This window comes from Streptomyces sp. NPDC055013, from assembly GCF_053608645.1.
The window spans coordinates 1-54400 of record NZ_JBSGVW010000027.1 but is presented as its reverse complement, the minus strand read 5'-3'; the positions used below and the strand labels follow the sequence as shown (position 1 = coordinate 54400).

Genomic DNA, 54400 nt, shown 5'->3' with positions numbered 1-54400 from the left:
TGACCTCCTGCCACGGCGGCCAGGGCTTCTCGGTCGTGCCCGACCTGTGCGAGCTGGGCGTCGACATCCGCACCACCCCGGCCTTCGACGCCCGCGCCGCCGAGCAGCTGGTCCGCGAGGCGGTGGCCGAGCTGGACGCGAAGGTGTCGGCCCCGCGGGCGACCAAGATCACGCCGGTGGCGTCCTGGCCGCCGTATCGACTGGGCACGGGCCGGCAGCCCGCGGCGGCGCTGCTGGATGCCGCCGCCGGGGAGGGTCTGGTCGTGCGGCCGAAGACCGCCGGCCCGTCGAACATCGGCAACCTGCTCGCGGGCGAGGGCATCCCGGCCACGGCCGGCTTCGGCGTCCGGTACGAGGGGCTGCACGGCGTGGACGAGCGGGCCTGCCTGGCGGACCTGCCCGTCGTCCACGCCGTCTACCGGCGTGCCGTGCTCAGCCTGCTGGGCCCCTCATGAGGGGCCCGGGACGAGCGCGTCACGACGCACCGGACCGGCTCTCCAGCACCACGTGCAGTTCCCGCTCCTGGTCACCCGAGGCCGAGGTCAGGTCGTGCACCGTGAACAGCGAGTCCAGGGTCGTACGGAGCCGTTCGATGGCCCAGTAGCCGCCCTGCGCATCGGCCTCGACGGACGCCGAGAGCCGGGCGGGCGCCGGGCACTCCTGGGCGTCGGTGACCTCGAACGTGCCGAGCCACACCATGGGGCGCGTCTCATGGAGCTGCTGCGGCACGTCCTCGGGGGTCCGGTCGGACTCGAAGCACGCGTTCAGCGCGTCGAACACGATCCGGGCGTCTTCCTTGCTGCATCCGCTGATCTCGACGGAGACGGGTTCCTCGTGCAGTCGTTCACGGACCATCGTGATCGCTCCTCTCGTGGCCGCACCGCGGTGCCACGGGTTGCCCGCGGAACCGGACCCCAATCCCAAGAAAAGCACCCAGTCCGGCCGGGCACTACCGGCGGAACCGCACCATCCGCACCCAGGACCCGCCCTGGCCGCACCTGGACCGGCAGCTCATCGCGTGAACCGGTACGTCTTGCTGTCGGTCAGCACGCAGAAGCCCGGCGAGATGACGATCACGCGCAGGGTGCCCGTGCGGCGGTCGTAGTCGATGCCCTCCGTCTCGAACTCGCCCGAGCAGGAGCTGCGCAGCGGGAGCTGACGCAGGGCCGTGACGTGTCCGGTCACGTCGGACGAGCCGGGCTCGGCGGAGAGGTCGATCCGGAGCAGCGGCTTGGTCATGCCGAAGAGGGTGCCCGCGGGATCGTCGGAGGCGCACAGCAGGGTCGTGGCGCTGAGGAAGTCGCAGCCCTGGATGTCGCGTACGGCGTGGTCCAGCCGGATGCTGGACGTCCAGGGGAGGTTCGCCGACGGCGACGTGCTCGGGTTGACGCCCGGGGTCGGGTGGACCAGCAGGCGGGTCATGGTGCCCCACTCGCCCGAGACCATCCACTGGCCGCCGGGCGTGATGGCGACGAAGGAGTTGTTCAGCGCCTCTCCGGAGCCCAGCGCGTGGACGTACTCGGACCAGGTCCCGTTCGGTGCCTGCACCCGGAACATCTTCGCGCTGCCGGAGTCCGCCTGGTACGGCTCGATGTAGTAGCCGTTGTAGGAGGCGTCGGGGTCGCCCACGTGGTTCCAGCCACGGCTGCTGACCGAGACGGGGATGGTGCCGATGCCCGTGTAACGGTTCGGGCTGTTCGCCGGGACCTCCACGGAGGCCAGCCCCTGGCTCTCGGTCAGCGGGTCGGCGCGGTCGGAGCCCACCTCCGTCCAGGTGTCGGCGGCCTGCGCGGGCGTCGCGGTGGACAGCACGGCGGCGGAGGCGAGGGCGACGAGGCAGGTCAGAGCGGTTTGACAACGTTGCCGGGCACGCAGGGCCATGGGACCGACTCCTTGGGGGGTGGGTGCGGGTCGGCGGACAGTCTGACGGGACCGTATGGTCATGTACAGACCAAGCGAGCGAACATGTGCTGTCTGATCGGCCACAGCCGCGTGCCCCGGTGATGACTTCGGCGGACGCCCGCCGCCGTGTTGAGGGATGGTGGAGGAGAACGACCAAGGGGGGCCCGGAGGGGGTTGAACGCGGTAGAACAAGGGGAGTCGGCACGGGGGAATGGCGTGCCGCAAGGAGGATGGGCGAAGGCGGTGCGGATGTCAGCAGCCGAACGTCCCGTGGCCGGGGGCGACGAGCCGGTGCGCGGGCCGGTAGGGCCGAGCGGATTGCTCGATGTGCTCGGCGTGGCCTCGGTCGTGCTGGACATCGAGGGCCGCATCGTGCTGTGGAGCCCCCAGGCCGAGGAGTTGTTCGGCTATCCGGCGCAGGAGGCGCTGGGCGAGTACGCCGCCCGGATCATGGTCCACGAGCAGTACGTGGACCTGGTCGTCAAGTTGTTCGCCGACGTCATGGAGACCGGTGAGGGCTGGGCCGGTGCGTTCCCGATCCGGCGCAAGGACGGCAGCACGCGGCTGGTGGAGTTCCGCAACATGCGGCTGCTCGACGACCAGGGGGACGTCTACGCACTGGGTCTGTGCGCCGACCAGACGACGGTCCGCCAGGTGGAGCGGGACGTCGCACTGTCGACCCGGACGATCGCTCAGGCTCCGATCGGGCTGGCCGTCATGGACACCGAGCTGCGCTACGTCTCGGTCAACCCGGCGCTGGCGCAGCTCAACGGCATCCCGGCCGACGAGCACCTCGGCCGCACACCACGTGAGCTGCTGCCCGATCCCGACGCCGCCGAGGCCATCGAAGCGGCCCTGCGCGAGGTGCTGCGGACCGGCGATGCGCTCATCAACCAGCGCATCATGGGCCGGACCCTGGCCGACCCGGACGTGGAGCACTTCTGGTCGATCTCGCTGTACCGGCTGGAGGACTCCGCCGGGACGGTGCTCGGCGTGGCCGGCATGGCAGTGGACATCACCGAGCAGCACCAGGCGGCCGTCGAGGCCGAGACGGCCCGGCGGCGTCTGGCCCTGATCGCCGATGCCTCCGCGCGCATCGGCACCACGCTGGAGCTGGACCGCACGGCCCACGAGCTGGCCGAGGTCGCCGTGCCGGAGCTCGCCGACGTGGCGGCCGTGGATCTGCTGGAAGCCGTGGTGGAGGGCAGACGCAGCAGCCTCGGACCCGCGGAATCGGCGGTGATCCGCGCCCTGGCCGTCAAGGCGGAGCACGACACGGTGGCCCTCGACGCCGCCGACCAGCCCGGCCAGGTCGCCCGCTACGGACCCGACCGTCTGGTCACCCAGTGTGTGCGCACCGCCGGCCCGATCATGGTGGCGCAGGTCGAGGAGGAGGACCTGCCACGCATCGCGCGCTCCCCCGAGGCCGCCGTCCAGCTGGGCCGCGCGGGCGTGCACTCCTATCTGGCGGTGCCGCTGATCGCGCGCGGCGAGGTGCTGGGCGCCCTCGACCTCAAGCGCACCCGCAATCCGCTGCCGTTCAGCGAGGACGACCTGCTGCTGGCCCGTGAGTTGGCGTCCCGCGCGGCCGTGCAGATCGACAACGCCCGCTGGTACCAGAACGCCCGCGACACCGCCCTCACCCTGCAGCGCAGTCTGCTGCCCAGCCATCCTCCGGTGACCGGCGGCCTGGAGGTCGCCTCCCGCTACCAGCCCGCGGGCGCCAGCGCCGAGGTCGGCGGCGACTGGTTCGACGTGATTCCACTGGAGGGCGGCAACACCGCGCTCGTCGTCGGCGACGTGATGGGCAGCGGCATCGACGCCGCGACGACCATGGGCCGACTGCGTACCGCGACGCACACGCTCGCCTCCCTCGACCTCGAACCGGCCCGGCTCCTGCAACACCTCGACAAGATCACCGAGGGCCTCGACCACTCCATCGCCACGTGCGTCTACGTCGTCCACGACCCGCAGCAGCGCCAGTGCCGGATCGCCAACGCGGGACACCTGCCGCCGGCCCGCCTCCGCCCCGGCCACAGCCCGCAGTTCCTCGAACTGCCCACCGGCGTACCACTGGGTGTCGGCGGAGTCCCGTTCTCCACGACGACCGTCGACCTCGAACCCGGCGACCGCCTGGTCCTCTACACTGACGGCCTCGTCGAGACCCGCCAACACCCGCTCGACGAACGCCTGGCCGCCCTCCTGGAACTCCTCGACGGCCCCGACCGTCCACTGGAGGAGGTCTGCGACCTCCTGCTGCGCACCCTCCACCAGCCCGAGAACTCCGACGACGTGGCGCTGCTCATCGCCCGTGTTCTGCCGCCGGGTTGATCGACGGGGTGCTCCCGAGGGCGCGAGCAAGGACACCCGATCCGGATCCGCGGGCCGGCCCAGTGGGCGGCCTATTGGTCGGCCCCGTGGTCGGCCTGGTTGAGGCCGACCACGACATTCGCGTACAGCTCCTCCGAGACGATCAGACGCGACGCCAGTCCACTGCGGGTGAAGGCCTCCAGGGCTGCCGGCGCCTGGCGTTCGCTCGTCTCGATCAGCAGGCAGCCGCCGGGGGCCAGCCATCGGGGCGCCTCGGCGGCTACCCGGCGCAGCACGTCGAGGCCGTCCGGACCGCCGTCGAGGGCGACGTGCGGCTCGTGGTCGCGGGCCTCCGCGGGCAGGAGTCCGACTTCGCCGGTGGGCACGTACGGCACGTTCGCCGCGAGTATCCCGACCCGGCCGCGCAGGGTGCCGGGCAGCGCCTCGAACAGGTCGCCGGTGTGCACCCGGCCGCCGAAGGGGCCCACATTGCGGCGGGCGCAGCACACCGCCGCCGGGTCGATGTCGGCGGCGTGCAGCTCGACGGGGCCGAGGGCCGCGGCCAGCGCCGCGCCGACCGCGCCCGAGCCGCAGCACAGGTCCACGACGAGGGACGCGTCCCGGGCGTGGGCGAGGGCCTGCTCGACCAGGAATTCGGTACGGCGACGGGGGACGAAGACGCCGGGTTCCACGGCGATGCGCAGCCCGCGGAACTCGGCCCAGCCCAGGACGAGTTCGAGGGGCAGGCCGGTGACCCGACGGTCCACCATGGCGGCCAGCTCGTCCGGAGTGCGGGCTGCGGTCAGGATCAGCCGGGCCTCGTCCTCGGCGAAGACACAGCCGGCGGCGCGCAGTGCGGTCGCGACGGCGTCGCCCGAGAGCGGCAAGGGAGCAGCAGGCAAGGCGGACGTGGGGGACGGAGAGGACGAGGCTGACGGTGAGGAGAGAGAAGGCATGGAAGCCGAGAGCCTTTCGGAAGCCGAAGGATGCTCTCGCGGTCGCCCTAGCGGCGGTGATCCGCGCCGATTCGAGGTGTGAGCACCCGACCTGACACAGCGGTAATGGGTCTCACCTCCTGGACTCCGTGCGGCGGGGACTGTCCCGGCCGGACGGCAACCCTACCCCAACGATCACGAACGCTCCCGTGCATCGGCGAAGGCGGGCCACCGGAGCGCGTACGGTTGAATGAGCAAGAATGAGCAAGCACTGATCACGCACGACCCGCGGGCCGCGCCGACGGCGGCCTGGAGGCACCACCCGTATGAACGTCACCCGAGGTTTCACCGGCCGCCCCCGCGTCCGGAACGCCGCGCTGCCGCCCGGCCAGTACGACGCGGGCGACGACTGGCCCGTCCTGTCCGCCGAGGTCACCCCCGAGCTGACGCCCGCCGAGTGGACCTTCCGCATCGACGGTCTGGTCGAGGAGCCACGGAGCTGGAGCTGGGATCAGGCACACGAGCTGCCGGCGTCCGGGTACGAGGGCGACATCCACTGTGTGACGAGCTGGTCGAAGTTCGGCGTGCGGTTCGGGGGCGTCTCGCTGGACGCCTTCCTTGCTGTGGTCCGGCCCCATGTGTCCGCCACACATGCCGTCGCCTATTCACACACCGGGTACTCCACCAACCTCCCGCTCGCCGACCTGACCGGCGGACGGGCCTGGATCGCCTGGGAGTACGACGGGAAGCCACTCGCCCCGGAGCATGGTGGCCCCGCACGGCTGCTGGTGCCGCACCTGTACTTCTGGAAGAGCGCCAAGTGGATCGCGGGCCTGAGGATCCTCGACCACGACGAGCCCGGCTTCTGGGAGCAGAACGGCTACCACGCCCGCGGCAACCCGTGGGAAGAGCAGCGGTACTCGGGTGACTGAGGCGATGGACGTGACTGAAGCAATCGGGGCAGCCGGGGCAACCCTGGTGTTCGCTCCCCCGACCCGTTTCGCCGTGCCCGGACGGATCGCCGTCGGCGACCAGGCCGCCGCGATGTGGCAGACCGCCACCATCACCGAGGTGCGCCGGGAGACTCCGCACGCCGCCACGTTCCGTCTCGCGGTGCCTGCCTGGGTGGGCCATCTGCCCGGCCAGCACCTGTTGCTGCGCCTGACGGCACAGGACGGTTATGTGGCCCAGCGCCACTACTCGATCGCGTCCGCGCCGGACGGCTCGGGCCACATCGAGCTCACCGTGGACCATGTCGAGGACGGTGAGGTCTCCAGCTGGTTCCACACCGTGGCCGGGCCCGGTGACACGGTCGAGGTGCGCGGCCCGGTCAGCGGCTTCTTCGCCTGGCCCGGCGACCGGCCCGCGCTGCTGATCGGCGCCGGGTCCGGCGTCGTACCGCTGATGTCGATGGTGCGGCACCACCGGGCGCGGGGCCTGGACGTGCCGCTGCGCCTGCTGGTGTCGGCGCGCAGCCCCGAGGAGCTGATCTACGCGCGGGAGTACGGCCCGGAGACGACGCCTGTGTTCACGCGAAGTGCGCCGGAGGGTGTGCCCGTGGGACGTATGGCGGCCGCCCATGTGGCGCCACTCCTGGCCGAGCAGCCTCCCGGTGGGTGGGAGGCCTATGTGTGCGGCTCCAACGGATTCGCCGAGCACGCCTCACGTCTGCTCGTGGCGGCAGGTCAGCCCGTGGACCGCATCCGGATCGAACGCTTCGGCTGAAATGCGCCCCGCACGGGACGCATTTCGTCCGGGATCGTCAGGAACCATGTCCGGCGTACGGGGTACCTGGACGCCATGCGATATCGGGTGCTCGGCCGGCGCCGGCGGCGCAGTCCACTGCGGCGCCGGTCGGATGTCGTCGAGGCGTGGACGGTACTCACGGTGGCCGTCTTGCTGCTCGTGGTCGCGCCGCTGGTCGGGGTGGTCGCGGCATGGTGGGCCCATGACGGCGCCCGGGGCGTGGCCCGGGAGCAGCGGGCCGATCGCCGGCACGTCAGGGCCGAGGTCCTCGGCAAGTCCTCCGACGCGCTTCCCATGGCCCAGGGCGGTCGGCAGCCGTCAGCCAGAACGACGGTGCGCTGGACCGAGCCGGAAGGCGGTCAGCGTACGGCCACGGCGCGCGTCCCGGCGGGCGCGCGGGTCGGCGACACGGTCGACGTGTGGCTGGACTCCCGCGGCCGGAGCACGGCCCCGCCTGCGAGCGGCACGGCCGTCTGGCAGCACACCGTCACCATCGGCGTCTGCGCCGCGGGCGGCGCGGTCGCGGTGATTCTGCTCGGCCATGCCGTCGTACGCCACAGCGCGATGCGGCGGCGGCTGGCCGAGTGGGAGCAGGAGTGGGCCCAGACGGAGCCGGACTGGTCGGACCGGCGGGCGTGAGCGTGGCGCGTGCCTGGCGAGGCCTTCTACGGTGGGCCACCTGCCATCTGCGGACTGCTGTCTAGGCACGCCGCTGCATCCGCCGTGCGATCCGCTCATGCCCGCGCAACGCGTCCGCCAGCCCGGTCAACCGGGGCTCGCCCCGGTCCACCAGGATCCGGCCGCCGACCACCGTGGTCCAGGCCCGGGCCGGTCCGCAGCGCAGCCAGGCCTCCACGGGGTCGGTCAGTGCGCCGGCGAGGGCGACCTCGTGCAGGTCCCAGACGACGAGGTCGGCGCAGGCCCCGGGCCGCAGGTGGCCCAGCTCGTCGTCCCGGCCGAGGCAGCGCGCCGAGCCGCGGGTCGCGATGTCGAGGGCGTCGCGGGCGGTCATCGCGCCGGGTCCGCCGCGGTAGCGGCCCAGCAGCAGTGCCGCCCGGGTCTCCATCCAGAGGGAGGCGTGGTCCGTGGAGGCGGAGCCGTCGCAGCCGATGCCGACGGGCAGGCCCAGCTCGCGCATCTCCTTCACGCGCGCGGTGCCGCCGCCGATGAGCATGTTGGAGCTGGGGCAGTGCGCCACGCCGACACCCGCGGCCGCGAGCCGGCGCAGCTCGTCGCCGGTCGGGTAGATGCAGTGCGCGACCCAGCTGCGGTCGCTCATCCACCCCGTCTGCTCGAAGTACTCGACGGGACGGCAACCGTAGGTCTCGAGGCAGTACGTGTCCTCGTCGTGGTCCTCGGCGAGGTGCGTGTGCAGCCGTACGTCGTGGCGCTCGGCGAGTTCGGCGGTCGCCGTCATCAGCGACTTGGTCACCGAGAACGGTGAGCAGGGCGCGAGCGCGACCCGCACCAGCGCGCCCGGTCCGGGGTCGTGGTGTGTCGTGATCAGGCGCTCGCTGTCGGCCAGCACCTCGTCCTCGGTCTGGGTGACGCTCCTCGGTGGCAGGCCTCCGTCGTCGACGGAGCGGGTCATCGAGCCACGCGTGGCGTGGAAGCGGAAGCCGATGTCGCGTGCGGCGCGAATCTCGGCGTCGACCAGGCGCGGGCGGGGATGGACGTAGAGGTGGTCGGCGGACGTGGTGCAGCCGCCCATCAGCAGTTCGGCCATGCCGACGTACGCCGACACGTACGCGGCCTCCTCGTCGAGGTCCGCCCAGAGGGGGTAGAGGGCGGTCAGCCAGTCGAACAGGGAGCCGTTCACCGCGGGCGCGTAGGAGCGGGTGAGGTTCTGGTAGATGTGATGGTGGGTGTTGACCAGGCCCGGGGTGACGAGGCGTCCGGCCGCCGAGACGGTCGTGCGGGCCTCGGGTTCGCTCCCGGCGGTACCGACGCCGGTGACCCGACCACCGGTGACGGCCAGCCAGCCGCCCGGGATCTCCCGGTCACCGTCCACGATGAGCAGTTCGGCGTCCTTGACCAGCAGTTCCGCGGCCTGCACCGGGGGTTCGACGGCAGACGTCATGGCGCCATCGTAGGCACACGGCACGGCAAAGTCTGGCGAGTCGTCCGATCATCCACGTACGGTGTGATCATCCGCAGTCACTCTTGGCAAAGGCGGTCCTTCATGGCCCTGTTCGACCTTCCGCTCGACGAACTGCGCGAGTACCGCAGCAAGTCCGTCGAACCCGAGGACTTCGACTCGTTCTGGTCCAAGACCCTTGGGGAAGCGCGCGAACACGATCTGGACGCCCGCTTCGAGCCGGTCGACACGGGGCTGGCCACGGTGCAGGTGTACGACGTGACGTTCGCCGGGTTCGGCGGTCACACGGTGAAGGGCTGGCTGCGGCTGCCCGCCGGGGCGACCGAGCCGGTGCCGCTGGTGGTGGAGTTCCTCGGGTACGGCGGCGGGCGCGGCCTGCCGCACGAGAACCTGCTGTGGGCCTCCTCGGGCCGCGCGCACTTCATGATGGACACGCGTGGCCAGGGCAGCGCGTGGGGCGCCGGTGGTGGCACGCCGGACCCGGTGGGTGCGGCGCCCGCGTACCCCGGGTTCATGACGCGAGGCGTCGACGCTCCCGAGAACTACTACTACCGCCGGGTGTTCACGGACGCGGTCCGTGCCGTGGAGGCGGCCCGTTCCCACCCGCTGACCGACGCCTCGCGCACGGTCGCGCTGGGCGCGAGTCAGGGCGGCGGCATCACGATCGCGGTCGGCGGCCTGGTCCCGGACCTGACGGCGATCGCGCCGGACGTGCCGTTCCTGTGTGACTACCCGCGCGCGGCCACCCTGACGGACCGCCACCCCTACCGCGAGATCGCCCTCTACCTCAAGACGCACCGGGGCCGCACCGAGGACGTCCTGCGCACCCTGTCGTACTTCGACGGCGTCCACTTCGCGGCCCGCGGCCGGGCCCCCGCCCTGTTCTCGGCGGCCCTGGAGGACCAGACCTGCCCGCCGTCCACCGTCTTCGCGGCCTTCAACGCCTGGGCCCACGACGAGAAGGCCATCGAGGTCTACGACTTCAACGACCACGAGGGCGGCGGCCCGTTCCACGAGGCGGCCAAGCTCGACTGGCTGCGCTCGCACGCCTGAGAGGTCCGGCATGGAGACGCGTGAGGCCGCGGAGCGGTTCGTCCGGGTCTGGCAGCGGGCTTGGACGGAACACGATGTGGACGCCCTGCTGGAGCTGTATGCCGAGGGGTGCGTCCACCGCTCGATGCCGTTCCGCGAGCCACACCGCGGGCGGGCGGCGCTGGCCGAGTATCTGCGCTGGTCGTTCGCCGGTGAGCAGGTGACCGACGTGCGTTTCTCCGCGCCGGTGGTCGGCGAGGACGGGGTGGCCGTGGCCGAGTTCCGGGTCCTCGCCGAGGAGGACGGCGCGCCGGCCACGCTGGCCGGCTGTGTCTTCGTGCGGTTCGACGCCGCCGGGCTCGCCGTCGAGACCCGCGACTACTGGCACACGGTCGAGGGTCACCGGGAGCCGGAAGGTGAGCTGTTCTTCGGGTGAGTGCGGCGCGTCGGCGTGTGTCCGACACCTTCCGCCCAGTCCGACCAGTCGGTACGTTCAGGGAGCCCGGTCACGCGCGGTCGCGGTCCGGGTTTCCGGCGGACGTCAGCGGACGACTAGGGGTGGGCCATGGCGGAGCACGAGGCACAGCTGCACGGGCACTGCGATCCGCGGTTCGCGGCGGTGCGGACGGCGTTCGAGGCGAACTTCCGCGAGCGCGGGGAGCTGGGCGCCGCGGTCGCGGTCAGGGTAGGCGGCGAGACCGTCGTGGACCTGTGGGGCGGGTGGGCCGACGCGGCTCACAGTCGCCCGTGGGAGCGCGACACGCTGGTCAACGTGTGGTCGACGACCAAGGGACCTACGGCACTGTGCGCGCACATCCTCGCCGACCGGGGTCTGCTCGACCTGGACGCGCCGGTGGCCACGTACTGGCCGGAGTTCGCCGCCGCGGGCAAGGAGCAGATCCTCGTACGGCATCTTCTGTCGCATCGCGCCGGACTGGCCGGGCTGCGGGATCCGCACTCGCTTCAGCAGCTCTGCGACTGGGAGTTGACGACCCAGCGGCTCGCGGCGATGGAGCCGTGGTGGGAGCCGGGGACACAGTCCGGATATCACGCCCTGACGTACGGGTTCCTGGTCGGGGAGGTCGTGCGGCGGGTCTCGGGGCTGCTGCCCGGAGCCTTCCTGGAGCGGGAGGTGACCGGGCCGCTCGGCATCGACTTCGTGATCGGGCTGCCGGAGAAGGAGGGCGGACGGGCGGCCGAGCTGGTGCATGCGCCGGTCGCGTCGGACAGTGAACAGGCGGCGATCTTCAGCCAGTTGGCGCCCGCCGCCATCGCCGCGCTGGCCAACCCCGCCGTGGGGGCGGCTCAGGCCAACTCGGCCGAGTGGCGGGCTGCCGAGGTCCCCGCCGCGAACGGGCACGGCACGGCTCGGGCGATCGCCGCGCTGTACGGCATCTTCGCGGGACGCGGGTCGTACGACGGCCATCGCGTCCTGTCCCCCGAGGCGGCCGAGCGGGTGCGTGAGGGACAGGGCGCCTGCCGCGATCTGGTGCTCGGGGCCGGGTTCGAGAGCGAGACGGAGGTCGCGCTCGGCCTGTGGCTGAGCGGGGACAACGGGTCGTACGGGCCCAACCCGCGGGCTTTCGGACATGACGGCTTCGGCGGCTCCTGCGGTCTGGCCGACCCGGAGGCCGGGGTGTCGCTGGGCTATGTGATGAACCGGATGGGGCCTCATATCGCCGACGACCCGCGGAAGATGGCGCTGATCGACGCCCTGTACGGAGTCTTGTGACGGCCTGTCCGCGCGGACCGTTTCGGCCGAAGTGACAGACCACCCTTCCGCCGTGGTTTAGACCAATGCTTAGATCTGGTGGCGCAACGAACCCGCACGGCTACAACACGTCACCAACAGGAGGCGCGGCATGGCCCGCACCACCCCGCACGACCGCCCCCTCACCGAAACGCAGCCGCTGTACTGGAGAATCGCCACCCAGTTGCTCGACGAACTGAGCGACGGAACCGTCCCGCCCGGTGAACGGCTTCCGTCGGAACGGCAGTTGGCGCTGCACTACGGGGTCAGCCGGGAGACCGTACGGCAGGCGCTGGAGGTGCTGCGCCACCGGGGCCTGGTCGCCACCGACCGCCGAGGAAGCCATGCCACCCTGTCCGGTCCGCCGGTCGAGACCCCGTCGACGCTCACCTTCCCGGTCGGCGCCCGGACGGCCGGACCGGGCGCCGTGGACCGCGCGACGGTCGCCTGGGAGACTCCCCCGCCGGAGCACGCCGCGGCCCTGGGGCTGGCCACGCACCGGCCGACCCTGGTGCACCGGTACGAGTCCGCGGGCGCCGACGGTGGTGGCCGGCGTACGGCAGTGACGTCGTTCTCGGCTGTGGCCCTCGCCGAGGTGGCGGAGCTCGCCCGCTGCCGCGACCGCGCCGACGGCGACCACGCCGACAGCACCGGGTCCGCCCAACTGCACCGCACCTACGACTGGATGCGCAAGGCGGGCCTCACCCTCCACCACCGGGACACCATCACCCGGCTCCCGGGCGCACCCTCGGTGCGGGTCACCCGGCGCGTGCACGACCAGTACGCCCGCCCCCTGGAGATCACGGACCTAGTGATGGACGCCCAACAGGACGCTCTGGTCTACGAGTTCACACTGCCCGCGGCGGTCTGACCAGCCTGGTCCGGGCGCCGCGCCACCACCATCCGCACGCGGGGGCTCCCGTCCCGTCGCCGTCCGAACTCGGACAGAACCTGCGACTCCACCTCGAAGCCGGCGCGAGCCAGTTCGTCGCGTACCTCCGCGAGCCGGAAGGCCCTGTAGTACATGACGAACTGCGGCCGCCACACGGCGTTGCGCACCCGCATCACCGTGTCGAAGCCCAGCAGCATCCAGTAGCCGAGGGACGCGGGGCGGGGCGGGGCCACGACCGGGAAGGCGAAGCACCCGCCGGGCCGCAGGACGGAGTGGACCTGGGCGAACAGGCCCGGCAGCTCACGGGGAAGGAAGTGCCCGAACGCCCCGAAGCTCACCACGAGGTCGAAGGCCGGGGCGAACGGCAGGGCGCGGGCGTCGGCACGCACCCAGCCGACGCGCTGCTCCCCGACCCGCACCCGCCGCCGGGCGACGTCGAGCATGCCGGCACTGAAGTCGACGCCGGTGACGCTGCGCCGGCACACCTCGGCCAGCACGTCGACACCCGCGCCCGTACCGCAGCACAGGTCGAGGCCGTCGTCGTACGAGCCCGTTCGGCCGAGCGCCGACGCGACCGCACGGAGCACGGAGTCCGGCGTACGGAACGGCGTGTGGTCGAACTTCGGGGCGAGCAGGTCGTATCCGCGCTCGACGGACGACAGGGCCTGGACGGCGAGTTCGCGCAGGGAGGGCCCTTCGGGGCTGAACATCCGCGTCACCCCGTGGCCACTCGGTGCCGCAGCACGGTGAGCACGCGCTCGCACCAGCGCAGAATCTCCTGCTCGAAGGAGATTCCGGCCAGCAGCGTCAGATACGGCCCGATGCGGTCGGACTCACGCAGGTACTCGTCCTCGGTGCGGCCGTCGAGGAGGCGGTCGCGGACGCGTTCGTAGCGGTCGAGCTTGCCGCGCGACCACGTCATGCGCTCCTCGATCAGTGCGCGGGTGGCCTCGGGGTCCTCCATGGCCTGGAGTTTGATCAGGAGTTCGTCGCGGATGGCGGTGGGCCGCCGGGGCGGCTCGGCGGCGAAGGTCCGCAGGTCCTCGCGTCCGGCCTCGGTGAGCGTGAACATCCGCTTGTTCGGCCGTCGTTCCTGCTGCACGAACCGGGCCTCGACGAGGCCGTCCTGCGCGAGCCGCTCCAACTCCCGGTAGAGCTGCTGCGGCGTCGCGGGCCAGAAGTTGGCGAACGAGACGTCGAAGACCTTCGACAGCTCGTAACCCGAGGCCTCGCCCTCCAGGAGGGCGGCGAGGACGGCGTACTTGAGGGACATGTGGACACGGTAACAGCAGGTGATTATTCTCATCGGCACCTACTCAACTATTTGACTATGAGGTGATCCGATGCGCGCGTTCCGCGAGGCGGTGGAAGCAGGCGACACCGAAGCCGTCGAGGCCCTGTTGGCGGAGGATGTCGTCTTCACCAGCCCGGCCGTGTTCAAGCCGTACGCCGGCAAGGCGATCACGGCGGCGATTCTGCGCGCTGTCGTGCGGGTCTTCGAGGACTTCCGCTATGTGCGCGAGATCAACGACCCCGGCGGCCGCGATCACGCGCTGGTCTTCACCGCGCGCGTGGGCGACCGGGAGATCACCGGCTGCGACTTCCTCCACGTCGACGAGGACGGGCTGATCGACGACTTCATGGTCATGATCCGTCCGCTGTCGGGCCTGCAGGCGCTGGCCGCGGAGATGGGCGCGCAGTTCGACCGGATCGCGAAGGAGGCGGCGCAGTCGGCGTGACAGCCGCGGCCCTCACCCGGATCGACACTCCGCGAGCCGCCTTTCGAGGAACCTGCGTTCCGCGTCGTTCTCGACCAGCTCCAGCGCGCTGAGGTACGCCTGCGCCGCCTCGTTCGTACGGCCGCTGCGGCGCAGCAGATCGGCGCGGGTGGCCGGCAGCAGGTGGTACCCGGCCAGGTCGCCCTGCTCCTCCAGCTCCGCGACCAGGGCGAGGCCGGCGTCCGTGCCCTCGGCCATGCCGACGGCCACCGCACGGTTCAGGCGGACCACGGCGGAGGGCACCCGGCGCGCCAACTCGCCGTACAGGGCGGCGATGTCGGCCCAGTCGGTGTCCTCGGCGCTGGGCGCGGTGGTGTGGCAGGCGGCGATGGCGGCCTGGATCTGGTACGGCCCGGGGCGGCCGCGCCGCAGCGCGGTCTCCAGCAGGTCGGCGCCCTCGTCGGCCTCGGCGCGGTCCCAGGCCGTACGGTCCTGGTCCTCCAGGGTCACCAGGTCGCCCGCGGCGTCCACGCGGGTGTGGCGGCGGGCGTCGTGCAGCAGCAGGAGCGCGAGCAGGCCGAGCACCTCGGGCTCGTCGGGCATCAGGCGGGCGAGGACGCGAGCCAGGCGGATCGCTTCGGCGCAGAGGTTCGTACGCACGAGATCGGCACCGGCGGTGGCCGCGTAGCCCTCGTTGAACAGCAGGTAGATCACACCGAGCACTCCCGTCGCGCGCTCGGGCAAGAGGTGCGCGGGCGGGATCCGGTACGGGATTCCGGCGTTGCGGATCTTCCGCTTGGCCCGCACCAGGCGCTGCGCCATGGTCGCCTCGGGGACGAGGAAGGCGCGCGCGATCTCCGGTGTGGTCAGCCCCGCGAGCGTGCGAAGCGTCAGCGCGACCCGGGCCTCGATGGGCAGCGCGGGGTGGCAACAGGTGAAGATCAGCCGCAGCCGGTCGTCCTGCACGCCGCTGCCGTCACCGCTGTCGTTCTCGGGTCCGTACGGCGGTTCGTCGCGGGCCGGCACCGCCACCTCCCGTAGTTTCGCCGCCCCCACCGCCTCCCGGCGCAGTACGTCCAGGGCGCGGTTGCGGGCGGTCGTGGTCAGCCAGGCGCCGGGGCGGCGCGGCACTCCGTCGCGCCGCCACCGGTCGAGGGCCTGGGCGAAGGCGTCCTGGGCGCACTCCTCGGCGAGGTCCCAGTCGCCGGTCACCCGGATCAGGGTGGCGACGACCTGGCCCCATTCCTCGCGGAAGGCGGCGGCAACGGCTTCCGCGACGCCGTTCGTGGCGCTCACTCCCAGACCGGCCGCACTTCGATCGAGCCGCCGCCGAGGGCCGCCGGATGCCGGGACGCCAGCGAGATGGCTTCGTCCAGGTCGGCGACCTCGATGATGTCGATGCCGCCGACGTACTCCTTGGACTCCACGAAGGGCCCGTCGCTGAGCAGCACTTCGTCACCCTGGACGCGGACGGTCGTGGCGTCGGTGTGCGGCCGCAGGCGGGCACCGCCCTTGACGACGTCACGGCTGCGGACCTCGTCGATGTACGAGGTGAAACGGGGGTCCTCGGCGATCTCCTCGGGGCTGAGTTCCTCGCCGCCGACCGGTGTGCAGATGAACAGGACGTACTTCATGACCGCTCCTCGGGGTCGAGAGAGACGTGCTCGTGCGCGATCAGCCGGCGCAGACCGACGTCGCGGTAGCCGGTGGTGACGCGCATCAGGTCGTCGAGTGGCGCACCGTCCGTACGGGTGGCACGCAGGCGGACGAGGGCGTGGCCGAAGGCGATGCTCTCGTCGACGTGGACGCGGAAGTCCAGCACCTCGCGGGTGACGGGACCGGTGAGGCCGGTGAACCGCGCCTCCAGCGACTTGAGCAGGGCGTCGGCCCCCTGAAGTTCCCGGCCGTCGACGAACGCCGTCACGTCCGGGGCGTAGCAGGCCGCCTTGCGCTCGACGTCCCGCTCCCGCGCGGCCGCGGTCAGTTCGGCGTCGAGCGCGCGGATCTGCGTCTCGGCGTCCTCGTCCTCCCAGAGGGGCCGCACCTCCATGGCCCCGACGACGGCCACAGGATGCCGCGCGGCCGCCTCGATCGCCTCCTCCAGGCTGTCGCACTCCAGGATGTCGAACCCGGCGACGTACTCCTTCGTCTCCGCGAAGGGCCCGTCGCTGCGCAGCACCTCCCCGCCGCGTACCCGCACGGTGACCGCCCGGTCGGGAAGCGCCAGCCGGTGGCCGTGCAGGCGTACCCGGCGGTCGCCGAGGTCTTCGACCCAGGGCTCGACGGGGGTCATGCCCGAGGCGTCGGCGGTGTCGTCACCGCAGACGAGCAGCATGTACTTCATGGATCCTCCCGGTCCTCATGAGCTTCCTACACCCCACCGACGAACGGGACCGGACCGAATCGACACCCGGGCGGCCCACACCCGGAATTTCTGCCCCCGCGCACGGTCCGTTCGCGATTGGATGTCCTCATGACCTCCGACGAGCACGCGCGGATGATGTCGGCCAACCAGGCGAACTGGGACGCCCGCACCCCCGTCCACCTCGCCAGCCGCTTCTACGGCCTGGACCGGGATCTCGATCCCGCGCGCTGGTTCGCCTCCTTCGAGTGGGACGACCTCGGTGAACTGACCGGCCGCGATGTGCTCCATCTGCAGTGCCATCTCGGCACCGAGACGATCGCCTTCGCGAAGCGCGGGGCGCGGGCCGTCGGCCTGGACTTCTCCGCGGCGTCCGTGGCCGCCGCGGGCGGCATCGCCCAGAAGGCCGGGCTGGACGTCACGTACGTGCAGGCCAATGTGTACGACGCCGTGGAAGCCCTGGGGCAACGCCAGTTCGACGTGGTGTACACGGGCAAGGGCGCACTGTGCTACCTGCCCGACCTCGATCGCTGGGCCGGGATCGTGGCCCAACTCCTTCGTCCGGGCGGGTGGTTGTACATCGTCGAGTTCCACCCGCTGCTCAACTCCCTCGGCCCCAAGCCCGGTCCGGGCGAGGGGCCCGAGCTGCTTCTGCGCCATGACTACCTGGGCGGCGACGGTGCCGTGCACCGGGACGCGACCCGCACCTACACCGACGGGCCCGCCGTGGAAGGCGCCACGGACAGCTACGAGTGGATGCACGGAATAGGAGAGGTCGTAGACGCGTTGAGCCAAGCAGGACTGACCATCCGGCAGCTGCGCGAGAGTGACGAGCTGCCCTGGCAGCGCTGGCCGCAGATGGAACGCACGGCCTCCGGCTGGTGGCGTCTCCCCGAGCCCCGTGTCCCTCTGCTGTACGGATTGCTCGCCACGCGCTGAACGTTCGTGCTACGGTCGCGTCAGCACCTGTGTACGCCCGGTTGTGGCGCCGGTGCCAGTTCTCTCTCAGTTCGCCGGTAGGCGTACCGGCTTCTCATCACCATCTCGTGACCAGCGGTTCCGCCGTGTCCGAGGTGTTGTCTCCCGCCGCCCGAAGGCGCTCTGTCCGCCTTGCCGATGTCCGCGGCGCACCCCTTCCCTCCGCATGTCCCATGCCTTCCGTCCGTGAAAGGACACACCACCATGACCACCACACTCGAACACCCCCCGGTCCGGCAGCAGGCCACGGCCGTCACCGGTGTCCTCGACATCGACGCGAGCGGCAAGGGGCACCTGCGCGCCGCCAACCTGCTGCCCTCGCCCGCCGACCTTCAGGTCTCCCCCGCGCTCAGCCGCCGCCACGGCCTGCGCAAGGGCGACCTCGTCGACGGCGTACGCGGCGACCGGCGCACCCTCACCGAAGTCGCCCACGTCAATGGCCGCACCCCCGCCACGAACCGCCGCAGCTTCGGCGACCTGACGCCGCTGCACCCGCGTGAGCGGATCCGCCTCGAACACCCGGCGTCCGGCCTGACCGGGCGGGTCAACGACCTGATCGCGCCGGTCGGCAAGGGCCAGCGGGGCCTGATCGTCGCCCCGCCCAAGACCGGCAAGACCGTGCTGCTCCAGCAGATCGCGGCCGCCGTCGCGGGCAACCACCCGGAGTGCCGGCTGATGGTGGTGCTCCTCGACGAACGCCCCGAGGAGGTCACCGACATGCGGCGCTCGGTGCGGGGCGAGGTCTACGCCTCGACCTTCGACCGGGCGCCCAAGCAGCACATCGCCCTGGCCGAGCTCGTCATCGAACGCGCCAAGCGGCTCGTCGAGGCGGGCGAGGACGTCGTCATCCTGCTCGACTCCCTGACCCGGCTGTGCCGGGCGCACAACAACGCGGCCGGGTCCGGTGGCCGCACCCTGAGCGGCGGCGTCGACGCGGCCGCGCTGCAGGGCCCGAAGCGGTTCTTCGGCGCCGCGCGCCTCGCCGAGGAGGGCGGTTCGCTCACCATCCTCGCCACGGCCCTCGTGGAGACAGGCTCGCGGGCCGACGACTTCTACTTCGAGGAGCTCAAGAGCACCGGCAACATGGAGCTGCGCCTGAGCCGGGAGCTCGCCTCCCGCCGCGTCTTCCCCGCCGTCGACATCAACCCCTCCGGCACCCGTCGCGAGGAACTGCTTCTGCCCCCGGCCGAGTTGACCGCGGTGCGCGGACTGCGCCGGGCCCTGCAGACCCGGGACGGCCAGTCCACCCTGGAAACCCTCCTGGAGCGCATGCGTGAGACGCCCGACAACGCCACTTTCCTGCGGCGGATCCAGCCGACACTTCCCGGCGACTGACAGATCCGCACGCCGGGATCGCCCGTCCGGGTGCCGACGCGCCCCGACCGGCCCGGGCAGCGCGGTGTCAGGCGCGACCGTTCCTACGTTGACGGTATGAAGATCGGATTTACTTCCCGGGCCCTGGTCTCCACCTGCGCACTGTGCGCGACCGGCCTGCTGGCGCTCGCGCCCGCCGCCGCCGTCGCCCGCCCCGGGCGCGACCCCGACACCCCGGGCAGGCACCAGGCGGCAACACCACCTCCCACCCAGCTGTACGGGTCCGGCACACAGGTGCGGCCGCACGACGGGGCACCCCACGTTCCGAGTGTCACCGCGCGGTCGTGGCTGGTGGCCGACGCCGACACCGGCGAGGTGCTCGCCGCGTACGAAGCGCACCGGAAGCTGCCGCCCGCCAGCACGCTCAAGTCGCTGTTCGCCCTCACCGTGCTGCCCACCCTGCCCGGCGTCATCCGGCACACGGTGCGCGAGGAGGAGCTCGCCGGGATCGGGCCCGGCAGCAGCCTGGTCGGGGTCGCCGAGGGACGTACGTACCAGGTCGCCGATCTGTGGCGCGGGGTGTTCCTCAGCTCCGGCAACGACGCCGTGCGCGTGCTGGCCTCCCTCAACGGCGGCTGGCGCTTCACTGCCGAGCGCATGGAGGCCAAGGCCCGCTCCCTGGGCGCCCTCGACACGCACGTGGTGTCGCCGGACGGCTACGACTCGCCCGGCCAGGTGTCGTCGGCGTACGACCTGGCGGTGTTCGGCCGGGCCGGGCTGCGCAACGCCGAGTTCGCGCGGTACTGCGGCACCGCGCAGTCGCGGTTCCCGGGCCGGGGCGGCTGGGCGTACGGGATCCAGAACACCAACCGCCTGTTGACCGGCGCGGACGGCGTGGACCGCTACCCGGGCGTGATCGGCATCAAGAACGGCTACACCAGCCAGGCGGGCAACACGCTCATCGCCGCCGCCCGCCGGGGCGAGCGCACCCTGGTCGTCACCGTGATGAACCCCCGGGCGGGCGGGTTCGCCGTCTACGAGGAGGCCGGCGAACTGCTCGACTGGGGGTTCGGGGCGGTCGGCCGGGTCGAACCGGTGGGCTCGCTGGACGCGTTGCGGGTCAGGCCGAGGCCGGGGCCCGCCGCGGTGCCCGTGGTCGCCGCGGTGGCACCGGAGGACGAGCCGGGCTGGGCCGAGGCCTTCGCGATCGCCGGCGCCGCCGGCATGGGCGCCGGTGCCGTGTCGCTGGTGACCCGGGGCAGGGTCGAGCGGTCGACGCCGAGTTGACCGACGGGCAGCCACAGCAGCAGGCCGAGCGTGATCCAGGCGTAGGTGTTGCTGCCGAGGAAGCCGTCGACGCCGGAAGCGTCGTCGAACCACAGCCACACCACGCTGGTGCACAGCACGGCGTACAGGGCGCCCGCGATCCGCAGGTGCCCGGCGCGGACGAGGACGGCGAAGGACGGCAGCAGCCACACCAGGTGGTGGACCCAGGTGATCGGGCTGACCAGACAGGCGGTCAGCCCGGTCAGGGCGAACGCCGCCGTCCAGTCCCCCGCCACGACCGCGCGGCGGGTGCGCGCCACCCAGACGCCCAGGACCACCAGCACCACGACCGCCCAGACCTCGCGGCTCGGCACGTCCAGCCGGGCCAGGATGCCCTGCAGCGACTGGTTGGAGACGTAGTCGAGGCGGCCCACGCGCGTGGTGTCCCACATCGCGTGCGTCCAGTAGAAGCGGGAGGCGTCGGGGGCCACCCAGGCCGCCAGCGCCGTGGCCGCGGCGGCGACGGCCGTGGCCACCGCGGCGGCTCGCTGGCGCCGGGCCACCAGCAGCAGGCCGATGAACGCGGCCGGCGTCAGCTTGATCGCGGCCGCGAGCCCGATGCCCAGGCCCGCCCAGCGCTCCCGGCCCGTAGCGAGCAACCAGCAGTCGAGGAGCACCAAGGCCAGCAGCAGGATGTTCACCTGGCCGAAGCTGAAGGTGTCCCTCAGCGGTTCGAACAGGGCCAGCCCGCACGCGACGAGGGCACAGCCGTACCAGCCGTGGCGCCGCCAGGACCGTCCCGCCAGCACCCGCAGCGAGAAGGCCAGTGCCGCCAGGTTGAGCAGCAGCGCCACCGCGATCGCGACGTGCAGACCGACCAGCGCCATGGGCAGCATGACGACGGCGGCGAACGGCGGGTAGGTGAAGCCGTACGTCGTGCCGGGCACCCGGTAGTCGTAGAGACGGCCGCCGTGGTGGATCCAGCTGTCCACGGTGCCGTAGTAGACGCGCAGGTCGAACCAGTCACGCAGCAGTGGCACGGTGGCGGTGAAGACGGTCACCGCGGCGGCGAGCACGAGGACCAGCAAGAGCCGGCCCCGGTCGGTACGCGGAAGCCTCATGCGGTGCGCTCCAGAGCCGGGGCCTGCGCAGCGAGATGCGCCTGCCACAGAACGACCACGGCGAGCGCACCCCCGGAGACCGCCAGCACCAGCTGGCCGGCGTCCGCGGCGCCGCCGCTGGGCAGGACGGCGAGCGCGAGCACTCCCGTCAGGGCCGCCACCCGGTGCCGTACCGAAGTGCTGGGCGCGGCGGCGGCGATGAGGAACAGGCCCCACAGGGCGTACCAGGGGCGGATCGCCGGTCCGAAGGCGGCCACGGCAGCCAGGCTGAGACCGAGCGCGTACACGGGGCGCGGTCGCCAGCGCCACCATATGAGGAGCACCAGGACCGCCGTGAGCACGATGCCGAAGGTGTGCCAGACGGGGACGGCCAGCGGCGCCAGGTCGCTGCCGGCCTGCTCCAGGAGCGAGGCGGTGGCACGGCCGAGCAGGCTGGTGAGCGCCCAGTTCTGCGAGGAGACCGGCGTGTCCAGGGCGCCTATCCAGCCGTATCCGGTGCCCGCCACGGCCGTCGCCGCGACCGTGGTGGCGGCGACCGCGGCCGCCGTGGTGAACACGGCCTTCACCGGGTGGTGCCCGGCCCGCACCTGGAGCAGTACGACCGCGGCGAGGCCCAGCACCGCGGGCGCCTTGACGAGGGCGGCGAGCGTGACGAGCACGGCGCCCAGGACCGGCCACCGGCCGAGCGCGGCGACCAGACCGGCGCCGAGCAGGCCGAGCATGATGGCGTCGTTGTGGGCGCCCGCCACCAGGTGCAGCAGCACGAGCGGGTTCAGGGCCCCCAGCCACAGCGCCGCGGACGGGTCGGCTCCGCTGTGCCGGGCCAGCCGCGGCAGCGCGGCCGCCATCAGCGCCACCCCGAGGAGGGCTATCAGGCGCATGCCGAGGAGCCCGGCGGGGAGTTCGCCGCGGGTCACGGTGGACAGGGCGGAGGCGACGCCGAGGAACACCGGGCCGTACGGGGCGCCGGTGTGCCGCCACAGCGGGGCGACCTCGTCCGCGAGCGGACCGCCGAGTTGGGAGGGGCCGTACGCGTACACGTCGATGTGCGCGTCGACCATGGCCCCTTGGGCCAGGTAGCTGTACACGTCCCGGCTGAACAGCGGCGGCGCGATCAGCAGCGGGGTGGCCCACACCGCCAGCACCAGCAGCAGGGCGCGTGGCGTCGGCGGATCGGCGCTGCGCACGAGGCGCCCGAGCATCAGCCACGCCGCTATCAGCAGGACGACGCCGAAGTACACGCCGACCAGGCCCAGCGCCGCGTGCGCCGAGCTCGGGGCCAGGATGTCCCGGACCGGCAGTGCCCCGGCCGACTCACCGCCCAGGGCGAGGAAGGCGGTGCCGGCCAGACCGAGGATCTGGCAGCGGCGGAGATCGATGGGGAAAGCCATGGCCAACACTCGGTCAGGGTGTCAACGCGGGGTGGCTTTAAGTTGACGCGGTTCCCTCCGGGGGGAGGCCGGGGCGTGACCGGCCGGTGATCGATTGTGGCCGTTGGTTGAGGGCTGCGATGCGTCTGCCGGATGAGGTGGTTCGCAGGCTGCCGGCAGGCGGGGGCTGGTCGCGCAGTTCCCCGCGTCCCTGGGGGACACGCCCGCACACAGCGTCGAGTAGTTCCGTCAGAAGACCGAAAGGCCTGTCAGCGTCGTGAAGCGGTCCAGGGCCGCCACCCCGGCCACCGAATTGCCCCGCTCATCGAGCCCCGGACTCCACACGCACAATGTGCACCGGCCCGGTACCACCGCGATGATGCCGCCGCCCACGCCGCTCTTGCCGGGCAGGCCCACCCGGTACGCGAATTCGCCCGCCGCGTCGTACGTCCCGCAGGTCAGCATGACCGCGTTGACCTGTTTGGCCTGGCTGCGGGTGAGCAGCCGGGTGCCGTCGGCGCGGACGCCGTGGCGGGCCAGGAAGGTGGTGGCGAGGGCCAGATCGGCGCAGGACGCCTTGATCGAGCACTGGCGGAAGTACTGGTCGAGCAGGACCGGCACGGGGTTGTCGATGTTGCCGTACGACGCCATGAAGTGGCCGAGCGCGGCGTTGCGGTCGCCGTGCGTGGACTCGGAGGCGGCGACGTCCTGGTCGAAGTCCAGGGCGGGGTTGCCGCTCTCGGCACGCAGGAAGGCCAGGAGTTCGCCCGCCGCTGCTCCGGTACGGGTCTGGAGTCGGTCGGTGACGACGAGGGCACCGGCGTTGATGAACGGATTGCGTGGGATGCCGTTCTCGTACTCCAGCTGGATCAGGGAGTTGAAGGGGTTGCCGGAGGGCTCGCGGCCCACGTGCTCCCAGAGTTCGTCGCCCTCGCGGGCCAGGTCGAGCGCGAGGGTGAAGACCTTGGTGATGGACTGCGTGGAGAACGGCTCGCGCCAGTCCCCCACGCCGTACACCGTGCCGTCGAGTTCCGCGACGGCCATGCCGAAGCTGCGCGGGTCACAGGCCGCGAGCGCCGGAATGTAGTCGGCGGGCCGGCCGCGGCCGGGGGTCCGCTCGATCTCCTCCGCGATGCGCTGAAGGATCGGCTGGAAGGTCAGTGACGACGTCGACGCTGCCATGATCACCATTGTGCCTTCCTGCCGGTCCGGGTGCGCTTCAGCGGTTCACGGCCGGTTCAGGCCAGGGCCTGGCCGCTGCCCGCGACGATCTCGGGGCGCAGCAGGTCGGCGAGGGTCTCGGCGGGCAACAGGCCCTTCTCCAGGACGAGTTCGGCGACGCCGCGGCCGCTGACCAGGGCCTCCTTGGCGATGTCGGTGGCCGCCGTGTAGCCGATGTGCGGGTTCAGGGCGGTGACCAGGCCGATGGAGTTCTCCACGGTCCGGCGCAGCGCCTCGGTGTTGGCGGTGATGCCGTCCACGCAGCGCTCGGCGAGCGTCAGGCAGGCGGCCCGCAGATGGGTGATCGATTCCGACAGGGAGTGCAGGATGATCGGCTCGAAGGCGTTGAGCTGGAGCTGTCCGGCCTCGGCGGCCATGGTGATGGCGACGTCGTTGCCGATCACCTCGAACGCGACCTGGTTGACGACCTCGGGGATCACCGGGTTGACCTTGCCGGGCATGATCGACGAACCGGCCTGAACGGGAGGCAGGTTGATCTCGCCCAGACCCGCGCGCGGACCGGACGACAGCAGCCGCAGGTCGTTGCAGCTCTTGCTGAGCTTGACGGCGATGCGCTTGAGCACGCCGGACATCTGGACGAACGCGCCGCAGTCCTGGGTCGCCTCGACCAGGTTGGCGGCGGTGACCAGCTGGAGCCCGGTGATCTCGGCGAGGTGACGCCTGGCCGACTCGGCGTAGCCGGCGGGAGCGTTCAGTCCGGTACCGATGGCCGTCGCGCCCAGGTTGATCTCATGGATCAGCTCGACGGCCTCGGCAAGTCGGGACCGGTCCTCGTCGATCATGACGGCGTACGCGGAGAACTCCTGCCCGAGCGTCATCGGCACCGCGTCCTGCAACTGCGTACGGCCCATCTTGAGCACGTCGCGGAATTCGACGGCCTTACGGGCGAACGCGTCCTGGAGTACCGCCATCGCCTTGAGCAGCCCGCGCACCGCGAACACCGTCGCGATCTTGACGGCGGTCGGGTAGACGTCGTTGGTCGACTGGCCGAGGTTGACGTCTTCGTTGGGGTGCAGGTGCCGGTACTGCCCCTTCTCGAGCCCCAGCAGCTCCAACGCCCGGTTGGCGACGACCTCGTTGGCGTTCATGTTGGTCGAAGTGCCGGCGCCGCCCTGGATGACGTCCACGACGAACTGGTCGTGCAGCTTGCCGGACCGGATCTCCCGACAGGCGGCGACGATGGCAGCAGCCTTCTTCGCCTCCAGCAGCCCGAGCTCCTCATTGGCGAGCGCGGCGGCCTCCTTGACGGCGGCGAGGGCGTCGATGAGATGCGGGTAGGCGGAGATCGGCGTCCCGGTGATGGGGAAGTTCTCGGTGGCGCGCAGGGTGTGGACACCCCAGTAGGCGTCGGCGGGGATGTCACGGTCGCCGAGCAGGTCGTGCTCGCTGCGGACGGTGGCGGTCATGAGAGTGAGGGTCTCTTTCTGAGGTACGTAGGTGATGCGCCCCTGAAAGGGGCGCGGGGAACTGCGCGATCAGCCACAACCGGCTCGCAGCCGCCGACAAGGAACTTCGGCACATCCTTAGGCGCAAGCGGAAACCACAACCGGCTCCAGAGATCGAACGGGCCGCACACACCCGACCTCCCGGCCGCCCCCAAGAAGCGCCTCGCCCTGGAACTCGGTGAGCAACTCCGGATCCACCCCGGCCCACGCAAGGGCCGCGGCGGCAACCGGTATCCGCGCCCGATTCGCCCCATCGGCAATCTTCACGGCGACGGCACGCCCGTCCGCCAGCGCAGCGACCTGCACGCCCTCGAACCCGTCCTTGGCGAGCAGCCCCGGCACGGCCCGCATCAGCGCGGCCACGTCCCGCCCGGTGCCGGACGCCATCTCCGCATGCTCACGCATGGCGTCGGCGACCCGAGCCTCGGGCGTGCCCGGCACCGCGGTGGTGATGCGGGCGGCCGCACGGGCAAGGCCGTGCAGCGAGACGGAGAACAGCGGCGCCCCACACCCGTCGACGGTGACGCGAGCGATCCGCTGCCCCGTGAGGTCCTCGACGATCTCGGCGATCGCCTGCTGCAGCGGGTGCCCGGGGTCGAGGTAGTGGTCCAGGGACCAGCCGTTGAGCGCGCAGGTGTACAGCATCGCCGCGTGCTTGCCGGAGCAGTTCTGCGCGAGCCGGGACGGCAGGCGGCCCTCCCGCACCCAGGCGTCCCGGACGACCGGGTCGAACGGCATGTCCGGGACGTTGCGCAGGTGGTCCTCGGTGAGCGCGGCGAGTTCGAGGATGCGCCGGGTTCCGGCGAGGTGGCGTTCCTCGCCGGAGTGGCTCGCCGCGGTGAGCGAGAGGAGCTCGCCGTCGAGCGGCAGCCCGGCCCGGGCCATGGCCACGGCCTGGACGGGCTTGAGCGCGGAGCGCGGGTAGAAGGCGGCCTCGATGTCACCGAGCTGGAACTCCACCTTGCCGTCGGCGCCGAGGACGACGACGGAGCCGTAGTGGGTGCCTTCGATCATTCCGCCGCGTATGAGGTGGGCGACGGGGGCGTGGAGAGGTTCGCGGACAAGGGGTGCGTCCGCCATGGGGCTGCTGTACATCACTGCCTGGCTGTCCTGGGTCGATGAGGGGGCGTCGACCGGCACGGGTTCACGCGTCGGCCTTGGTGGCGGTGCGGGCGACACGGCCGCGGATGGCGTACCAGCCCGCGACCAGCGCTCCGACGATCAGCGGCAGGCACAGCACGGTGGTGCGGCCGGCGCCTCCGTCGGCGTACATGAGGACCAGGACGGAGGCGAGGAACGCCAGCGTCACGAGTTCGGTCCAGGGGGAGCCCGGCAGTCGGTAGCCGGGCCGGTCGAGCTCACCCTTCTGGGTCTTCTGCCAGAAGAGCAGGTGACAGATCATGATCATGCCCCAGGTGGCGAGGATGCCGATCGCCGCGAAGTTCAGCACGATCTCGAACGCGTCGGCCGGGACGACGAAGTTGAGTCCGACGCCGAGGACACAGATACCGCTGGTCAGCAGGATGCCGCCGTACGGGACCTGGCTGCGGCTCATCACCGAGGTGAACTTGGGGGCGGAGCCGGACATCGCCATGGAGCGCAGGATGCGGCCGGTGGAGTACAGGCCGGAGTTGAGCGAGGACATGGCCGCGGTCATCACGACCAGGTTCATGACGCCGCCGGCCGCCGGGATGCCGATGTTGGACAGCACGGTGACGAAGGGACTCTCGCCCGCCTTGTACGACGACCAGGGCAGCAGCATCGAGAGCAGGAGGACGGAGCCGACGTAGAAGAGGCCCACGCGCCACATGATCGAGTTGATCGCCTTCGGCATGATCTTCTCGGGGTTCGCGGTCTCACCGGCGGCGACGCCGACCAGCTCGACGGAGGCGTAGGCGAAGACGACGCCCTGGACGATCAGCAGCATGGGCAGCAGGCCGCTGGGGAAGAGGCCGCCGTTGTCGGTGATCAGGGACGGGCCTGGGGTGTGGCCGTCCACGGGCTGCTGGGTGACCAGCAGGAAGATGCCGATCAGCATGAAGACGACGAGTGCGCCGACCTTGATGATCGCGAACCAGAACTCCAGCTCGCCGAAGATCTTCACCGAGATCAGGTTCACGGTGAGGACGACCGCGAGGGCGATCAGTGCGATCACCCACTGCGGGATGTCGGAGAACATGCCCCAGTAGTGCGTGTACGTCGCCACCGCGGTGATGTCGGCGATGCCGGTGGTCGCCCAGTTCAGGAAGTACATCCAGCCCGCGGTGTACGCGCCCTTCTCACCCATGAACTCCCGGGCGTACGACACGAAGGCGCCGGAGGACGGCCGGTAGAGGACGAGTTCGCCGAGGGCGCGTACGACGAGGAAGGCGAAGACGCCGCAGACCGCGTAGGCGATGAACAGGGACGGCCCGGCGTCGGCGAGCCGGCCGCCGGCGCCGAGGAACAGGCCGGTGCCGATGGCTCCGCCGATGGCGATCATGTTGACGTGCCGCGACTTCAGCGACTTGCTGTAGCCGGCGTCTCCGGCGTCGACATGGCCGGAACGTTTCTGCACGCCCTCGTGCAGGGACTGCTCACTCACGCCTCGGGTCCGCCTTCCGTGGTGCTGTCCGTGCGCGCGGGGCGCACGATGTCGGTGAGGGTCGTCTCGACGCGGTCGAGGTGATGCGCCATGGCGTCGGTCGCGTCGAGTTCGGAACCGTCGATCAGCGCCTCGACGATCGCCCGGTGCTCGCGGTTGGACTGCTCGCGCCGGCCGCCCAGCTCGTTGAGGAAGGCCGACTGACGCGCCAGTGCGTCGCGGATCTCCTCGATGACCCGGCGGAAGACCGGGTTCTGGGCGGCCTCGGCCACGGCCAGGTGGAAGAGGGTGTCCATCGCGACCCACGCGGTGGTGTCCGTCTCCCGTTCCATACGGTCGAGCAGGTGAGCCAGGTGGTCGAGGTTCTCCGGGGTGCGGCGCAGTGCGGCGTATCCGGCGACCGGGATCTCGACGTGCCGGCGCACCTCCAGCAGGTCGCTGGCCGCGTAGTCGCCGAAGGTCGGATCCTCGACCGCGCTGGCGACGACGAAGGTGCCCTTGCCGGTCTTGGAGACGGTCAGGCCCATGGTCTGCAGGGCCCTGAGGGCCTCGCGCAGCACGGGCCGGCTGATCTCCAGGCTGCGGCAGAGTTCCGCCTCGGAGGGGAGTTTGTCCCCGATGGCGTAGTCGCCGCGCTCGATGGCACTGCGCAGGTGCGCCAGGACCGCTTCCATGGCGCTGACCCGCCTCGGCGGCTGTCCGGCTGTCCGGCTGTCTGACAGGTTCACGGGAGTGATACTCCGGGTGAGGTGTGGGTGGTGTCAAGGGGAGCCGGTGGGTGAGGTTCACCGGGTGTGAACCAGCAAAGCCGACCGCGCTCCGCCCGGCCGGCCGACCGCGGGCGCCTGTGTCAGCTGTTGATCACGTCGGCACCCAGGAGTCCGAAGAGCAGCAGCCCGACCACGATCCGGTAGATCACGAAGGCGTTGAAGGAGTGCTTGGCGACGAACTTCAGCAGCCAGGCGATGGAGGCGTAGGCGACGACGAAGGAGACGGCGGTGCCGACGGCCAGGGCGCGCCCGTACCCGTCGTGCCGAGGGCGTCCTTCAGCTCGTAGATGCCGGCGCCGGTGAGGGCCGGGATCCCGAGGAAGAAGGACAGCCGGGTGGCGGCGACGCGGTCCAGGTCGAGCATCAGCGCGGTCGACATCGTGGCGCCGGAGCGCGAGAAACCCGGGAAGAGCAGGGCGAGGATCTGGGAGCTGCCGACGAGCATCGCGTCCTTGAAGGAGGTGTCGTCCTCCCCGCGCTTGTGCCGGCCCATCCGGTCCGCGGCCCACATCACACCGCTGCCGACGATCAGGGAGCCGGCGACCACCCACAGGGAGGCGAGCGGCCCCTTGATGAGCGGCTTGGCGGCCAGGCCCACCACGATGATCGGGATCGTCGCGCAGATCACCCACCAGGCGAACTGGTAGTCGTGGTGATACCGCTCCTCCTTGTCCCGCAGCCCGCGCAGCCATGCGGAGACGATCCGCACGATGTCCTTGAAGAAGTACACGAGCACCGCGGCGATCGCGCCGACCTGGATGACGGCCGAGAACCCGATGACCGCGTCGTCGTCGACGGGGATGCCCATGAGCCCCTCGGCGATCTTCAGATGCCCGGTCGAGGACACGGGCAGGAACTCGGTCACCCCCTCGACGGCTCCGAGGACAACGGCCTGACCGACGCTGATGGCGCTCATGGGATCCAGTTCCGGGGTCGTCGGGACAGCGGTGGCGCGCACTGTCCTACCAGGTGCGGGTGTGGTTCCTGCGGCAACAGCGGCGGTGTCGTCGTCTAGGACCACACCGCCTGGGCGATCGTCACTCCCGCGAACGCCGCGCCGAGGCCCGCGATCACACTCCCCACGACGTTCACGACGGCGTAGAGCCCGGCTCCCGTCTCCGTCAGCCGCAGGGTCTCGTACGAGAAGGTCGAGTACGTGGTCAGGGCCCCGCACAGTCCGGTGCCGAGCAGCAGCTGGAGGTGGGAACTCGCGGCGCCCTGGGTTGCCGCGCCGGTGAGCAGGCCGAGGACCAGGCAGCCGCTGACGTTGACGAGGAAGGTGCCCCAGGGGAACACCGAGTCGTGCCGGGACTGCACCGCCCGGTCGGCGAGATAGCGCAGCGGCGCGCCGACGAGGGCACCCGCGATCACCAGAAGCCAGTTCACGGCGACTTCTCACCTTCCGGGTACCGGATGACCTCGCAGGCGTCGAGGGTGACGAGCCCTTCGGTGACGAGTTCGTCGAGCTGCGGCAGGAAGGCCCGTACGCGTTCCTCGGTGTCGACGACCACGACCGCGACCGGCAGGTCCTCGCTCAGGGACAGCAGCCGTGAGGTGTGGATCAGCGAGGAGGCGCCGAAGCCCTCGATGCCGCGGAAGACACTGGCGCCCGCGAGACCGGCCGCGTGGGCGCGGTGCACGATCTCCGAGTAGAGGGGCTTGTGGTGCCAGGTGTCATGCTCGCCGACGAAGACGGTGAGGCGCAGGGCGCTGCCGGTCGGCCTGGTCATGGCTGCCTCCGTTTCAGGACGCGGCGGGTCGCAGCCGTCGCGAGCCATACCGCCGTGAGTGCCGCGATCAGGGTGGCGGCGAGGTAGGCCAGTCCGGTGCGGGGCTGGCCGCTGTCGACGAGCTGCTGGATGTCGACGGCGTATGTGGAGAAGGTGGTGAAGCCGCCGAGCACTCCGGTGCCGACGAAGGGACGGACGAGGCGGTGGGCGGGGCGGACCTCGGTGATGATCACCATGAGCACGCCGATCATGGCGCAGCCGACGACGTTGATCCAGAAGGTCGCCCAGGGGAAGCCCCCGGGCTGGGCGGGCCACCACAGGGAGACCGCGTACCGGGCCGTGGCGCCGATGGCGCCGCCGAGTGCCACCACCGCGATGATCGGCGCCTGTGTCCGCCCTGCGGGCGGCCGCGGGGCGCGCAGGCTCTCGGTGTCCGGGGCTGTCATGGTCGTACGTCTCCTACTCGCCGGGGCCCGGGCGGACGGGCGCGTTCGCAAGTAGGGACCGTTGGCGGCATGCGCGCCGCGGTTCGGGTACGGCGGGCCCCACCGCCGCGCCGCGACGATGATCGCGGCTGCTGAACAGCCTAAACCCGGACGCGAAGGCGGGTCACTTCTCGGGCAGCTCGCAGAGCGCCACGCCCCGCTCCCACAGGCTCCCGAGGACCAGGTGGCCGCCGGCCTCGCAGACGCTGGTGACCATGCGGAAGCCGGAGCGGCGGCGGGCCAGGTGGTGGACGACCCGTCCGGTGTCGTCGAGGGCGAGCACGCCGATCGTGCCCGTGGGACGGAACGGGGCGCGCACGGCGACGCGGGCGGCGGTGCGGCGTACGGCGGGGGCGGCACGGTGCAGGAGGTCCAGCGGGGGCACGCGCGGGCCGGCCAGCGCCACCCAGATCGGGCCGTCGGGTGTGCCGCGCCAGAGGTTGTCCGGCATGCCCGGCAGGTTCTCGGCGAAGGGCTCGCTGTGTCCGGCGCGGGGCCCGGTGAGCCAGTAGCGGGTGAGGCGGCACTCGCCGGTCTCGGCGACGACCAGGAAGGAACCGTCGGTGCTCGGGGCGAGCCCGTTGGCGAACTGGAGCCCGTCCAGGAGGACTTCGGGGGTGTCACTGCCGGGGGCGAGGCGCAGCAGGCGGCCCGTGGCGGTGTGTTCGACGAGGTCGCCGATCCAGTGCTCCAGGGGGTGCCGGCGGCTGCTGACGGTGAAACAGACGCTGCCGTCGGGCAGGGCGACGACATTGCTGCAGAACCGCAGCCGCTCCCCCGCCGCCGAGTCGGCGAGGATGCGTACGGTGCCGTCGGTGAGGTCGACGCGGAGCAGTCCGCGTTCGGCGTCGCACACCAACAGGGCGTCGTCCGGGAGGAGTTCGAGGCCCAGTGGCCGCCCGCCGGTCTCGGCGAGCACCTCGACACGGACCTCGGCACGGGACTCGGCGGCGTCCGCCAAACCGTCGAGGCGCAGGATACGGCCGTCCTCGAGGCCGGTCAGGACACGGCCGCGGGCGTCGGCGATGACGTCCTCCGGGCCTCGGCCGCCGATCGCGACGTAGCGGTGCGGGACGAGCGCCCCCGGACGTTCCATGTGCGTCATCCCTTCGCCGCCCTGGGGTGCCAAGGCCCTCGACTCCCGGCTCCGCGTTGTCGGTTCGCCGCCTACCAGCCCTTCTCAAACAAGCGCGCGACCTCGGCGATCCGCATGTCGTCGCGACGGTAGTACACGCGCCGCCGGATCCGCTTGGTGCGCAGCATGCCGACGCCCGCGAGCAGGCCGAGGTGGGCCTCGGCGACCTTGCGCGGCACTCCGAGCTTCGCGGCCACGGCGTCCGCGGTGACGCCGTCCTCGACGGGATCGCCATGTCGTCGCTTCGGGAAGTTGGCGACCGGATCCTTCAGCCACTCCAGGATGTCGTGGCGCGTTGCGCTGACGGGAGTCCTCAGCATCTCGTCCCCCCTCCGTCGGGCCGCGTCCTAGCGCATATGCCCCACTGTTCCGCAGTCGAAGCCGTCGTGTCCGGGACTCTCGGACGCTTGTCCGGTACCGAACGGTCGTACGACATAGGGACGTTCGGCGGAGGTCCGGCCTGCCGCGTCCCGGACGCGGTGGGGCCCGGCCGCAGGGGCGCGGCCGGGCCCGTTGGTCACGGGGTCAACGGACTCGGCGAACTCACCGGTGGCTGAACCACGCCATCGAGGAGAGGGCCGTGTCGTCGTAGCCGAACAGGGCCTGGTTCTCCCAGCCGTTGCCGGAGGAGGCGTCGGTCGGGTCCCAGCCGTTGCCGGTGACGGCGGTCCAGGTCGCCTCCCAGTAGAAGACGCCGAGGCCACGGCCGTTCGGGACGGCCTCCACGATGCTGGTCACGTCGTTCATCCAGCGGCGCTGCCCGGCCGTGTTCGCCGGGTAGCCGGAGACCAGTTCGCCGGTGGTGTTGATGATCTCCTCGTGCGAGTCCTTGCTGTCCAGCCGGAACGGGTAGGCCGTCTCGGCGACGAAGACCGGCTTGCCGTAACGGGCGGCCGCGTCGTCGAGGGTCGTCTGGAAGTCGTGGAGCGAGCCGTGCCAGTAGCCGTAGTAGGACAGGCCGATGGCGTCGAACTTCACGCCGTTCGCGACCGCGCTGTCGAACCACCAGCGGGTGCCGGACAGGTCGCCGCCCTTGGCGAGGTGCAGCGCGACGGTGGTGGCCGAGTTGACGGCCTTGACCGCGTCATAGCCGGAGTTGAGCAGGCCGGCGAGCTGCGACCAGTTGTCCGTGGACCCCTCGGTCCACAGCATGCCGCCGTTGATCTCGTTGCCCACCTGGACCATGTCGGCGGTGGTGCCCTGGGCCTTCAACGCGTTCAACACGTCGTACGTGTGGTTGTACACGTCGGTCTTGAGCTGACTGTACGAGTGCCCGGCCCAGGCGGCCGGCTTGCCCTGGGCACCCGGGTCGGCCCAGGTGTCCGAGTAGTGGAAGTCGACCAGCAGCTTCATGCCGGCCGCCTTGACGCGCTCGGCCATGGCCAGCACGCGCGTCTTGTTGTTGTAGCCGTCGGCCGGGTTGACCCAGACCTTCAGCCGCGCGTAGTTCATGCCGGCGTTCTTCAGGATGGTGATCGCGTCTGCGGTCGTGCCGGAACCGGTTCTGTAGACGCCGCCCTTGGCCTCGCTCTTGGCCATGGAGGAGATGTCGGCGCCGTGGATCGACGTGCCGCTCGTGCCGGGCGCGAAGGTCAGGTCGTCGACGTTGATCCAGTTGCCCGCGTTCGCGTCGCTGTTGATGCTGATGGTGCACTGGTTGCCGGTCACCGTGACCGGCACGACGATACGGATCCAGCCGCTCGCCGAGACCGGAAGGTCGGTGCGCTGCTCGGCGCCGCCGCAGTTCTTCAGCGCCAGGTAGGCCGAGTTCTGGCCACCGCCCGAGCGGACCCAGGCGGTGAGCCGGTAGTTCCCGTTGGTCAGCCCGGACAGGTACTGGTACGTCTCCACCTTGTAGGCGGCGGACGCCCAGTGGGTGAGTCGGTAACTCCCGCCGTGGCCACCGGCCTCGGTGAAGGAGGCCGCGCTCTGGCCGGCCGCCGAGTACGTGGACCATCCGGCCGGGGTGGCGGTGCCGGTGCCGTCGGACTCGAAACCGCCGTTGGTGAGCGTGCTCGCCGCCGAGGCGGTCTGCGCGGGCAGGGCGGTGAGGGCGAGTCCGGCGGCGAGCGGCAGCAGCAGGGCTCGGAGGGTGCGTCTGGGATGGAACATCGTCGTCCGTCGTCCCTTCGACGTATGGGGATGGGGATCCCTCACCGCCGCGGTGCGGAAACTGCGGTGAGGAGCCCCTCCGCCCGCGGCTCGTGCCACGCGCGGGCGGAGGGGAGTCGGCTCAGCCGTCGAGTCGTACGACCCGTACGGCTCCGGCGGGGACCTCGAGGCGGCCCGCGGCGCGTTCGCCGGTCAGCAGCTCGGCGCCGGGCGCCTCCAGCGGCACCTTGGCGTCCGACGCGGTGTGGTTGATCGCGAACAGGTAGCTTCCCGACTCGCCGGTACGGCGCACGACCTCGACATCACGGGGCAGGTCGACACGCGGGGCGACCTGCGCGTCCTCGATCGCCCAGCCCAGCAGCGCGTCGAGACCCTCGGTGCCCAGGCGCGTGGAGACGTACCAGGCCGTGCCCTCGCCGAGGCGGTGCCGGGTGACGGCGGGGTGTCCCGCGGTCAGGCCGTCGGCGTACGTCCAGACGGTCTCGGCGCCGCGCGGGACGACGAACTCGCTCCACACGTCGCCGCTCAGCTCGGAGCCGTCCGGGCCGGTGATGCGCACCAGCTGGTCCTGGAGCAGCGGCGAGAACTCCTCGACGGTCAGGCCGAGGACGTCCCGCAGCGGCCCCGGGTATGCGCCCTCGTGCACGGCGTCGTGCTCGTCGACGATGCCGGAGAAGTACGACACGACGAGGGTGCCGCCGTTCTCGACGTACTCGGTGAGGTTGTTCCCGGCCGCCTCGGTCATCAGGTACGAGGCCGGTACGACGACAAGGGGATAGCTCGACAAATCGGCTTCGGGGTGGGCGAAGTCGACCGTGAGGTGGCGGTCGTAGAGCGCTTCGTAGAAGGCGTCGGCGCGCTCGCGGGCGTCGTGCTCCTCGCTGGGGCGCCAGTCGAGGCTCTGCGCCCACCAGGAGTGCCAGTCCCACAGCATCGCCACGTCGGCCTGCGTGCGGGTGCCGCGCACGGCGCCCAACGAGTCGAGGGCGGTGCCGAGTTCGACGACCTCACGCCACACACGTGTGTCGGTGCCGCCGTGCGGGAGCATCGCCGAGTGGAACTTCTCGGCGCCGCGCCGGGACTGCCGCCACTGGAAGAACATGGCGCCCTCGGAGCCGCGCGCCACGTGGGCGAGGGAGTTGCGGGCCATCTGACCGGGGGCCTTGGCGGGGTTGCGGGGCTGCCAGTTGACGCCCGAGGTGGAGTGCTCCAGCAGGATCCAGGGGGCTCCCCCGGCGACCGAGCGGGTGAGGTCGGCGGCCATGGCGAGGTTGACGTGGGTGCGGCGGCCGTCGGTGATCAGGTAGTGGTCGTTGGTGACGATGTCGACCTCGCGGCCCCAGGCCCAGTAGTCGACCGAGTCGCACTGGCTGAGGGCTGTCATGAAGTTGGTCGTGACCGGGACGCCCGGCGCGAGGCGGTGCAGGATGTCCCGTTCCATGCGGAAGTTCTCGCGCATGGTGGCGTCGGCGAACCGCTTGTAGTCCAGCGCCTGCGCCGGGTTGACGGCCGTCGGTGTGAGGCGCGGCGGATTGATCTCGTCCAGGTGCGAGTACCGCTGGCCCCAGAAGGCGGTCCCCCAGGCCTCGTTGACCGCCTCGACCGTGCCGTACGCCGACTCCAGCCAGCGCCGGAAGTGTGCCGCGCAGGAGTCGCAGTAACAGGCCGAGACGGGGACGCCGTACTCGTTGTGCACGTGCCACATCGCCAGCGCCGGGTGGTCGCCGTAGCGTTCGGCGAGCCGGGTGGTGATGGTCGCGGCTGCCGTGCGGTAGTCGGCGTTGCTGTGACAGATGGCCGCGCGCGAGCCGAACTCGTGGCGCACGCCCTGCGCCGTCACGGGCAGGGCCTCGGGGTGGGCGCGGTAGAACCACACCGGCGGGCAGACGGTGGGTGTGCCCAGGTCGACACGGATGCCGTTCTCGTGCAGCAGGTCGAACAGGCGGTCCAGCCAGCCGAAGTCGTACGCCCCCGGTGACGGCTCCAACAGGGCCCAGGAGAAGATCCCGACGCTCACCATCGTGACGCCGGCCTCCCGCATCAGCCGGACGTCCTCCTGCCAGACGCGTTCCGGCCACTGCTCGGGGTTGTAGTCCCCACCGAAGGCGAGCCTCGTGAGGCCCCTGGGGGTGGTCTCCGGCATGGAATGTCTCCCGATTTGTCGATCAGTTGGGAACGTGCACACACATCCTGGGCGGTGCGAGCCCAACATAACCGCACAGCAACAACCATTGACAAGTGTCCGGGATGTTTCTCTACTGTGAACGCTCACAGAAGCATGGCAGGTCTTCGCAGCAGGCGGAGACCCCAGGTCAGGGGAGAGATCCATGCCCATCACGAAGCGCCAGCGGCTCTTCGTCAGAAGCGCAGCCACGTCCGTCGCCGTCGCCCTCGGCGCCACCGCCCTCGCCGCGTGCGGCTCGTCCGGGAGCGACAGCGAGGCCGAGTCCGGTCCCGTCTCGCTGACGTACTGGACCTGGACACCCGGCATGGACAAGGTCGTCGACCTGTGGAACAAGGGCCAGGGCAAGAAGGACCGGATCACGGTCACGGTGAAGAAGCAGGCGTCCGGCGACACGCTGGTCACCAAGATCCTCACCGCCCACAAGGCGGGCAAGGCACCCGACCTGGTCCAGGCCGAGTACCAGGCACTGCCGACGCTGGTCAGCAATGACGCGGTCGTGGACATAGCGGGCGAAGTCGGCGACGCGAAGGGCAAGTTCGCCGAGGGTGTCTGGCAGCAGACGACGCTGGGCACGGACGCGGTCTACGCGGTCCCGCAGGACATCGGGCCGATGATGTTCTACTACCGCGAGGACCTCTTCAAGCAGTACGGCCTGAAGGTCCCGGCCACCTGGGACGAGTTCGCCGAGACCGCCCGCGCGCTCAAGAAGAAGGCCCCGGACAAGGACCTGACCACCTTCTCCGCCAATGACTCCGGCCTCTTCGCGGGGCTGGCCCAGCAGGCCGGCGCCAAGTGGTGGACGACGTCCGGCGACAAGTGGAAGGTCGGCATCGACGACGCCGCCTCGCAGAAGGTCGCCGAGTTCTGGGGCGACCTCGTCGAGGAGGGCGCCGTCGACAACCAGCCGATGTACACGCCGGCCTGGAACAAGGCGCTCAACACGGGCAAGCAGATCGCCTGGGTCAGCGCCGTGTGGGCGCCGGGCACCCTGACCACGGCCGCGCCCGACACCAAGGGCAAGTGGGCCATGGCCCCGCTCCCCCAGTGGTCCGACTCGGACAACGTCACGGGCAGCTGGGGCGGTTCCTCCACCGCCGTCACCACCGACTCCGAGCACAAGGCGGCCGCCGCGAAGTTCGCCGCCTGGCTGAACACCGACGGCGACGCGCTCAACGCGCTCGCCAAGGAGAGCGGCATCTACCCCGCCTCCACCTCGGCCCAGCTCAGCGGCGCGTTCACCACACCGCCGGACTACTTCTCCAACCAGCCCGACTTCTACACGAAGGCCGCCGAGATCGCCGAGAGCACGGCGCCGTCCGCGTGGGGCCCGAACGTGAACGTCGCGTACACGACCTTCAAGGACGCCTTCGGCTCCGCCGCGAAGAACAAGTCGGGCTTCGGTGCCGCGCTGAGGACCATGCAGGACGACACGGTCGCCGACCTCGAGAAGCAGGGCTTCGAGGTCTCCGAGTGACCAGCACAAGCCGGAGGGCGTACGGGGTGAAGGGGGCCCCGTACGCCTTCCTCATCCCCGCAACGGCCCTCTTCCTGCTCTTCTTCGCCCTGCCCATCGGATACGCGGTCTGGCTCAGCTTCCGCAAGGTGCAGGTCTCCGGACTCGGGCTCGGTTCCGGCGCCCGCAAGGAGGTCTGGGCCGGCCTGGAGAACTACACGGACGCGCTCGCCGACAGCGAGTTGCTGAACGGCGCGCTGCGCGTGCTCGGCTACGGCTGCATCGTGGTGCCGGTGATGCTGGGCCTCGCCCTGCTGTTCGCGCTGATGCTGGACTCCGAGAAGGTGCGGCTGGCGCCGTTCACGCGGCTCGCGATCTTCCTGCCGTACGCCATCCCGGGCGTGGTGGCCGCGCTGCTGTGGGGCTTTCTGTACCTGCCGGACGTCAGCCCGTTCTACTTCGTGCTCGACAGGCTGGGCATGCCGCAGCCGGACCTGCTGGACGGCGGTCCGCTGTACCTCGCCCTGTCGAACATCGCGGTGTGGGGCGGCACCGGCTTCAACATGATCGTCATCTACACGTCGCTGCAGGCCATCCCGGCCGAGGTGTACGAGGCGGCCAAGCTGGACGGTGCCACGCCGCTGCAGACCGCGCTGCGGATCAAGATCCCGATGGTGGCGCCCTCGCTGGTGCTGACCTTCTTCTTCTCGATCATCGCCACGCTGCAGGTGTTCAGCGAGCCGACCACCCTCAAGCCGCTCACCAACTCCGTGTCCACGACGTGGAGTCCGCTGATGAAGGTGTACCAGGACGCCTTCGGCAAGGGCGACATCCACGCGGCGGCCGCCCAGGCCACGATCATCGCCCTGGCCACGCTGCTGCTGTCCTTCGGCTTCCTGCGGGCCGCGAACCGTCGTCACAAGCAGGAGGCGGCACGATGAGTTCTCTTGCTGTGCGCAAGACCGGGCGGGCCGCCGACACCGCCCCCGGCACCGTCCCGAACCGCCCGCCGCTGCGCCGCCGGACCGCGCTGATCCCGACGGTCACACTGCTGCTCGGCGCGGTGTACTGCCTGCTGCCGGTCGCCTGGGTGGTGATCGCGGCGACGAAGTCCGGCAGCGAGCTGTTCTCCACGTTCACGTTCCTGCCGGGCTCGGGCTTCGCCGACAACTTCGCGGACCTGAGCGCCTACCGCGACGGCGTGTACTGGCAGTGGATGGGCAACTCCGCCCTGTACGCCGGTCTCGGCGCCCTGCTGTCGACGGTCGTCTCGGCGTTCAGCGGCTACGCGCTCGCCATCTACCGCTTCCCGGGCCGCGAGACGCTCTTCAACGTGCTGCTGGCGGGCGTGCTGATGCCGCCGGTCATCCTTGCCATCCCGCAGTACCTGCTGCTGGCGCAGGCCGACCTCACGGACTCGTACCTGTCCGTGCTGCTGCCGCAGATCCTCTCGCCGTACGGCGTCTACCTCGCGCGGATCTACGCGGCCGCCGCCGTCCCCGCCGACGTGGTCGAGGCCGGGCGGATGGACGGCGCGAGTGAGTGGCGGATCTTCACGCGAGTCGCGCTGCCGATGATGGTGCCCGGCATGGTGACGGTGTTCCTGTTCCAGTTCGTGGCGATCTGGAACAACTTCCTGCTGCCGTACATCATGCTCAGCGACGACGAGAAGTTCCCGATCACGCTCGGTCTGTACACACTCCTCGAGCAGGGCGCCAACACTCCGGCGCTGTACACGTTGGTGATCACCGGCGCGTTCCTCGCGGTGTTCCCGCTGGTCGCGCTCTTCCTGGTCGTCCAGCGGTTCTGGAGCCTGGATCTGCTCTCCGGGGCCGTAAAGTCATGACCATGAGCAACACGGGGGGCCGACGCAAGCCGCCGACGATCCACGACGTGGCGCGCGAGGCCGGAGTCTCACGGGGCACGGTCTCGCGCGTGCTCAACGGCGGGCACTACGTCAGCCCGACCGCGCAGGAGGCGGTCAACGCGGCGATCCGCAAGACGGGTTACGTCGTCAACCGGCATGCCCGCTCGCTGATCACGGGGCGTTCGGACTCGATCGGCTTCCTGCTGACCGAGCCGCAGGAGAGGTTCTTCGAGGACCCCAACTTCAACGTCCTGCTGAGCGGTTGCACGCAGGCGCTGGCCGCGCACGACATCCCGTTGCTGCTGATGCTGGCGGGCACGAAGGACGAACGGCGGCGCATCACGCGCTACATCACGGCGGGGCACGTGGACGGAGTGCTGCTGGTGTCCAGCCACTCCGGTGACCGGGTCGCCGAGGAACTGCGCGAGGCGGGTGTGCCGCTCGTCCAGTGCGGCAAGCCCATGGGGCCCGGCTCCAAGGTGAGTTACGTGGCGGCGGACGACCGGGACGGCGCCCGTGACATGGTGCGCCATCTGCTGTCCGTGGGGCGCCGCCGAATCGGCGTGGTGAGCGGTCCGCTGGACACGCCGGGCGGTGTCGATCGGCTCGCCGGCTACAAGGAGGTACTCACCGAGGCGGGCGTCGAGAGCGACGAGCGGCTCATCGTCTCCGGCGACTACAGCCGTGCCAGCGGCGAGGCGGGCACCGAGCGGCTGCTGGCGCAGGCCCCTGACCTGGACGCCTTGTTCGTGGCGTCCGACCTGATGGCGCAGGGCGCCCTGGCCGCACTGCACCGGGCCGGCCGCCGGGTGCCCGAGGACGTGGCCGTCGGCGGCTTCGACGACTCCGCCGCGGCGACGGAGGCCACCCCCGCCCTCACGACGATCCGCCAGCCCTACGACCGCATCAGCGCCGAGATGGTGAGACTGCTGCTCGCGCAGATCGGCGGCGAGGACCCGGCGGCGGTGATCCTGCCGACCGAGCTGGTGAAGCGGGAGTCGACGTAGTCGCGTGAGCGGGCCGCGGGGGCGCGCTGCACGGCGACGCGGCCGCCGGCGCGTCCTCCGTCCGCGACCGGTCAGTGACCGGTCAGGAATGAAGAAGCAGCTCCGGACTACCCCGTCCTAGCGTGAAACCACCGACGAAAACCGTCGAGCACTCTTCACGTCAGGAGGACGTCATGACCGCCGGAGTCAACACGATCATCTACCCCGTCAAGGACCTGGACCGGGCGAAGGCCCTCTTCAAGGCCCTGCTGGGCACGGAACCGTATGCGGACGAGCCGTACTACGTCGGCTTCAAGGACGCCGGACAGGACGTCGGTCTCGACCCCGACGGACACGCGAAGGGCATGACCGGCCCGGTGCCCTACTGGCACGTCGACGACATCAGGACGGCCTTCGCCGCCCTGTTGGAGGCGGGTGCCGAGGCGCTGCAGGAGGTCCACGACGTCGGTGGCGGCCGGCTGATCGCCTCAGTGAAGGACGCGGACGGCAACCTCGTCGGGCTGCTTCAGGACCCGACCGGCTGAGACCCGCCCCGAAGCAGGCCGGGCGATTCCCTTGCGCACGCACTAGTTGCACAGGCAACAAATGGCCGGATCGGTGCTACCGTGCCAGGTATGGCAGTGAAGACGGCCGACGCCGGGCTCGAGGAACGGTGGCGGGACATCCTCTCCGTACACGCGCGCACGATGTGCGAGATCGACCGCGTGCTGCACCCGCACGGCCTGGGCGCGAGCGACTTCGAGGTGCTCGACATCCTCGCGTCGGCTGCCCCCAGGGAGGGCGAGCAGTGCCGGGTGCAGAACCTGGTCGGCCGGGTTCATCTCAGCCAGAGCGCACTGTCCAGGCTGATAGGGCGGCTGGAGAAGGACGGCCTGGTGGAGCGATCCGTCTGCGCCGAGGACCGGCGCGGCGTGTACGTCACCCTCACCCGCAAGGGGCGTGAGCTGCACGCCGAGGTACTGCCGCTGCAGCGGGACGCGCTGGCGCGCGTGCTGACCGCCTGAGGGCTGGACGTCGGACGACGATTGACAGGCCTCCGGCGCCGGGCCGTCAGATCACGAACTCGGTCCCGTCCGGAAGCACTTCCACGCCCGCCTCGGACACCTGCGCACGAGCCGCCGAGGCGGGGTCGAGCAGGGGATTCGTGTCGGTCAGGTGGGTGTAGATCCGGCGGGCGTGCGGGTGCCGGGCCAGGGCGGCGAGGCTGCCGGCCGGTCCCGAGACGGACAGCCGGCGCCTGGCCTGCGGTGTCTCGTCCGGCTCGAAGTGCGTGCCGTCCATGACGACGCAGTCCGCCGTCTCGATCAGGTCGTCCAGCATCGGGCTCCAGGTGCGCAGACGGGGCGCGTACACGAGGACGCCACCGGTCGCCAGGTTCTCGATGCGGTACGCCGTCACCCAGCGGTCGTCCGACGACCGGGCCGGTACGTACGCCGGCGGTTCACCACCGACGGGGTGGGCCGTGACAACCAGCCCGCCGGCCAGCACGAAGCCGCCCTCCGTCAGGCTGTCCGCCCAGTCCCACGGGTCGTGACGGTCGAGCGCCGCCCGCGCCGGGGCCAGGGCGGCGAGGACGGGTGGGGCGGCGTACGTCTTCAGTCCGGGCACATCACGCAGCACGGCCAGGCCCGCCACGTGGTTCGCCTCGGCGTCGGTCAGCAGCACTCCCCGTACGGGAGTGTGCCGCGGGCTGGGCCACAGGGCGGAGGCCGCGGTGAGCTGGGCGCGGATGTCGGGCGAGGTGTTCAGCAGCCACCAGTCGCGGGAGTTGCCGGTGACGGCCGCGCATTCCGGGCCGCGGGCGGGCAGCTTGCCGTCGCGGGCGGCGGCGCATCGCGCGCAGGCACAGTTCCAGCGTGGAAACCCGCCTCCGGCGGCGGTGCCGAGCAGGACGAACCTCAAGACGACCCCCCACCCTTCGCGCGTCGGCTCTTCCGGTGGGATCTTCCCTCTCCGTACGGCCGAAGCACCCCGGGGCGGGGAGCAGTTCCGGCCGACCTTCACGCGCCGTCCGGGGCGGTTCCGGGTGCCGTCAGTGGCGGCTGGGGTGGCACAGCGCGAAGGGGACGAGCGGCTGACGTGCCACTCGTCCCCTTCAGGTCTTCACTCGCCGTCGGCGCTGTATGGCCGCTCCTCGTCGGCGCTAGGGCCGCGCCAGCAGGGTGCGTACGCCCTCCGACGTCAGCGTCAGCGGGTGTGAGGAGCCGGCGTCTATGGTCAGGGCCAGGTCCTCGGACGGCCACTGCGAGGCGAGTGCGCCCAGCGGTACCAGGCGGTAGCGGGAGACGAAGGGCAGCAGCTCGGCCATCGCGGGCTCGGAGGTGAAGACGGGGACGACCGGCTCGCCGTCCGGGCGCTCGATGACCGGCAGCGCCACTGCGCCGGGGTCGACGGCGTCCTGCTCATTGGCGTCGTCGGGGACGGGGACGAGGACGTCGCTGCTTGCGAGCGTGTCCATCGCCGTCGCGTCCTCGCTGTTTCCGGCCAGCGCGTCCAGCGCACGCCGGGCCGGTGTGGCGGTGTCGTCGTTCGCTGGTGTCTCCATGACAGATCCCCTGGTAGCGGCGGTAGTGCGGGCCGCCCGGGACGTGATCGACCCTGGTGCGGTTCTGCTCGCGTACCCGATCCGGACCGGAGCATTCCTATCGCCGTCCAGGGGATGGGAATGCTGGTCAGAGGGCCCTAGTCAGGGGAAACACCCGGCGGAGCAGTCAGGGGATCAACGGAATGTGGTCGGACGGCTGCCCCAGGCGGTCGCAGCCGACGCGGCGTGCGAGGGGCTCGGCCATGCTGGGGCCCACGTGGGTCCAGTACGTGGCCGCGTCCCGGAAGTAGCGCTGCATCCGCTCGCCGTCGCGCGCGTGCCGGGAGCCGGCGGTGCGGAAGAGGCTGCCCTGGAGGACGTCCCAGGTCATGCGGCCCGCGTTCAGGAACATGAGGGCGAGGCCGTTGTCCTCGAGCGCGTCCCAGCACCCACGCTCCGCCAGACGCGCCCTCTCCTCGGCCCACGCCTCGGGCTGCCCCTCCACGAACAGCAGGTGATCCACCAACATCCACAGCGCCGTCTCGCCCCCGAACATCGCGGGCCGCCGAAGCGCGTGGTTCAACTGCTCGACCAGGTAGGCGTGGATCTCGTGGGCAGAGGCCGAGGCTCTGGATGCGGTCATGCCGGCAAGCCTCCCGCATCCGGAGCCCGGGACAGCCGACGACAGGGCAGAGCCCTCTCCTGGACGACGCCCCCACCTCCGTCGTCCGCCGCCACCCGGTACACGTGTGCACCCGGCGCACGCGTCACCGTCTCCGTCACGCTGCCGTCCGTGAAGAGAGTCCCTGTCCCGTCGTCCAGAGCCCACCCGGCGGGCAGCGCTCCGCCGCCCACCGCCGACCGATAGGAGGACCGGCGTCCCGGTTCGCTGTCGTAGTGCGGGCAGACCGAACCCGGCAGCAGCCCCAAGCCGTCCGGCAGGGAGGTCAGCGGGCCGAAGGAGTCGGTGTGGGAGGCCTCGCCCCAGCAGTTGGCGCCCGCGCTGATGCCGCACAGCAGGGTGCCGTGGTCGTAGGCCTCGCGCAGAAGGCGGTCCACTCCGTGTGCACGCCATACGGCGAGCAGGTTCGCGGTGTTTCCGCCGCCGACGTAGACCACGTCCTGCGCGAGCAGGTACGCGCGAAGAGCGTCGTCGTCGAGTGTCCGTCGGAACAGTGGCAGGACGGAGGGAGCGCAGGAGGAGCGCGTCCGGAACGCGGTCAGGAACCTCGCCGCGTACGGCGGTGCGTCCCCGCTCGCGGTGGGCAGAAAACAGACCCTCGGCCGGGGCGTGCGCGCGTGTCCGAGGAGCCAGTCGTCGAGCAGGCCGTCGTCCTCGGTGGAGAAGCCGCCGCCGAGGAGGGCCAGGCGGCGGGGCGGAACGTCGGGCACCGGTGGACCTCCTCGGGGCCGGGAAGTGTTCGGGAACGATGCCGTGGTCCGGGCGGCGAGCGCAATCGAGATTGGCCCTGCTCGCGCAGGGGGCAACCGTGCGCAGGCCGTCCGCACGCGGGTGGCCGGCCGGCGTCCGCGGCGGGCGAACAGTCGTAGCCTGAAGAGGTAAGGACAGGCTCCCGCCCTCGTGGGCGCGGGAGGCGGCGTATGCGGTACGACGATCGCAGGGCGGCCGGGCAGCTGCTGGCCGAGACGCTGGAGGAGTGGCGCAGCCAGGACGTGCTGGTGCTGGGGCTGCCGCGCGGCGGGATGCCCGTGGCGGCCGAAGTGGCCCGGCATCTCGGCGCCCCGCTGGATGTGCTGGTGGTGCGCAAGCTGGGCGTGCCCCGGCAGCCGGAGTGGGGGTTCGGCGCGATCGGCGAGCACGGTGTCCGCGTCCTCAACCAGGACGTGATCAGCGAGGCAGGGCTGGACCTTGCCGAGCAGAACGCCGTGGAACGAGCGGAGCGGGCCGAGCTGGACCGGCGGGTGAGCGAGTACCGGCAGGGCCGGGCCGCGCTGCCGGTCGCGGGGCGCGTCGCGGTCGTCGTGGACGACGGGCTCGCCACCGGCGCCACGGCCGAGGCGGCCTGTCGGGTCGTACGGGGCCAGGGCGCTGCCCGGGTCGTGCTCGCCGTGCCCGTCGGGCCCACTCACAGCGTCGCCCGACTGCGGCGGGTCGCCGACGAGGTGGTGTGTCCGCAGCCGTTGCGGGCCCTCGGCTCGGTGGGCGCCTGGTACCGGAACTTCGCCCAGACCTCGGACGCCGAGGTCACGTACCTGCTCGCCGAGGCCGCCCGCTCCACGCCCCGCTCCTCCACCGGGCGGTCCCCCGCGAGGGCACCCTCGTCACAGCGGAACCGGGAAGTGCTGATCCCGGCCGCGGGGGCCCGGCTGGGCGCACACCTGGTCGTGCCGGACGAGGCCCCGGCGGCCGTGGCGTTCGCCCACGGCAGCGGCAGCGGCCGGCACAGCCCGCGCAACCGCTACGTCGCCTCCGCCCTCAACCGCGCCGGCCTGGCCACGCTGCTGCTCGACCTGCTCAGCGACGACGAGGCCCACGACCGGCACAACGTCTTCGACATCTTCCTGCTCGCCCGCCGCCTGCACGCCGCGTCCCTGTGGCTGCGCAGTGAAACCGGCCTGCCCGTCGCCTACTTCGGGGCCAGTACAGGGGCCGCCGCGGCGCTGGAGGCCGCCGCGCTGTCCGGCTCCGGCATCCGCTCCGTCGTCTCCCGCGGCGGCCGCCCCGACCTGGCGACCCCGGCGGCGCTGACCCGTCTGCGGGCGCCGACCCTGCTCATCGTCGGCAGCCGCGACACCCAGGTGCTCAGCCTCAACCGCCTGGCCGCCGACCGGATGCACTGCGAGCACCGGATCGCCGTCGTCCCGGGCGCCACCCACCTCTTCGAGGAACACGGCACCCTCACCACCGTCGCCGAACTGGCCCGCGACTGGTTCACCGCGCACCTCGACCGGCCCACCGCGGGGGCGTCGCCGCGCCGGTCGCGGTAGCTACGAAGGTCCCCGCGCGGCTTGATTCGGTCGGTCCGGAGGCCCCGGTTCCACCCACGTCCGGGGTGATGGAGATTATGTGCAGGACATATGCCTGGACTCAGGATCCTGCACGGAGAGGGACTCCACGTGAGCGAACCGAACGGCCCCGTCTGCCCGGAGTGCGACACACCCCGGGCATCGGACGGAACTCCGGCCTGCTCCTGCGCCCGCCTCGCCTCCGACGCCCGCCGCGACGCGCGCACGGCCGAGGCGGCGGCAGCGGAGGACTTCGCTCCGCTGCGGATCCGACCGTTCGTGGAGCTGGGTCACGATGCCGGGGTGGCGGACCGGGCGACGGCGGGCGAAGTGCCGTCACGTTCAAGGGACTTGGAGATATCGAGCGACTTGGCGACACAGGGGGACGCCGGGGACGCGGGCGACGACCCCACGTCCCCTGTCCCCGCTCCCACCTCCGCGGACCCAGCACCCGTGGAGACCCCCGCCCCCGGCGCGGAAGCCCCGCAAAGCCCCCCACGCAAGCGCCGCCCCCTACTGATCGCCGGAGCGGGAGCCACCATGGTCGCCCTGGTGACCGGTGCCGTCCTGGGCGGACTCCACCTCTACGACAGCCCCTCCCGGGCCAGGGCCGCGTCCGACGACGTGAGGGCGCCCGTCCCGGACAGCTCCACCGAGGACGGCACATCCCCCGAGGGCCAGTCCGCCGCCACGGCCACCGCATCGCCGGCTTCGAGCCCGACGTCCTCGCCCGGTACGCCCCCGGCCGGCAGCCCGGCAACCCCGACCGACTCCTCCACCACCCCGATCGCGGCCTCCTCCGGTGGCGGCGCCGAAGGCGGCACCGCCACCCCCGAACCCACCGCTCCGGAAGGTCAGCCTCCGGTCCTCCGCCTCGGCGACCAGGGGCCGGAAGTCACCGAACTACAGCAGCGCCTGCGCGAGATCGGCCTCTACTCCGGGGACACCGACGGCAGCTACGACCGCGGGGTGGAAGGCTCGGTCCGCACCTACCAGCTCACACGAGTCGTCCTCAGCGACGAGTCCGGCGTCTACGGCGAGGCGACCCGTGCCTCCCTGGAATCCGAGACCTCGGAGCCGTGACCACCCGGGGTGGCCGGGCGTTGCGGGTGACTCAGGCCGTCTCCCGCAGCAGTTCGGCGACCGTCGTCACCCGGATCAACGGCCGGTACAGGTCCAGGACGTGCAACGCCTTGGCGTGCGAGTCGTCGTCCGCGCCCGCGCAGGCATCGGCGACGACCAGCACCTCGACGCCCGCGTCGGCGGCGGCCAGGGCGGTCGACAGGACGCAGCAGTCGGTGCTGACGCCGGCCAGGACGAGGCGGCCCTCCGAGGTGGCGCGTCGCGCGAGTTCAGGGGCCCACTTCCCGAAGGTGGCGGCGTCGAGGACGTGCCGTGCGTGAGGCGCGAACTCGGATGTGAGCTGCCAGAGTTGAGCGTCCGGCGGTTGCCGGGCGAAGGGCCATTGTTCGTAGTACGCCCGCCAGGCACCCGTCGGGCTCTCGGATGCCACGAATCGGGTGAACGTGACCCGGTCCCCGAAGGCCGGCAGAAGCCGCCGTACGCCCGCTGCCGCTTCGGCGAATCGCGGGGTGGCCCAGGGGCTGTCGGGGTCGGCGAAGACGCGCTGCATGTCGATGACGGTGAGCAGCCCCGTGGTCATGCGGTCTTCGCCCCCTCGTCCGCCGTGGGGCTCGGTGCCTGCGCCTCCTGGGCACGGACGCGTCCGCGACGCAGCACCAGGGTGCCGAGGAAGCCGAGGGCGAGGGCCGCGAGGACGCCGAGGTTGGCGTAGGCCCAGGAGCCGCTTCGGCCGCCGAGGCCCAGTGGGGTCAGCAGATAGCCCTGCCAGTCCAGCCAGTTCGCCGTCGAGTTGGTGACCAGGCCCCATCCGAGGGCGGTGGCGGTGAGGGTCAGGAGGAGCGGGGTGAGCGGTACGTCGCCATAGCGGCCGCTCGGGCGGTAGAGGTCGGGTTCGTCGTAGTCGCGGCGGCGCAGGGTCAGGTCGGCGAGCATGATGCCGCACCAGGCGGCGATGGGGACGCCGAGCGTGGTGAGGAAGCCCATGAACGGGCCCAGGAAGTCGTCGGCGACGAACACGATGTAGATCGAGCCCACGATCATCAGGACGCCGTCGACGAGCGCGGCCACGTAGCGCGGCACGCGCAGGCCCGCCGACAGCAGGGCCAGGCCGGACGAGTAGATGTCGAGGACCGCGCCGCCGACCAGGCCGAGGACCGCGACGACCGCGAACGGGACCAGGAACCAGGTCGGCAGGATCGTCGTCAGCGCGCCGATCGGGTCCGCGGCGACGGCCGCGCCGAGCTTGCTGGACGAGCCGGCCAGGAGGAGACCGAAGACCAGCAGGAGCAGCGGCGCCAGCGAGCCGCCGAAGGCGGTCCAGCCGATCACGCCGCGGCTCGACGCGCTGCGTGGCAGATAGCGGGAGTAGTCGGCGGCCGCGTTGACCCAGCCGAGGCCGAAGCCGGTCATCATGAAGACGAGTGCGCCGATGAACTGCTGGGCGGAGCCCGTGGGGACGGCGCTGACGACGGACCAGTGGATGTCGTCGGCGACGAGGACGACGTAGACGACGGTGAGCACGCCGGTGACCGCGGTGATCACGGTCTGCAGCCGCATGATCAGGTCGAAGCCCATGACCCCCACGACCACGGTCAACGCGGCGACCAGGACGAGGGCGACCACCTTGGTCTCGGTGCCACCGCCCCAGCCGAGCCGTCCGAAGACAGTGGCGGTGGCCATGGTCGCGAGGGCGCAGAGCACGGTCTCCCAGCCGACGGTCAGGACCCAGGAGATCACCGAGGGCAGACGGTTGCCGCGCACCCCGTACGCGGCACGACCGAGGACCATCGTCGGCGCGGATCCGCGTTTTCCGGCCACGGCGACGAACCCGCACAGCAGGAACGAGAAGACGATGCCGACGACTCCGGCGACCAGCGCCTGCCAGAAGGAGATTCCGAAGCCGAGCGCGAAGGCTCCGTAACTCAGGCCCAGGATGGACACGTTGGCCCCGAACCAGGGCCAGAACAGGGTGCGTGGCGTGCCTTTGCGCTCGGCGTCGGCGATCACGTCGAGGCCGTTGGTCTCCAGCTGGAGTGTGCGCCTCGCGGGCCGGCCGTCGAGTGGGTCCGGGGATGTGATCATTCCGGCATCGTCGCACCGCTTTTCCCGCCGCGGAACACCGTCTGCCGGTGTCCGTCGCGCTGGTTGCCATGCGACAGTCACTCATCCGAGTGGCTCTTGGTGTACCCCGTGCGTTCCGAGGGTGATGTTCATGTGACAACAGCACCCACTGCAACAGGAGTACGAATGCGTATTCGCACCGCACTTGCTGCCACGGCCCTCGGAACCCTGGTCGTCTTCGGCGGCGCCGCCGCTGCCCACGCCGATGTCGACGACCAGAGCAGCTTCGGCGTCGGCAGCCAGGAGAACCAGGGCTGGCAGGAGCCCACGTTCAACGACCAGGGCGGCGCCGCCTTCGGCAGTGAGGGCAGCCAGGCCCAGGACCAGGGGGCGGGCTTCGGTGACGCCGAGGGCGCCGTGGACTCGTTCCTGCAGTAGCCAGGGGTAGCCGACGAGGACGTCTCGCATGCGTGTCGCGCACGAGGCGTCCTCGGCCCTTGTCGCCCCGCAGGCCCGCCGCAGCGCCCGGGTGCGCTGGCGGGGCGGCGAGCTGATTCAGCCCAGCTTCTTGAGCAGTTCGACGGCGAGCGGGGCGGCGGAGGACGGGTTCTGGCCGGTGACCAGGTTGCGGTCGACGACCACATGCGGAGCCCACGGCTCGCCCACCTGCACCTGCACGCCGGCCTCGGTGAGCCGGTCCTGCAGCAGCCACTTGGCCTTGTCGGCGAAGCCGGCCTGGGTCTCCTCGGCATTGGTGAACGCGGCCACCCGGTATCCGGCGAAGGTGTTGGCGCCGTCGGCCTTGGTGGCGGCGAGCAGCGCGGCCGGGGCGTGGCAGACGACACCCAGCGGCTTGCCGCTCTCCAGCGCGAGGGTCAGCAGCCTGCCGGACTCGGCGTTGACGGACAGGTCCTCCATCGGGCCGTGGCCGCCGGGGTAGAACACGGCGGCGTAGTCGTCGAGGTCCACGTCCTCCAGCCGGACCGGCTGCCGCAGCTCCGCCATCGCGGCGAGTACGGCGGCGACCCGGTCGGCGTTCTCCTGACCGTCGTTGAACTCGGGCGCGAGGCTGCCCTTGTCGACCGGCGGGACGACTCCGCCGGGCGTGGCCACGACGACCTCGTGCCCGGCGGCCGTGAACGCCTCGTACGGGGCGACGGCCTCCTCGGCCCAGAAGCCGGTGGGGTGCTTGGTGCCGTCGGCCAGCGTCCAGTGGTCGGCGCCGGTCAGCACGAAAAGGATCTTCGACATGGGGGCTCTTTCGAGAGACGGTGAGTCGATGTCCCGACGGTACGCACCTGGTGCCATTGGAATCCAATAGGCTCACACATATGAGACATAGGAATTCCGATGAGATGGAGGAGAGCTCCCAGCTCAGCGGTTCGGCCTCGGTGGATCTCAACCTGTTGCGCACGTTCCTGGCCGTCTATCGCACCGGCTCCTTCACCGCCGCCGCCCGTGTGCTGGGCCTGTCGCAGCCGACGGTCACCACACAGATCCGCACGCTGGAGCGGCAGCTGGACAGGGAGCTGTTCCAGCGTCTCGCACGCGGCGTCGCCCCCGCTCCCCACGCGGACGAGCTCGCCTCCCGGATCGTCGAGCCGCTGGACGCCCTCGCCACCGTCACCGGGCCGGGCGGATCGGCCGACGTCCAGCCGGCCGAGCCGGTGCATCTCGCCGGTCCGGCCGAGCTGCTGACCCACCGCGTCATGCCGACGCTCGCGCCGCTGGTCGACAAGGGCGTGCGGCTGCGCGTCACCCCGGGCCTGACCGAGCCGCTCCTGGAGGAGCTGCGGGCCGGTCGCCACGACCTGGTCCTGTCGACGTACCGGCCGCGTGGTCGCGCCCTGGCCTCGGTGCCGCTGATGGACGAGGAGTTCGTGCTGGTCACGGCTCCCTCCTGGGCGGAGCGCATCGGCGGACCGACGCGGATCGCGACAGCCGGCCCCGCCGCGCTGCACGGCGTGCCGCTCGTCGCCTACGCCGAGGACGTACCGATCGTGCGGCGCTACTGGCGTCATGTGTTCGGCAAGCGTCTGGTGTGTCACCCGGCGGTCACGATGCCCGACCTGAACGCAGTCAGGGCCGCGGTGACGGGCGGGGCCGGGTTCAGCGTGCTCCCCCGTTACCTGTGCGCCGCCGAGCTGGCGTCGGGCGCGCTGGTCCTGCTGCACGACCCGGACGATCCGCCGATCAACACCGGCTTCCTCGTCCAGCGCCCGGGCTCGTCCGGCAGTGCCCATGTCGCGCTGGTCCGCGACCACCTGCTGGGATGCGCGCGGGACTGGTAACCGCGCGAAGTTCAAAAGGCGTTGGCACGCAGCGCACGGGTGCGCAGCGCCAGCAGGGCCTCGAACCGGAAGCGCGGGTCCGCGAGCCGGTCACCGAACAGCTCCTCCAGCTGGCGCAGCCGTTTGCGGGCCGTCTGCGGATGGATGCCCAGCGCCTGGGCCACCTCCGGAGCCGTACGTCCCCAGGACATCAGCAGCGCGTCCAGGGTCTCGGCCAACCGCGTGGCTCTTCCCTGGGGCAGGTCGGTGAAGACGCCCAGCACCCGCCGGCCGAGCAACTGACCGATGGGGGCGCTGCGGAGCAGGTGCAGCTCCGCCAACTCGTCGTCGACGCGCAGGAAGACACCGTCGGCCGGTTCACCGCCCGGCACCGTCGGCTGCTCCGCACGGCGGTCGAGGGCGAGGCGGGCGCACTGCAGGGACAGCCACGCCTCGTGCACGGGAACCGCCGGGCCCACGACGGTGACACGCCCCCGCGCGGCGGCCCGCACCCGTTCGATCAGCCCGCCCGTCTCCGGTTCGGGCGCGATCAGGACGATGTCGCTCCCCCGGTTCACGGAGAGCAGTTCACCGTCTGCGCCGGGCACGGAGAAACGCCCCGCCGACCGCACCACCACACAGGCGACGGCACCCGGCAGCGTCCAGCGGGCACGCTCGGCCAGCGGTCCCAGCGGTGCGCGCTCCTGGCCTCTCGGCGGCTCGAGCAGCCGCTCCACCAGGGTCCGGCGGGCGCGCTTCACCTCGCCCTCCGAGCGCGACTGGGCCGCGAGGAACCCTTTCACCGACTCGTTGGACAGGGCGTTGATGTGGACCAGCACGGCTTCGTGCAGCGTCAGGACGGTCTCGGGCGGCAGCGAGGCCTCCTGCACGATCTCGGCGTACCGCCGGCTGCCCACGCGCGCACCGACGCGGAAGGCGGCCTGGAGCCCGTCCGTCGTGCGGCCGTTGAGGAACTCGACACGGCCCAGGTGCCGGAAGTGAAGGACGTGATGGTCCTGCGGGCTGTCGGGGTGCTCGATCAGCTCCGCGAACTGCCGTACGGCGCGCCGGATCGACTCGGTGAGGTCGCGGCCGACGGCGGAGTCGAGCGAGCGGCGATAGGCGGGCACCTCGTCACGGATCGCGCGGGTCATGTCGGTGACGATGCTCTCGGCCCGGGAACGGATCAGCGCGGCCAGTACCTGCGGCAACTCGTGCCAGGGCTGACGCGAGAACGTCTCGGCCTGTGACGTCATCGAGGTGGCTCCGTCCCGGGCGGCGGACTTGTCGTGGGTGGCCGGCGGTGGCGGGCACGGGGACTGCTCCCGGTGAGGGGCAGCCCGGGAAAGGTGTCACGCCCATGACATCTTTCTCCTCCCGTCCGCGGCTCTCCTGGTCGACTCCCCGCGGGCGACGCGAGTGTGGATCCGACGTTACGCGCCAGTAGCTTCCATGTCTCGCCCTTGTGACAAGGCTTCACACGCTCCTGACCAAACCCCTTGTGACCAGGCCTCACGGATGCGCTGGCGCTCCCCACGACCTAGCGGAGGAGACCTCCTCATGCGTACCCGCAGACTTCGGCGCACCCGACGCCGACGCCTTCTGACCGCGTCCCTGGCCGGGCTCACCGCGGCCGTCTGTATCGGCGTGACCGGTGTCGACCGGTCCCAGGCGGCACCGGACACGAGCGACGCCGTGCCGGTGGCCGCGGCCGATCCGGTCGGCCCGCCCCAGGACGACTTCGCGTCGGCGTTCAGCTATTCCCTCGCCCACCCGACGGCCGTGCCCTTCGGCGCCAACGACTTCACCTGCCGCCCCGGAGCCGCGCATCCGCGACCCGTCGTCCTCGTGCACGGCACCATGGAGAACCGCTACGACAACTGGGCGGCACTCGCCCCGCGGCTCAAGGAAGCCGGGTACTGCGTCTTCGCGCTCAACCACGGCGGCAGTTCCGGAGCCCTCCTCGGCACCGGCGACATGGCTGTCTCGGCCCGGCAGTTGGCGGACTTCGTCGACCGGGTGCTGGCCGCCACCGGCGCCGCGAAGGTGGACCTGGTCGGGCACTCGCAGGGCGGCATGATGCCGCGCCACTACATCAAGAACCTCGGCGGCGCGGCCGAGGTCGACAAGCTCGTCGCCCTCACCCCGTCCAACCACGGCACCACGTTCTCCGGTCTCGGCCTGCTCGCCCTGGCCGTCCCCGGCGGCGACGAGCTCCTCGGAGTGAACTGCAAGGCGTGCAGCCAGCAGCTCATCGGCTCGGACTTCCTCCGGAACCTCAACGCGGGCGGCGAGACCGACCCGGACATCACCTACACGGTGATCACCACCCGGTACGACGAGGTCGTCACCCCCTACACCTCGGCCTATCTCGACGCCGCCCCGAACGTCACCAACATCAAGCTCCAGGACCTGTGTCCCGCCGACCTCACCGACCACGTCGCCATCAGCTACAACGCCCTGGCCACCCGCCTCGTCCTCAACGCCCTCGACCCGGCCCCAGGCGGTGAACACCCCGGCCCACTGGGAGGGCTTGAGCCTGAGATAGCTGGACGGGCTCGGCGCGGCCACCGCCGTCAGCGCGGGCAGATGGGCGAGGTGACGACGCGGACGAGGGCGACGGCTCGGAGGGTGTCGAAGTAGCGGTCCCTGGCCGGGGGCTTGGGCCGCGGATCCGGGCCTGTGT

53 protein-coding genes and 4 pseudogenes (1 of these 57 cut by a window edge) are annotated in these 54400 nt (G+C 71.4%); 24 read left to right on the top strand and 33 right to left on the bottom strand.

Features of this window, described 5'->3' with window-relative positions; genetic code table 11:
* Positions 1–455, top strand: the 3' portion of a protein-coding gene (locus ACWGDB_RS28585; protein ID WP_453825057.1) for a hypothetical protein. Its footprint begins 1 nt before the window's first position; 455 of the gene's 456 nt are visible here — the last part of the coding sequence; the start codon is cut by the window's left edge — 2 of its three bases fall inside, at positions 1–2; it ends in the stop codon at positions 453–455.
* 19 nt (positions 456–474) lie between these two features.
* Here the strand turns inward: ACWGDB_RS28585 and ACWGDB_RS28580 are convergent, their stop codons facing one another.
* Together ACWGDB_RS28580 and ACWGDB_RS28575 are read right to left on the bottom strand one after the other, a co-directional pair.
* Positions 475–855: a hypothetical protein gene (locus ACWGDB_RS28580; RefSeq protein WP_427842771.1), complete on the bottom strand. Its 381-nt coding sequence runs from the start codon at positions 853–855 to the stop codon at positions 475–477.
* Positions 856–1011: 156 nt separating this feature from the next.
* Positions 1012–1881: a hypothetical protein gene (locus ACWGDB_RS28575; RefSeq protein WP_453825056.1), complete on the bottom strand. Its 870-nt coding sequence runs from the start codon at positions 1879–1881 to the stop codon at positions 1012–1014.
* Positions 1882–2151: 270 nt separating this feature from the next.
* Between ACWGDB_RS28575 and ACWGDB_RS28570 the strand changes: the two genes are divergently transcribed.
* Positions 2152–4233, top strand: a complete 2082-nt coding sequence (locus ACWGDB_RS28570) for a SpoIIE family protein phosphatase (protein ID WP_453825055.1) — start codon at positions 2152–2154, stop codon at positions 4231–4233.
* A gap of 71 nt (positions 4234–4304) precedes the next feature.
* On the opposite strand, the gene ACWGDB_RS28565 is transcribed toward ACWGDB_RS28570, so the two are convergent.
* Entirely contained in the window at positions 4305–5168 is an 864-nt protein-coding gene (locus tag ACWGDB_RS28565; protein ID WP_453825054.1) for a putative protein N(5)-glutamine methyltransferase, read from the bottom strand.
* Positions 5169–5473: 305 nt separating this feature from the next.
* On the opposite strand from ACWGDB_RS28565, the gene ACWGDB_RS28560 reads away from it, so the two are divergent.
* The 3 genes from ACWGDB_RS28560 to ACWGDB_RS28550 all read left to right on the top strand — a co-directional run bounded on the left by ACWGDB_RS28560 (position 5474) and on the right by ACWGDB_RS28550 (position 7532).
* Entirely contained in the window at positions 5474–6079 is a 606-nt protein-coding gene (locus ACWGDB_RS28560) for a sulfite oxidase-like oxidoreductase (protein ID WP_453825053.1), read from the top strand.
* A 73-nt stretch (positions 6080–6152) separates the two neighbouring features.
* On the top strand, positions 6153–6872 hold the full coding sequence (locus tag ACWGDB_RS28555; protein ID WP_453825118.1) for a ferredoxin reductase: 720 nt from the start codon (positions 6153–6155) through the stop codon (positions 6870–6872).
* 75 nt (positions 6873–6947) lie between these two features.
* On the top strand, positions 6948–7532 hold the full coding sequence (locus ACWGDB_RS28550; RefSeq protein WP_453825052.1) for an Rv1733c family protein: 585 nt from the start codon (positions 6948–6950) through the stop codon (positions 7530–7532).
* A gap of 61 nt (positions 7533–7593) precedes the next feature.
* On the opposite strand, the gene ACWGDB_RS28545 is transcribed toward ACWGDB_RS28550, so the two are convergent.
* Positions 7594–8973, bottom strand: coding sequence for an 8-oxoguanine deaminase (locus ACWGDB_RS28545; RefSeq protein WP_453825051.1), 1380 nt, complete (start codon positions 8971–8973; stop codon positions 7594–7596).
* Positions 8974–9075: 102 nt separating this feature from the next.
* Between ACWGDB_RS28545 and ACWGDB_RS28540 the strand changes: the two genes are divergently transcribed.
* From ACWGDB_RS28540 to ACWGDB_RS28525, 4 genes are all read left to right on the top strand, one after another.
* Entirely contained in the window at positions 9076–10044 is a 969-nt protein-coding gene (locus ACWGDB_RS28540; RefSeq protein ID WP_453825050.1) for an acetylxylan esterase, read from the top strand.
* A 10-nt stretch (positions 10045–10054) separates the two neighbouring features.
* Positions 10055–10459, top strand: a complete 405-nt coding sequence (locus ACWGDB_RS28535; RefSeq protein ID WP_453825049.1) for a nuclear transport factor 2 family protein — start codon at positions 10055–10057, stop codon at positions 10457–10459.
* Positions 10460–10588: 129 nt separating this feature from the next.
* Positions 10589–11755 carry a serine hydrolase domain-containing protein gene (locus tag ACWGDB_RS28530; RefSeq protein WP_453825048.1) on the top strand — a complete coding sequence of 389 codons (1167 nt, stop codon included), beginning with the start codon at positions 10589–10591 and terminating at the stop codon, positions 11753–11755.
* A gap of 130 nt (positions 11756–11885) precedes the next feature.
* A complete protein-coding gene (locus tag ACWGDB_RS28525) occupies positions 11886–12644 on the top strand; it encodes a GntR family transcriptional regulator (RefSeq protein WP_453825047.1) in 759 nt (252 codons plus the stop codon).
* Here the strand turns inward: ACWGDB_RS28525 and ACWGDB_RS28520 are convergent.
* Together ACWGDB_RS28520 and ACWGDB_RS28515 are read right to left on the bottom strand one after the other, a co-directional pair.
* A complete protein-coding gene (locus ACWGDB_RS28520; RefSeq protein ID WP_453825046.1) occupies positions 12614–13375 on the bottom strand; it encodes a class I SAM-dependent methyltransferase in 762 nt (253 codons plus the stop codon). The genes ACWGDB_RS28525 and ACWGDB_RS28520 overlap by 31 nt on opposite strands.
* A 5-nt stretch (positions 13376–13380) precedes the next feature.
* Positions 13381–13938 carry a PadR family transcriptional regulator gene (locus ACWGDB_RS28515; protein ID WP_453825045.1) on the bottom strand — a complete coding sequence of 186 codons (558 nt, stop codon included), beginning with the start codon at positions 13936–13938 and terminating at the stop codon, positions 13381–13383.
* Positions 13939–14008: 70 nt separating this feature from the next.
* Here ACWGDB_RS28515 and ACWGDB_RS28510 point away from each other — a divergent pair, with 70 nt between their 5' ends.
* Entirely contained in the window at positions 14009–14404 is a 396-nt protein-coding gene (locus ACWGDB_RS28510) for a nuclear transport factor 2 family protein (RefSeq protein ID WP_453825044.1), read from the top strand.
* A gap of 12 nt (positions 14405–14416) precedes the next feature.
* Here ACWGDB_RS28510 and ACWGDB_RS28505 read toward each other — a convergent pair whose 3' ends face one another.
* From ACWGDB_RS28505 to ACWGDB_RS28495, 3 genes are read right to left on the bottom strand one after another with little or no spacing between them, the layout of a single operon-like run.
* Positions 14417–15679, bottom strand: a complete 1263-nt coding sequence (locus ACWGDB_RS28505; protein ID WP_453825043.1) for an RNA polymerase sigma factor — start codon at positions 15677–15679, stop codon at positions 14417–14419.
* Positions 15676–16017: a YciI family protein gene (locus ACWGDB_RS28500; protein ID WP_453825042.1), complete on the bottom strand. Its 342-nt coding sequence runs from the start codon at positions 16015–16017 to the stop codon at positions 15676–15678. Before ACWGDB_RS28500 ends, ACWGDB_RS28505 begins: the two co-directional genes overlap by 4 nt.
* A complete protein-coding gene (locus ACWGDB_RS28495; protein ID WP_453825041.1) occupies positions 16014–16727 on the bottom strand; it encodes a YciI family protein in 714 nt (237 codons plus the stop codon). Before ACWGDB_RS28495 ends, ACWGDB_RS28500 begins: the two co-directional genes overlap by 4 nt.
* A gap of 129 nt (positions 16728–16856) precedes the next feature.
* Between ACWGDB_RS28495 and ACWGDB_RS28490 the strand changes: the two genes are divergently transcribed.
* The 3 genes and pseudogenes from ACWGDB_RS28490 to ACWGDB_RS28480 all read left to right on the top strand — a co-directional run.
* Positions 16857–17684, top strand: coding sequence for a class I SAM-dependent methyltransferase (locus ACWGDB_RS28490; protein ID WP_453825040.1), 828 nt, complete (start codon positions 16857–16859; stop codon positions 17682–17684).
* A 243-nt stretch (positions 17685–17927) separates the two neighbouring features.
* Complete coding sequence (rho, locus tag ACWGDB_RS28485; RefSeq protein ID WP_453825039.1) at positions 17928–19058, top strand: transcription termination factor Rho; 1131 nt, start codon at positions 17928–17930, stop codon at positions 19056–19058.
* Positions 19059–19154: 96 nt separating this feature from the next.
* A pseudogene (locus ACWGDB_RS28480) lies at positions 19155–19991 on the top strand (D-alanyl-D-alanine carboxypeptidase family protein); the annotation flags it as partial.
* A gap of 80 nt (positions 19992–20071) precedes the next feature.
* Here ACWGDB_RS28480 and ACWGDB_RS28475 read toward each other — a convergent pair.
* The 15 genes and pseudogenes from ACWGDB_RS28475 to ACWGDB_RS28405 all read right to left on the bottom strand — a co-directional run bounded on the left by ACWGDB_RS28475 (position 20072) and on the right by ACWGDB_RS28405 (position 36440).
* A complete protein-coding gene (locus ACWGDB_RS28475) occupies positions 20072–21424 on the bottom strand; it encodes a glycosyltransferase 87 family protein (protein ID WP_453825038.1) in 1353 nt (450 codons plus the stop codon).
* Positions 21421–22815, bottom strand: coding sequence for a polyprenol phosphomannose-dependent alpha 1,6 mannosyltransferase MptB (gene mptB / locus ACWGDB_RS28470; RefSeq protein ID WP_453825037.1), 1395 nt, complete (start codon positions 22813–22815; stop codon positions 21421–21423). The genes ACWGDB_RS28475 and mptB overlap by 4 nt, the downstream gene beginning before the upstream one ends.
* Before the next feature lie 228 nt (positions 22816–23043).
* Positions 23044–23985: a glutaminase gene (locus ACWGDB_RS28465; RefSeq protein WP_453825036.1), complete on the bottom strand. Its 942-nt coding sequence runs from the start codon at positions 23983–23985 to the stop codon at positions 23044–23046.
* A 47-nt stretch (positions 23986–24032) separates the two neighbouring features.
* Positions 24033–25442 carry an aspartate ammonia-lyase gene (aspA, locus tag ACWGDB_RS28460; protein ID WP_453825035.1) on the bottom strand — a complete coding sequence of 470 codons (1410 nt, stop codon included), beginning with the start codon at positions 25440–25442 and terminating at the stop codon, positions 24033–24035.
* Between the two features lie 117 nt (positions 25443–25559).
* Positions 25560–26576 (bottom strand): asparaginase, encoded by a 1017-nt coding sequence (locus ACWGDB_RS28455; RefSeq protein ID WP_453825034.1) that lies wholly within the window; start codon positions 26574–26576, stop codon positions 25560–25562.
* A 49-nt stretch (positions 26577–26625) separates the two neighbouring features.
* Positions 26626–28065, bottom strand: coding sequence for an amino acid permease (locus tag ACWGDB_RS28450; protein ID WP_453825033.1), 1440 nt, complete (start codon positions 28063–28065; stop codon positions 26626–26628).
* Positions 28062–28739 (bottom strand): FadR/GntR family transcriptional regulator, encoded by a 678-nt coding sequence (locus tag ACWGDB_RS28445; RefSeq protein ID WP_383626402.1) that lies wholly within the window; start codon positions 28737–28739, stop codon positions 28062–28064. The genes ACWGDB_RS28450 and ACWGDB_RS28445 overlap by 4 nt, the downstream gene beginning before the upstream one ends.
* Positions 28740–28915: 176 nt before the next feature.
* Positions 28916–29751: pseudogene (locus tag ACWGDB_RS28440) on the bottom strand (undecaprenyl-diphosphate phosphatase).
* A gap of 95 nt (positions 29752–29846) precedes the next feature.
* Positions 29847–30221, bottom strand: coding sequence for a fluoride efflux transporter CrcB (crcB, locus tag ACWGDB_RS28435; RefSeq protein ID WP_453825032.1), 375 nt, complete (start codon positions 30219–30221; stop codon positions 29847–29849).
* On the bottom strand, positions 30218–30565 hold the full coding sequence (locus tag ACWGDB_RS28430; RefSeq protein WP_453825031.1) for a DUF190 domain-containing protein: 348 nt from the start codon (positions 30563–30565) through the stop codon (positions 30218–30220). Before ACWGDB_RS28430 ends, crcB (ACWGDB_RS28435) begins: the two co-directional genes overlap by 4 nt.
* Positions 30562–31011, bottom strand: coding sequence for a fluoride efflux transporter CrcB (gene crcB, locus ACWGDB_RS28425; protein ID WP_453825030.1), 450 nt, complete (start codon positions 31009–31011; stop codon positions 30562–30564). The genes ACWGDB_RS28430 and crcB (ACWGDB_RS28425) overlap by 4 nt, the downstream gene beginning before the upstream one ends.
* Before the next feature lie 163 nt (positions 31012–31174).
* Positions 31175–32146 (bottom strand): SMP-30/gluconolactonase/LRE family protein, encoded by a 972-nt coding sequence (locus tag ACWGDB_RS28420; RefSeq protein ID WP_453825029.1) that lies wholly within the window; start codon positions 32144–32146, stop codon positions 31175–31177.
* Positions 32147–32217: 71 nt separating this feature from the next.
* The gene (locus ACWGDB_RS28415; RefSeq protein ID WP_453825028.1) at positions 32218–32505 is read right to left on the bottom strand and encodes an ArsR family transcriptional regulator; all 288 of its coding nucleotides are present in this window, start codon (positions 32503–32505) and stop codon (positions 32218–32220) included.
* A gap of 223 nt (positions 32506–32728) precedes the next feature.
* Complete coding sequence (locus ACWGDB_RS28410) at positions 32729–34297, bottom strand: glycoside hydrolase family 53 protein (RefSeq protein WP_453825027.1); 1569 nt, start codon at positions 34295–34297, stop codon at positions 32729–32731.
* Between the two features lie 121 nt (positions 34298–34418).
* Positions 34419–36440, bottom strand: coding sequence for a beta-galactosidase (locus tag ACWGDB_RS28405; protein ID WP_453825026.1), 2022 nt, complete (start codon positions 36438–36440; stop codon positions 34419–34421).
* Between the two features lie 184 nt (positions 36441–36624).
* Between ACWGDB_RS28405 and ACWGDB_RS28400 the strand changes: the two genes are divergently transcribed.
* From ACWGDB_RS28400 to ACWGDB_RS28375, 6 genes are all read left to right on the top strand, one after another.
* Entirely contained in the window at positions 36625–37956 is a 1332-nt protein-coding gene (locus ACWGDB_RS28400) for an ABC transporter substrate-binding protein (protein ID WP_453825025.1), read from the top strand.
* Positions 37953–38876: a carbohydrate ABC transporter permease gene (locus ACWGDB_RS28395; protein ID WP_453825024.1), complete on the top strand. Its 924-nt coding sequence runs from the start codon at positions 37953–37955 to the stop codon at positions 38874–38876. Before ACWGDB_RS28400 ends, ACWGDB_RS28395 begins: the two co-directional genes overlap by 4 nt.
* The gene (locus ACWGDB_RS28390; protein ID WP_453825023.1) at positions 38873–39781 is read left to right on the top strand and encodes a carbohydrate ABC transporter permease; all 909 of its coding nucleotides are present in this window, start codon (positions 38873–38875) and stop codon (positions 39779–39781) included. The genes ACWGDB_RS28395 and ACWGDB_RS28390 overlap by 4 nt, the downstream gene beginning before the upstream one ends.
* Positions 39778–40809 carry a LacI family DNA-binding transcriptional regulator gene (locus tag ACWGDB_RS28385; protein ID WP_453825022.1) on the top strand — a complete coding sequence of 344 codons (1032 nt, stop codon included), beginning with the start codon at positions 39778–39780 and terminating at the stop codon, positions 40807–40809. The genes ACWGDB_RS28390 and ACWGDB_RS28385 overlap by 4 nt, the downstream gene beginning before the upstream one ends.
* Before the next feature lie 173 nt (positions 40810–40982).
* Entirely contained in the window at positions 40983–41333 is a 351-nt protein-coding gene (locus tag ACWGDB_RS28380) for a VOC family protein (RefSeq protein ID WP_453825021.1), read from the top strand.
* Positions 41334–41423: 90 nt separating this feature from the next.
* Positions 41424–41813: a MarR family winged helix-turn-helix transcriptional regulator gene (locus ACWGDB_RS28375; protein ID WP_453825020.1), complete on the top strand. Its 390-nt coding sequence runs from the start codon at positions 41424–41426 to the stop codon at positions 41811–41813.
* A gap of 46 nt (positions 41814–41859) precedes the next feature.
* Here the strand turns inward: ACWGDB_RS28375 and pqqB are convergent, their stop codons facing one another.
* From pqqB to ACWGDB_RS28355, 4 genes are all read right to left on the bottom strand, one after another.
* Positions 41860–42711: a pyrroloquinoline quinone biosynthesis protein PqqB gene (gene pqqB / locus ACWGDB_RS28370; RefSeq protein ID WP_453825019.1), complete on the bottom strand. Its 852-nt coding sequence runs from the start codon at positions 42709–42711 to the stop codon at positions 41860–41862.
* A 241-nt stretch (positions 42712–42952) separates the two neighbouring features.
* On the bottom strand, positions 42953–43354 hold the full coding sequence (locus ACWGDB_RS28365) for an SseB family protein (RefSeq protein WP_453825018.1): 402 nt from the start codon (positions 43352–43354) through the stop codon (positions 42953–42955).
* A 166-nt stretch (positions 43355–43520) separates the two neighbouring features.
* Positions 43521–43976: a hypothetical protein gene (locus ACWGDB_RS28360; protein ID WP_453825017.1), complete on the bottom strand. Its 456-nt coding sequence runs from the start codon at positions 43974–43976 to the stop codon at positions 43521–43523.
* Positions 43973–44725 carry a Type 1 glutamine amidotransferase-like domain-containing protein gene (locus ACWGDB_RS28355; RefSeq protein ID WP_453825016.1) on the bottom strand — a complete coding sequence of 251 codons (753 nt, stop codon included), beginning with the start codon at positions 44723–44725 and terminating at the stop codon, positions 43973–43975. The genes ACWGDB_RS28360 and ACWGDB_RS28355 overlap by 4 nt, the downstream gene beginning before the upstream one ends.
* A gap of 210 nt (positions 44726–44935) precedes the next feature.
* Between ACWGDB_RS28355 and ACWGDB_RS28350 the strand changes: the two genes are divergently transcribed.
* Positions 44936–46282, top strand: coding sequence for a phosphoribosyltransferase family protein (locus tag ACWGDB_RS28350; RefSeq protein ID WP_453825015.1), 1347 nt, complete (start codon positions 44936–44938; stop codon positions 46280–46282).
* A gap of 129 nt (positions 46283–46411) precedes the next feature.
* Positions 46412–47383, top strand: coding sequence for a peptidoglycan-binding protein (locus ACWGDB_RS28345; RefSeq protein ID WP_453825014.1), 972 nt, complete (start codon positions 46412–46414; stop codon positions 47381–47383).
* A gap of 31 nt (positions 47384–47414) precedes the next feature.
* On the opposite strand, the gene ACWGDB_RS28340 is transcribed toward ACWGDB_RS28345, so the two are convergent.
* Together ACWGDB_RS28340 and ACWGDB_RS28335 are read right to left on the bottom strand one after the other, a co-directional pair.
* Positions 47415–47963 (bottom strand): cysteine hydrolase family protein, encoded by a 549-nt coding sequence (locus ACWGDB_RS28340; protein WP_453825013.1) that lies wholly within the window; start codon positions 47961–47963, stop codon positions 47415–47417.
* Positions 47960–49465 (bottom strand): purine-cytosine permease family protein, encoded by a 1506-nt coding sequence (locus ACWGDB_RS28335; protein WP_453825012.1) that lies wholly within the window; start codon positions 49463–49465, stop codon positions 47960–47962. The genes ACWGDB_RS28340 and ACWGDB_RS28335 overlap by 4 nt, the downstream gene beginning before the upstream one ends.
* 165 nt (positions 49466–49630) lie before the next feature.
* On the opposite strand from ACWGDB_RS28335, the gene ACWGDB_RS28330 reads away from it, so the two are divergent.
* Positions 49631–49882, top strand: coding sequence for a hypothetical protein (locus tag ACWGDB_RS28330; RefSeq protein ID WP_453825011.1), 252 nt, complete (start codon positions 49631–49633; stop codon positions 49880–49882).
* A 117-nt stretch (positions 49883–49999) separates the two neighbouring features.
* Here ACWGDB_RS28330 and ACWGDB_RS28325 read toward each other — a convergent pair whose 3' ends face one another.
* Positions 50000–50695: a type 1 glutamine amidotransferase domain-containing protein gene (locus tag ACWGDB_RS28325; protein ID WP_453825010.1), complete on the bottom strand. Its 696-nt coding sequence runs from the start codon at positions 50693–50695 to the stop codon at positions 50000–50002.
* A gap of 80 nt (positions 50696–50775) precedes the next feature.
* On the opposite strand from ACWGDB_RS28325, the gene ACWGDB_RS28320 reads away from it, so the two are divergent.
* Positions 50776–51735, top strand: a complete 960-nt coding sequence (locus ACWGDB_RS28320) for a LysR family transcriptional regulator (RefSeq protein WP_453825009.1) — start codon at positions 50776–50778, stop codon at positions 51733–51735.
* Between the two features lie 11 nt (positions 51736–51746).
* On the opposite strand, the gene ACWGDB_RS28315 is transcribed toward ACWGDB_RS28320, so the two are convergent.
* Positions 51747–52970 carry a helix-turn-helix domain-containing protein gene (locus ACWGDB_RS28315; RefSeq protein WP_453825008.1) on the bottom strand — a complete coding sequence of 408 codons (1224 nt, stop codon included), beginning with the start codon at positions 52968–52970 and terminating at the stop codon, positions 51747–51749.
* Positions 52971–53274: 304 nt separating this feature from the next.
* On the opposite strand from ACWGDB_RS28315, the pseudogene ACWGDB_RS28310 reads away from it, so the two are divergent.
* Positions 53275–54213: pseudogene (locus ACWGDB_RS28310) on the top strand (esterase/lipase family protein); the annotation flags it as partial.
* Here ACWGDB_RS28310 and ACWGDB_RS28305 read toward each other — a convergent pair.
* Positions 54208–54312 (bottom strand): annotated as a pseudogene (locus ACWGDB_RS28305) (hypothetical protein); the annotation flags it as partial. The pseudogenes ACWGDB_RS28310 and ACWGDB_RS28305 overlap by 6 nt on opposite strands.
* Positions 54313–54400 lie beyond the last annotated feature (88 nt).

Bases quoted from the DNA above. Each gene is read 5' to 3' on its own strand.
- ACWGDB_RS28510 (WP_453825044.1), top strand. From the start codon at position 14,009: ATGCGCGCGTTCCGCGAGGCGGTGGAAGCAGGCGACACCGAAGCCGTC.
- ACWGDB_RS28540 (WP_453825050.1), top strand. From the start codon at position 9,076: ATGGCCCTGTTCGACCTTCCGCTCGACGAACTGCGCGAGTACCGCAGC.
- ACWGDB_RS28360 (WP_453825017.1), bottom strand. From the start codon at position 43,976: ATGACCGCATCCAGAGCCTCGGCCTCTGCCCACGAGATCCACGCCTAC.
- ACWGDB_RS28415 (WP_453825028.1), bottom strand. From the start codon at position 32,505: ATGCTGAGGACTCCCGTCAGCGCAACGCGCCACGACATCCTGGAGTGG.
- ACWGDB_RS28340 (WP_453825013.1), bottom strand. From the start codon at position 47,963: ATGACCACGGGGCTGCTCACCGTCATCGACATGCAGCGCGTCTTCGCC.
- ACWGDB_RS28350 (WP_453825015.1), top strand. From the start codon at position 44,936: ATGCGGTACGACGATCGCAGGGCGGCCGGGCAGCTGCTGGCCGAGACG.
- ACWGDB_RS28410 (WP_453825027.1), bottom strand. From the start codon at position 34,297: ATGTTCCATCCCAGACGCACCCTCCGAGCCCTGCTGCTGCCGCTCGCC.
- ACWGDB_RS28530 (WP_453825048.1), top strand. From the start codon at position 10,589: ATGGCGGAGCACGAGGCACAGCTGCACGGGCACTGCGATCCGCGGTTC.
- ACWGDB_RS28570 (WP_453825055.1), top strand. From the start codon at position 2,152: ATGTCAGCAGCCGAACGTCCCGTGGCCGGGGGCGACGAGCCGGTGCGC.
- ACWGDB_RS28520 (WP_453825046.1), bottom strand. From the start codon at position 13,375: ATGTTCAGCCCCGAAGGGCCCTCCCTGCGCGAACTCGCCGTCCAGGCC.
- ACWGDB_RS28430 (WP_453825031.1), bottom strand. From the start codon at position 30,565: ATGACCAGGCCGACCGGCAGCGCCCTGCGCCTCACCGTCTTCGTCGGC.
- ACWGDB_RS28375 (WP_453825020.1), top strand. From the start codon at position 41,424: ATGGCAGTGAAGACGGCCGACGCCGGGCTCGAGGAACGGTGGCGGGAC.
- ACWGDB_RS28575 (WP_453825056.1), bottom strand. From the start codon at position 1,881: ATGGCCCTGCGTGCCCGGCAACGTTGTCAAACCGCTCTGACCTGCCTC.
- mptB (WP_453825037.1), bottom strand. From the start codon at position 22,815: ATGGCTTTCCCCATCGATCTCCGCCGCTGCCAGATCCTCGGTCTGGCC.
- ACWGDB_RS28420 (WP_453825029.1), bottom strand. From the start codon at position 32,146: ATGGAACGTCCGGGGGCGCTCGTCCCGCACCGCTACGTCGCGATCGGC.
- ACWGDB_RS28320 (WP_453825009.1), top strand. From the start codon at position 50,776: ATGAGACATAGGAATTCCGATGAGATGGAGGAGAGCTCCCAGCTCAGC.
- ACWGDB_RS28380 (WP_453825021.1), top strand. From the start codon at position 40,983: ATGACCGCCGGAGTCAACACGATCATCTACCCCGTCAAGGACCTGGAC.
- ACWGDB_RS28445 (WP_383626402.1), bottom strand. From the start codon at position 28,739: ATGGAAGCGGTCCTGGCGCACCTGCGCAGTGCCATCGAGCGCGGCGAC.
- ACWGDB_RS28330 (WP_453825011.1), top strand. From the start codon at position 49,631: ATGCGTATTCGCACCGCACTTGCTGCCACGGCCCTCGGAACCCTGGTC.
- ACWGDB_RS28490 (WP_453825040.1), top strand. From the start codon at position 16,857: ATGACCTCCGACGAGCACGCGCGGATGATGTCGGCCAACCAGGCGAAC.
- ACWGDB_RS28385 (WP_453825022.1), top strand. From the start codon at position 39,778: ATGACCATGAGCAACACGGGGGGCCGACGCAAGCCGCCGACGATCCAC.
- rho (WP_453825039.1), top strand. From the start codon at position 17,928: ATGACCACCACACTCGAACACCCCCCGGTCCGGCAGCAGGCCACGGCC.
- ACWGDB_RS28565 (WP_453825054.1), bottom strand. From the start codon at position 5,168: ATGCCTTCTCTCTCCTCACCGTCAGCCTCGTCCTCTCCGTCCCCCACG.
- ACWGDB_RS28580 (WP_427842771.1), bottom strand. From the start codon at position 855: ATGGTCCGTGAACGACTGCACGAGGAACCCGTCTCCGTCGAGATCAGC.
- ACWGDB_RS28325 (WP_453825010.1), bottom strand. From the start codon at position 50,695: ATGTCGAAGATCCTTTTCGTGCTGACCGGCGCCGACCACTGGACGCTG.
- ACWGDB_RS28335 (WP_453825012.1), bottom strand. From the start codon at position 49,465: ATGATCACATCCCCGGACCCACTCGACGGCCGGCCCGCGAGGCGCACA.
- ACWGDB_RS28465 (WP_453825036.1), bottom strand. From the start codon at position 23,985: ATGGTGATCATGGCAGCGTCGACGTCGTCACTGACCTTCCAGCCGATC.
- ACWGDB_RS28545 (WP_453825051.1), bottom strand. From the start codon at position 8,973: ATGACGTCTGCCGTCGAACCCCCGGTGCAGGCCGCGGAACTGCTGGTC.
- ACWGDB_RS28455 (WP_453825034.1), bottom strand. From the start codon at position 26,576: ATGTACAGCAGCCCCATGGCGGACGCACCCCTTGTCCGCGAACCTCTC.
- ACWGDB_RS28560 (WP_453825053.1), top strand. From the start codon at position 5,474: ATGAACGTCACCCGAGGTTTCACCGGCCGCCCCCGCGTCCGGAACGCC.
- ACWGDB_RS28405 (WP_453825026.1), bottom strand. From the start codon at position 36,440: ATGCCGGAGACCACCCCCAGGGGCCTCACGAGGCTCGCCTTCGGTGGG.
- ACWGDB_RS28500 (WP_453825042.1), bottom strand. From the start codon at position 16,017: ATGAAGTACGTCCTGTTCATCTGCACACCGGTCGGCGGCGAGGAACTC.
- ACWGDB_RS28365 (WP_453825018.1), bottom strand. From the start codon at position 43,354: ATGGAGACACCAGCGAACGACGACACCGCCACACCGGCCCGGCGTGCG.
- ACWGDB_RS28390 (WP_453825023.1), top strand. From the start codon at position 38,873: ATGAGTTCTCTTGCTGTGCGCAAGACCGGGCGGGCCGCCGACACCGCC.
- crcB (WP_453825030.1), bottom strand. From the start codon at position 31,011: ATGACAGCCCCGGACACCGAGAGCCTGCGCGCCCCGCGGCCGCCCGCA.
- ACWGDB_RS28495 (WP_453825041.1), bottom strand. From the start codon at position 16,727: ATGAAGTACATGCTGCTCGTCTGCGGTGACGACACCGCCGACGCCTCG.
- ACWGDB_RS28535 (WP_453825049.1), top strand. From the start codon at position 10,055: ATGGAGACGCGTGAGGCCGCGGAGCGGTTCGTCCGGGTCTGGCAGCGG.
- ACWGDB_RS28400 (WP_453825025.1), top strand. From the start codon at position 36,625: ATGCCCATCACGAAGCGCCAGCGGCTCTTCGTCAGAAGCGCAGCCACG.
- ACWGDB_RS28475 (WP_453825038.1), bottom strand. From the start codon at position 21,424: ATGAGGCTTCCGCGTACCGACCGGGGCCGGCTCTTGCTGGTCCTCGTG.
- ACWGDB_RS28315 (WP_453825008.1), bottom strand. From the start codon at position 52,970: ATGACGTCACAGGCCGAGACGTTCTCGCGTCAGCCCTGGCACGAGTTG.
- aspA (WP_453825035.1), bottom strand. From the start codon at position 25,442: ATGACCGCCACCGTCCGCAGCGAGCACGACCTGCTCGGCGACCGTGAC.
- ACWGDB_RS28550 (WP_453825052.1), top strand. From the start codon at position 6,948: ATGCGATATCGGGTGCTCGGCCGGCGCCGGCGGCGCAGTCCACTGCGG.
- ACWGDB_RS28515 (WP_453825045.1), bottom strand. From the start codon at position 13,938: ATGTCCCTCAAGTACGCCGTCCTCGCCGCCCTCCTGGAGGGCGAGGCC.
- ACWGDB_RS28525 (WP_453825047.1), top strand. From the start codon at position 11,886: ATGGCCCGCACCACCCCGCACGACCGCCCCCTCACCGAAACGCAGCCG.